Raw genomic sequence first — 57,671 nt, forward strand, 5'->3', positions numbered from 1 at the left:
TGCTGGCCGTGGCGCCCGCCTGGCGGCGCCGGATCGACCCGCTCGTCGTCTCCTGGGAGCAGGATCGGGGCTTCCCGCTCTCCGTCGAGTTCCAGGGCACGCTGGACTACACCCCGTGGCTGGCGGCGCCCGCCGGCGTCTACACGCTGCGCACGCTCGGACCCGACGTGGTGCGGGCGCACAACGCCTCCCTGGCGGCGTACGGTCAACGGGTCGTCGGTGAGGCACTCGGCCTCGCGCCCGCCGACCTGCCGGACCCCGGCGGACCCGGGGTGGCCATGCGTGTCGTGCCGCTGCCCGCCGGGCTGGCCACGACGTTCCCCGAGGCGCACGCGCTGCGCCGGCACATCGCCGACAAGCTGGGCGTGGAGACGCAGGTGAGCGCCTGGGGCGGCCGGGGCCTGCTCCGGCTGAGCGCGCAGGTCTACAACCGGCCGCAGGAGTACCACCACCTGGCCGAGCGCCTCCCCGCCGTGCTCAGCGAGTGGCAGCGGTAGGAGAGCAAGCGCCAAGCAGGCAGGCGGACGGCGGTGGCGGGGAACCGCGTGGCGACGGTAGGGCCCGGCGGCTACCGGTCGAGCGGCAGGAGCCGGACCCGGCCCAGGCCGAGCAGGCTCAGCGGGTCCAGGTAGCGGGCGCCCTCGCGCAGGCCCCAGTGCAGGCAGGCCACGGCGGGACAGCCCGGGTGGCCCGGTTCGAGGGTGCCGAGCGGATCGCCCGCCGCCAGCACGTCACCGGGCGCCACCGCGGCGATCACCGGCTCGTAGGTGGTCCGCAGGCCGCCGGGGTGCGCCACGCTGACCACCCCGCGCCCGGCGAGGATCCGGGCGTAGACCACCACCCCGGCGCCCGCCGTACGGACCGTCGTGCCGGGCGGGGCCGCCAGGTCGGCACCGCGGTGCCCGGCGAGCCAGGGCCGGGGCGGCGGGTCGAACCGGCGGGTCACCCGCGGCGGCGCCACCGGCCAGGCGAACACGGCCGGCCGCGGCACCGGACTCCGCAACGCCGGGGCCCACGCCGGCGGGCCGGGGAGAAGCGGGAGCGGTAGGAGGAGGAACGCGAGCAGTGTCATGTGGGCGAGGCTGCCCGGCCGTCACCCGGCCGGGCGCCCGCCCTGTGGACGACCGCCCGCTGTGGAGAACCCGGTCAGCCGCCGAAGCCGGGCTCGTCCGGCAGCGAGATATCCGGCTTCTCCAGCTCCTCCACGTTCACGTCCTTGAACGTCATCACCCGCACGTTCTTGACGAAACGGGCGGGACGATACATGTCCCAGACCCAGGCGTCGTGCATCTCGACCTCGAAGTACACCTCGCCGTCGGAGTTGCGCACGTGCAGGTCGACCTGGTTGGCCAGGTAGAACCGGCGCTCCGTCTCCACGACGTAGGAGAACTGGCGGACGATGTCGCGGTACTCCCGGTAGAGCTGCAGCTCCATCTCGGTCTCGTACTTCTCGAGATCCTCTGCGCTCATCGTGTCTCGCCCTCCATGGCCTCATCTTCCCCCACCGACGGCGACGGCTGAGGCTGCTCGCCCGACGCCACGCCGACGGTACCCTCAGCCGCTGCCGGAAGCAGCAGCGGCTCGGTAACGGATACGTCGAACAACGACGGAGCAACGACCGGTGCCGCGACCGGACGGCGCGCCTTCGGTGGCCGGTTTCCCCGGCCCGAGGCGGCGGCCACGTTCACGTACGAGAACCGGTGCTCGGCGCAGGGCCCGTGCGCGGTCAGCGCGGCCGTGTGCTCCTCGGTTATGTAACCCTTGTGCACCGCGAAGCCGTAGTGCGGGAACTTCGCGTCCAGCTCGACCATCAGGCGATCCCGGGTGACCTTGGCGAGCACGCTGGCCGCCGCGACGCAGGCGGCGACCCGGTCGCCCTTCCACACCGCGAGACCCGGCACGCCCAGCCCGTCCACCGGGAAGCCGTCGGTCAGCACGTACTCCGGGCGGACGGTCAGCGACGCCAGCGCCCGGCGCATCGCGGCCAGATTGCAGACGTGCAGGCCGCGCGCGTCGACCTCGGCCGGCGGGATGATCATCACGGACCAGGCCAGCGCCCGGTCGACCACCTCGGCGTACACCCGTTCCCGGGCCGTCGCGGTGAGCAGCTTGGAGTCGGCCAGCCCGGGGACCTCGCCACGGCGGCCGCCCGGCAGGATCGCGGCGGCCGCGACGAGCGGACCGGCACAGGCGCCCCGGCCGGCCTCGTCGGCGCCGGCCACGTGCGCGAAGCCGCGCCGCTGCAGCGCCTGCTCCAGCGCGTAGAGACCGGCTTCCCGGCGCACGATCGTACGGGGCGGGGCGAGCATCAGCCCTCCTCCCGCGCGTCGAGCGACCCTGGCGCAGGCACACCGGGCACCGCCGGAACCGGCGCCGCTGGGGATGGGCCGGGCGACAGGTGGTGGTGGCGGACCAGGTCGGCCAGTTCCTCGGGGTAGATCAGCGCGTCGCTGGCGTCGATCTCGGTCGCCGACCACCAGCGGTGCTCGGTGATCGTCCGCTGCTCCTCGTCGTTCATCCCGGCGGTGTCGACCTGCCAGTCGCTCACCCGGAACAGGAAGATGTCCTGGGTCTGGCGGTAGTCGCGGCCGTCGTACGAGAACTCGGCGGTCTGGTGCACGATCGGCTCGCCGAGATCGGCCGGGGTGACCCGGAGCCCGACCTCCTCGAAGACCTCACGGGCCGCCGCCTCGACGGTGCTCTCGCCCGGCTCCAGCCCACCACCCGGGGTGAACCACCAGCGCAGCCCCGGGCGGGCGGGATCGCCGCCGTGCAGCAGCAGAACCCGCCCGGCGTGATCCAGCAACAGGACGCGGCCCGCGCAGCGCTCGATGACGGTCACCCCGCTAGGGTATTCGCCCGCGGCGGATCTTACGAACGCGCCCGGGTCACTGTGCCGAGGCGTTCGGGATGTCGTCGTACTCCGAGGGGATCGTCAGCCACGTCGCCCGGTTGACCGGCCAGAAGATCGTGAACGCGCGCCCGACCACCGAGTCGATGGTGATCGTCGCGTCCTGGATCTTGCCCGACTCGTCCGCCGCGGTGCTCTGCTCGTAGTGCTCCAGGGAGTCGCCGGAGGCCTCGCGGTGGTCGCCCATCACCCAGAGCCGGCCGTCCGGCACGGTGATGTCGAACTCCTCGTCGGCGACCTGGTTCCGGGTGCCGTCGGCGGCGGTGTAGACGTACGGCTCGTCCAGCGAGTGCCCGTTGATCTGCAGGCGGTGCTCGGAGTCGCAGCAGACCACGTGGTCGCCGGGCGTACCGATGACGCGCTTGATGAAGTCCTCGCCCTCGGCGCCCGACTGCCACTCGCTCGGTGCCTTGAAGACGATGATCTCGCCGCGCTTGGGGTCGCGGAAGTCATAGACGAGCTTGTTGACCAGCACCCGGTCCCAGACGTTGAGCGTGTGCTCCATCGACGGGGACGGGATGTAGAACGTCTGCAGCACGAAGGCGCGAACCAGTACGGCGACCAGGATCGCTACGAACAGCAGGATGGGCAGTTCGCGCCAGAAGGAGCCGTGGCGCTTTTCGGTCTGCTCGTCAATCACGCTCGGAGCCTACGTCGTCGAGTCACGAAGGACATGCCGGAACGCGCGGAGAACGCGGCACTCAGCAGTAACGGCAGCAGGCTGACGGCGACGGTGGGGTTCTGGCGCGGCTGCGGCGAGACGGGCCCGGCGGCCGCGGTCGGATGCTCGGTGGCGAAGTTCTTCCAGACGTCCGGGATGCTGAGCCCGGTGAATCTGCTGCTCGGCCAGACGATCACGAAGGCGCGACCGATCACGTTCTCGATCGGCACCGGACCCTGGCATCGCGCGTCCTGGGAGACCGAGCGGTGATCGCCCATCACGAACATCTGGTCGGCCGGGACGGTGACCTCGGCGAATTTCCGGCTGGTGCACTGACCGGCGATGGCCGGCTGGCTCAGATCGGAGTTGAACCCGTCGGCGATGTACGGCTCGTCGATGCCCTCGCCGTTCACGGTGATCCGGCCCTGCTCGTCGCAGCAGGCCACCTTGTCACCCGGAAGGCCGATCACCCGTTTGATGAAGTCCCGCTCACCGGGGCGGCTGACGCCGACCAGGTCGCCGATGGTCCGGCCGAGCTTCGCCAGGAAGGTGTTGCTGACCGGCTCGGTGACCTCGGGCGCCCAGTTGTCGGTGCCGCGGAAGACCACGATCTCGCCGCGCAGGGGGTCGCGCATGTCATAGACGACCTTGTTGACCAGTACCCGGTCCTTCAGCTCCAGGGTCGTCTGCATCGACCCGGAGGGGATGAAGAACGCCTGGACCAGGAAGGTCCTGATCAGCACGGCCAGGCAGAACGCCACCACGAGCAACAACGGCAGCTCCTGCCAGAGCGGCATCTCCTTGCGCCGAATGATCGAGCGCCGTCGCCGCGCCGGCCGATAGCCTTCCATCGGATCCACGTTTCGCATCTCCTGACGCCTGCTGGCCGAATGTCCCCGGATACAGCACTACCGCCCGCGTTTCCCGGCTAGGGGAACGTACGAGCGGTAGCACTGGAATGGTTCACCATCCGGCACACGGCGCAAGCTTAATGGGCCAGCGCCGGTGACTGCCCGATCGGAGTCGGTCAGACGGTCTGCTTCTCCCGCAGCTCCTTGATCTTGGCCTTCTTGCCACGGAGCTCACGCAGGTAGTAGAGCTTGGCGCGGCGCACGTCACCACGGGTGACGACCTCGATCTTGTCCAGCGCCGGGCTGTTGAGCGGGTAGGTCCGCTCCACGCCGACGCCGAAGCTGATCTTGCGGACCTTGAAGGTCTCCCGCAGGCCGGAACCCTGGCGGGCGATCACGACGCCCTGGAAGACCTGGACACGGGAACGGTTGCCCTCGACGACCCGGACGTGCACCTTGAGGGTGTCACCGGCACGGAAGTCGGGAAGGTCGGTGCGCTGCGACTGGGCGTCGAGATCGTCCAGCGTGTTCATCGCTGCATCCTCGTACTAGAGGCGCACCGGGAGTTCGGTGCGCGGTGGGTGATTCTGATCCCCCGCCACTCAAGGAGATCCTCGCCCCACCCCACGGCGCGGGGCGGAGACGGCAACCCCACTACTCTGCCACACCCGGCCGGGGCAGTTCCAATCCGGCCTCGGCCAGCGCCTTCCGGTCCTTCTTGTCGAGGTTCTCCGGCGGGTAGGCGGCGTACATGTCCGGGCGGCGGGCGGCGGTCCGCAGCAGGGCCTGCTCGCGGCGCCAGCGGGCGATCCGGCCGTGGTCGCCGGAGCGCAGCACGTCCGGCACCGCACGATCGCGCCAGGACTGCGGCTTGGTGTAGACCGGGGCCTCCAGCAGACCGGCCGCGTGCGACTCCTCGGTGAGCGAGTCGGCGTTGCCGAGCACGCCGGGGAGCAGCCGGGTGATCGCCTCCATGATCACGATGACCGCGACCTCGCCGCCGAAGAGCACGTAGTCGCCGAGCGAGACCTCGCGGACCGGCATCCGCTCCGCGGCGTCGTCGATCACCCGCTGGTCGATGCCCTCGTACCGCCCGCAGGCGAAGACCAGGTGCTCCAGCGCCGCCAGCTCGTACGCGTCCGCCTGGGTGAACGGCCTGCCGACCGGGGACGGGATGACCAGGGTGGCCCCCGGGGAGGCGACGGCGTCCAGGGCCTGGCCCCACGGCTCCGGGCGCATCACCATGCCGGGACCGCCACCGTACGGCGAGTCGTCGACCGTACGGTGCACGTCGTACGTCCAGGTGCGCAGATCGTGCACGTTCAGGTCGAGCGTCCCGGTGGACCGCGCCTTGCCGATCAGCGAGAGCTCGAGCGGGGCGAAGTAGTCCGGGAAGATCGAGACGATGTCGACCCTCACAGGTCCAGCAGTCCTTCGGGGAGGTCGACGATCACGCGGCCGCCGCGCACGTCCACGGTCGGCACCATCGCGGTGACGAACGGGATCAGGGCGGTCCCGCCGGCGGACTTCGCCAGCACGATCAGGTCCGAGGACGGGGCGTGCTCGATCCGCTGCACGGTGCCGAGCGCGGTGCCGTCGACCGACTCCACCCGCAGCCCGATCAGCTGGTGGTCGTGGAACTCGTCCGGGTCGTCCGGCGGCGCCAGTGTGGCGCTGTCCACCTGCAGGAAGACGCCGCGCATCGCCTCGGCGACGTTGCGGTCGTAGATACCCTCGAAGACGGCGATCCCGCGGCCCTGATGCCAGCGGATCTGTTCGAGGGTGAGTTCTTTCGGTACTTCGAAACGAACTCCGGGGGCAGGCGCGCCCGCCGGGCCGGTGGTCACCCGGCGGTCCCGGGGGACCTCCGTGGTGAACACCGACCCGACGGTGAAGCGTGCCTCGGGCTCGTCGGTCCGCACGACGACGGAGACTTCTCCCCGGATACCGTGCGGCTTACCGATCTGGCCGACGACGAGCAGCATCGATCAGTACGCGTCGACGATGTCGACCCGGATGCCACGCCCGCCGATCGAGCCGATCACCTGGCGCAGGGCCTTGGCCGTACGTCCGCCGCGCCCGATGACCGTTCCCAGGTCCTCCGGGTGCACGCGGACCTCGAGCCGCTTGCCACGGCGAGAGTCGACCATGCGCACCCGGACGTCGTCCGGGTTGTCGACGATGCCCTTGACGAGGTGCTCCAGCGCGGGCCGGAGCGCCCCGTCAGCTTGCGTCGGCGCCGGCACCGGCCGGGTCCCCTGCCGTCTCGGCGACAGCCTCGGCCGGCTTGGTCTCGGCCTCGGCGGGCTTCGACTCGGCCTTGGCCTCGGCGGCCTTCTCGCCCTTGGCCTTCTTCGGCGTGGCGGCCGGCTTGGTCTCGGCGAGACCGGCGGCGGCCTTCGCCTCCTCCTGGTAGATCTCGGTGCGGCTCTGCTTGGCCGGCGCGACCAGCAGCGGCGCCGGGGCGGGCAGGCCCTTGAACTTCTGCCAGTCGCCCGTCTTCTCCAGGATGCGCTGCACGGGCTCGCTCGGCTGCGCGCCGACGGAGAGCCAGTACTGCACGCGCTCGGACTTGACCTCGATCACCGAGGGGTGTTCCTTCGGCTGGTAGATGCCGATGTACTCGATGGCGCGGCCGTCGCGCTTGGTGCGCGAGTCGGCGACGACGATGCGGTACTGCGGGTTGCGGATCTTGCCCATCCGCAGGAGCCGGATCTTAACGGCCACGGTGTATTCGCTCCTGATGCATAGCGCGGGTGAGCCGACGGAACCCACGTGGGGATGCGGGACCGATGTCTCGTGGATTGGCCGCGCCAGGGGTTAGAGGGCGCCTGAACGCGAGCCGGATACCAGCTGACCATTCTGCCAGATGGCACGCGACACCCGCCAACCGACCCTAGGCGCGGGCCACCACCGGCCGGTCCCAGCCCTCGGGCAGCTCAGCCGGGGTCTCCCAGGACGGATCGGGCCGGAAGTCGAGCCAGGTGCCGTCGAACGGGAACTCCCCCGCCTCGATCTTCTTGATCACCCGGCGCCCCTCGGCCCAGACCGCGTCCGGGTCGGGGACCCAGTAGAGCTCCGGGAAGGCCAGCCGCTCGGCGAACTCGTCCTCGTCCTTCCACCGCCAGGAGAGGTCGGGGAACGCCTCGACGTCGAGGTCCTGGTCGATCACGTCGAACCCGGCGACGTCGCCGTCGTCCCAGCGGACGGCGGCCTCCTCCAGGTTGACGTAGTAGTTCTTGAAGTCGCCCGCATCGGTCCGGAAGAGCCAGACCGAGTGGTTCACCCCCGGCGGGAAGAACCGCAGCACGCCCGGTCCCTGCCAGGTCGCCGGGCGCGGGCTCTTGGGGGCGGCCATCCAGGCCTCGTACGACAGGTCGCGCGGCCCGAGGCCGTCGAGCGTCCGCTCGACGGCGATCACCGAGCCGCGGGCCACCCAGATGAGCAGCCCGCGCTCGTCGTCCGAGACCACCCGGCCGGGATGCACGAAGGCGATCCGGCCGTGGTGGGTGTCCCGGTGCAGGACCAGACGTCCCGGTGTGAAGGCCACGATCAGAACGTCACGATCAGTAGGAGCGGGCCAGGTACGCGATCAGGCCGGGCTCGTCGTCCGACTCGGGCATCGTGCCGTCCTCGCGGGTCAGGCAGCGGACCGTGACGGCCTTGCCGTTCGCCTCCTTCTCGCCCGCCTCGCCGACCGCCGACCACGGCACCCGGGCGAACCCGGTCTGCGCGGCGTCGATCGCCTCGCCCAGCGTCTTCACGTCGAAGGTGCGCTCCGCACGGAAGGCCAGCGCGTCGTCGAAGAGGCGCTGCTGGTCGGCCTTGAGCGCGGCCTCCACCGCGGCGGCCGCCTCGCCCAGCGGCAGCGGCGACTTGGAGCCGTCGATCCGCCGGGCCACGGTCACGTTGCCGGTGGCCAGGTCGCGGGGACCGACCTCGACGCGGACCGGGATGCCCTGCAGCTCCGCGTCCACGGCACGCCGGCCGAACGGGATGTCGGCACGGTCGTCGAGCTTGACGCGTACCCCCAGGGCCTTGAGCTCGTCACGGAGCTGGACCGCCGCCTCGGTGACGCCCTCGCCGGCCTTGACCACCATGATCTGTACCTGGATCGGCGCGAGGCGCGGCGGCAGCCGCAGGCCGTTGTCGTCGCCGTGCACCATGATCAGACCGCCGAGCATCCGGGTCGAGGTGCCCCACGAGGTGGTCCAGGCGTGCTCGACGGTCCGCTCGGCCGACGAGTAGGTGATGTCGAACGCCTTCGCGAAGTTCTGCCCGAGCTCGTGCGAGGTGCCCATCTGCAGCGCCTTGCCGTCGCCCATCATCGCCTCGACGGTCATCGTGTTGGTGGCACCGGCGAAGCGCTCACCCCTGGTCTTGCGGCCGGGGATCACCGGGATCGCCAGCAGGTCCTCCATGAACGCCTGGTAGACGTGCTTGTGGATCTCGCGGGCGTGATCCCGGGCGTCCTGCTCGGTGGCGTGCGCGGTGTGACCCTCCTGCCAGAGGAACTCGGTGGTGCGCAGGAAGGTCCGCGGGCGCAGCTCCCACCGGACCACGTTCGCCCACTGGTTGAGCAGCAGGGGCAGGTCACGGTACGAGTCCACCCACTTGGCCATGAACTCGCCGATCACGGTCTCGCTGGTGGGGCGGACCACCAGCGGCTCGGCGAGCTCCTTGCCGCCGGCGTGGGTGACCACGGCCAGCTCCGGCGAGAAGCCCTCGACGTGGTCGGCCTCACGGCGCAGGTAGTTCTCCGGGATGAAGAGCGGGAAGTAGGCGTTCTGAACGCCCTGCTCCTTGATCCGCGCGTCCATGTCGGCCTGCATCCGCTCCCACACGGCGTAACCGACCGGCCGGATGACCATCGTGCCGCGCACCGGGCCGTTGTCGGCGAGCTGCGCCTTGGCGATGAGGTCCTGGTACCAGCGGGGGAAGTCCTCCGCACGGGGAGTGAGCACGCGAGCCATGAGGAAGCATCGTAGTCGCGGCCCCGGTGCAACCCTCCGGGTGGGCTTCCCGTGTCCCTCGGCAGAGGAGGACGGGGTGACGATGGAGTTCGACGACTTCTACCGGGACACCGCCCGGCGGCTGGCGCGCTACGCGTACGGCCTGACCGGCGACCCGGGCGAGGCACAGGACCTGGTCCAGGAGGCGTACGCGCGGGCCTGGCAACGGTGGCGGCGGGTGTCGGCGTACGAGGATCCCGAGGCGTGGCTGCGCCTGGTGGTAAACCGGCTCTCCGCCGACCGGTGGCGCCGGATCTTCGTACGCCGGGCCCGCGCCGAGGCCGAACCGCCACCCGCGCCGGTCGATCCCCCCTCGGAGAACCTGGTGCTACTGGTCCGGGCGATGCGCGAGCTGCCGGACGCGCAGCGCCGCGCCCTCGCCCTGCACTACCTGCTGGACCGTTCGATCGCCGAGATCGCCGTGGAGACCGGCGCCGCACAGGGCACCGTCAAATCCTGGCTCTCCCGGGGCCGGTCCGCGCTCGCCGCCGCCCTCGGCGACACCATCGTGCCGGAAGGAGCCCGTCGTGCCCGCTGACATCGACGACCTGTTCGCGGCGCTGGGCCGCGAGGCCGACGCCCTTCCGCTGCCCCCGCCCGGGGCCGCGATCCGCCGTGGCCGGCGGCGCAACCGCAACCGCGCGGCGCTCGCGGCGTCCGCCGTGCTCCTCGTCGTGCTCGCCGGGGTCGGCCTCGCCGTCCGGTACCGCCCGGACGACCGCACCCACCCGATCCTCCCCACCACCCAGGACGACCGGGTGAGCGGGATGTCCCCGATCGGCGGGCCGGTCGTCCACGGCGACGGGAACGACACCTGGCAGCGGGTGATCGAGGCGGACGGCCGGATCTACGGTGTCGTGACCCTCCCCGGCGGCGGGGGCCGGGTGGTCGCGGTGGACGCCTCGACCGGGGCGGTGCTCTGGTCGTCCACCACCTACGAGCGCCTCTCCGAGCAGGCCGGGCTGGTCGCGATCCCGGGTGCGCTGCTGGTCACCGAACCCGCGTCGGCGACCGAGCGGACCACGCTGGACCTCGACGCCGACACGCACGTGCTCGATCCGGAGACCGGGCAGAGCACCCTCTCCGTCGCCTGGCAGTTCGGCTCCCGGTGGATCACGGGTGGCGGGATGCTGGTGCTGCAGAACACGAACGGCGCGCTCAAGGGCTTCGATCTCGACGACCTCGATCACACCTGGCGGGTGCCGGCCGGCGACGACACCCCGGCCTATCTGGTGGGCACCGACGAGGTCGGCTCGGGCGATCTCGGGCCGCTCGTCCGGATCACCGACGGCGACCTGGTGCAGGTCACGAAGAGCGGCAAGGTCCGGGTGATCGACATCGGTACCGGGAAGGTCCGGGACACCGTGGCCACCGGTCAGCCGGCGCCGGCCGCCGCGATCGCCGACGACGGGAAGCTCCTCAGCAGCGTGGGCCGGACCCTCCGGGAGACCGACCTGAGCGGCGACGGGACCCGGATCCTCTACACCGCGCCGGCGGGGTGGCGGACGGGCGCCGTCCGGGCCTGCGGCGACGGCCGGCTCTGCCTGTACCAGTACCAGCCCGACGGCGAGCACACCGAGGTCCTCGCGATCGACGCCACCGACGGCGAGGTCGTCTGGAGGAGCTCCACGACCTCCCAGGCGGAGACCTTCCTCCGGGTACGGGGCTCCCGGGTGCTCCTCGGCGGCGCCACCCAGACCGCGGTCTACGACGGTTCCGGCCGCCTGCTCTTCGCCGGGCCGGGCACCGCGGACTGGATCGACGACGACGACGTGCTCTGGGTGGGCGCCGACGGCTCGGTCTCCGCGGTCTCGGCCCGGGACGGCGCCCGCACCGGGCTCGGCACGGTCCCCGGGCTCACCGGCGACTGCGCGGTGAGCGCCGAGGTCCTCGCCTGCCCCACCGGCGGGACGTTGCGCCTCTGGCGGTTCACCCACTGAAGTGGCTGGTGCTCAGGTGTGCCTCGCGCGGCGTGAGGCACACCTGAGCACCAGCCGGAACCGGGACCGGCACGGTCAGCGGATGACCGCGCCGCGCAGGACGATGCGGCTCGGGGCGCGGACCACGCGCAGGTCGGCGCGCGGGTCGGCCTCGTAGACCACCAGGTCGGCGAGGCCGCCCTCGACCAGGCCGGGGAAGCCGAGCCACTCCCGCGCCCTCCACGACGCCGCGGCGAGCACGTCGGCGGCGGGGATGCCGGCCTCGTGCAGGTAGAGCATCTCCTCGGCGGCCAGGCCGTGCCGGATGCCGCCGCCCGCGTCGGTGCCGACGTAGATCGGGACGCCGGCCTCGTGCGCGGCGAGCACCACCTCGGGGAAGTTGTCGCGCAGGGCGATCATGTGGTCGGCGTACCCGGAGAACTTCTCCCGGGCCTGGTCGGCGATCTTCCCGAAGGTCCGGATGTTGATCATCGTGGGGACCAGGGCGGTGCCGCGGCGGGCCATCTCGTCGATCAGTTCGAGGGACAGGCCGGTGCCGTGCTCGACCGAGTCGACCCCGGCCTTCACCATGATCTCGACGCCCTCCTCGGAGAACGTGTGCACCGCGGCGCGGGCCCCGGCGGCGTGCGCGGCCTCGACGGCGGCCGCCATCGTCGTCGCGTCCCAGCTCGGGGCCAGGTCGCCCACCTCGCGGTCGATCCAGTCGCCGACCAGCTTCACCCAGCCGGTGCCGGCCTTCGCCTGCTCGGTCACCGCGGCGGTGACCTCGGCGGCCGCCACCTCCACGCCGATGTCCCGCAGGTAGCGGCGAGGCGCGGCCACGTGCCGCCCGGCCCGTGCGAGGCGCGGCACGCCCTGTTCGTCATCCAGTTCCGGGTACGGGTACGGGCTACCCGCGTCCCGCAGTGCCAGCACCCCGGCGTCGCGGTCGGTGTACGCCAGCTCCCGGGCCTGGTCCAGCCCCTCGATCGGCTTCGCACCGTACGCGATGCCGAGGTGGCAGTGGGCGTCGACCAGCCCGGGGACGATGAAGCCGCCGTCGCTGATCGTCTCCGCGTCCGGTACCCGCTCGAAGGTGACCCGGTCGCCGACCAGCCAGAGGTCCCGGACTTCGCCGTCCGGCAGGACCGTCCCACGCACATGCAACGCCATGGGTAAGTCCTACCGGATCAGCCGCCCGTGAGCGACGTCAGTCGTCCTTCGGCTTGCTCAGCTTGTTGAAGTCGAGCTTGGGGAGCTTGAAGCCCGGGGGCATCCCGCCGCCGGCCAGCGCGCTCGGGTCCATGCCCGGCGGCAGCTGCGGCATCCCGCCCGGGAAGCCCTTGGGCATGCCGCCGCCGACCCGCGGCCGGTTGCCGGACTGCTTGCCCTTGCGCTTGTTCTTCGAGCTCTTGGTCGCGCTGCGGCGCCCGCCCGGCAGGCCCATCATGCCGCTCATCTGCTTCATCATCTTCTGCGCGTCGGCGAAGCGGTTGAGCAGCTGGTTCACCTCCATCACGGTGACACCGGAGCCGTTCGCGATGCGCAGCCGCCGGGAGGCGTTGATGATCTTCGGCTCGGTGCGCTCCTTCGGCGTCATCGAGCGGATGATCGCGGTGACCCGGTCGAAGTGGCTGTCGTCGAGCTCGTCCAGCTGGCCCTTGAGCTGGTTCATCCCCGGCATCATGCCGAGGATGTTGGCGATCGGGCCCATCCGGCGGACCGCGATCAGCTGGTCCAGGAAGTCCTCCAGCGTGAACTGCTCGCCACCGAGCAGCTTGCTGGTCATCTTCTCCTTCTGCTCATCGTCGAAGGCCTGCTCGGCCTGCTCGATGAGGGTCAGGACGTCGCCCATGCCGAGGATCCGGCTGGCCATCCGGTCCGGGTGGAAGACGTCGAAGTCCTCCAGCTTCTCGCCGGTGGAGGCGAAGAGGATCGGCTGGCCGGTGACGTGCCGGACGGAGAGCGCGGCACCACCGCGGGCGTCACCGTCGAGCTTGGAGAGGACCACACCGGTGACGCCGACGCCGTCCCGGAAGGCCTCGGCGGTCTGCACCGCGTCCTGGCCGACCATCGCGTCGATGACGAAGATGACCTCGTCCGGCTGGACCGCGTCCCGGATGTCGCGGGCCTGCCGCATCATCTCCTCGTCGATGCCGAGACGGCCGGCGGTGTCGACGATGACGATGTCCTTGGCCGTACGCCGGGCGACCTCGATCGAGTCCTTCGCGACCTTGACCGGGTCACCGACGCCGCTGCCCGGCTCGGGAGCGTAGACGTCGACGCCGGCCCGGCCACCGACCACCTGGAGCTGGTTGACCGCGTTCGGCCGCTGGAGGTCGGCGGCGACCAGCAGCGGCTGGTGGCCCTGGCCCTTGAGCCAGCGGGAGAGCTTGCCGGCGAGCGTGGTCTTACCGGCGCCCTGGAGACCGGCCAACATGATCACGGTGGGCGGCTGCTTGGCGAAGACCAGACGCCGGCCCTCACCGCCGAGCACGTTGATCAGCTCTTCGTGGACGATCTTGATGATCTGCTGGGCGGGGTTCAGGGCCTGGGAGACCTCGGCGCCGCGCGCCCGCTCCTTGAGGTTGGCGATGAACACCTTGACCACCGGCAGCGCGACATCCGCCTCCAGCAGCGCAAGGCGGATCTCGCGCGCGGTGGCGTCGATGTCGGCATCGGTGAGCCGGCCCTTGCCGCGGAGCTTGCCGAAGATTCCGGACAGGCGGTCACTCAGGGTGTCAAACACGATGCGGCTTCCCGTTGTTCGTCAGTGGTGGCGTCGACCGCAAGCCTAGCCGTACCGGAGAAGGCTCACCGGTTCCGCATGCGGTAGGTCTTGGCCGCGGCCTCGATCCGCCGCTGCGTCCGGGTGCCCGGCGCGAGCTCGCCGCGGACCTTCCCGTACAACCAGAGACCGCCGCCGACCACCAGCGCGCCCACGATCAGGTAGTAGAGAACGCCGCCGAGCAGGGAGCTGACCACCCAGCCCACCGCGATCACCCCGGCGACCACCGCCACCAGAAACGCCACTGCCTTGCCCATCGCGGCCTCCCGCGCTCGAAGGTGCCAACCTCCTCCACCATGCCGCGCCCGCGCAACCTCCCGCATCGGACGGACCCCTGAACCGTTCCCCTAAGGGTGGACCTCGCATCGCCGCCGACGAACACGCAAAAGGCCATACATCGTGATATAGGCGCAACTTTCGCCGATGACACGACGTTAGGGCGAGCGTGCGTAAGGACGACGGCCCGACCCTGCGGCGGATCCTGCGGCTGGCGCCCTGGCCGGTCCGGCGGCGGATCTTCCGTGCCGCCCAGGCTCGCCTCCTGCCCCGGATCGCCCCCGAACGCCGGCTCCGGGTGGCCCGCGCGCTGATGCCGCTGCCCGCTCCCCGGCGGCACCGGCCTGCGGCGCCGGGCGCGACGATCCGGGTCCGCACGGCCGCGGGGCGGGTTCCGGCCCGGGTGGTGGCCTCCTCGGCCCCTTCCCGGGTACGCCGGGAGAACCTGGACCGGGTCACCGGAACACTGGACGGCGGTGGGGTGGCGTGGTTCCGCGTACCCGCCACGGATCCTCTGCGGACGGCCCTCGCCGTACGGGAGACCGATCGGAGGACGGCCCTCCGCCTGCTGAAGCGGACCGCCCGGCGGGACCACGGCCGGATCCTGACCGTCGGCGCCGGCGTGGTGGCGGTCTGCTGGCCGGTGAGCGACCCGGGCGGGACCCTGGTGCTCGGCGCCGAACACGCGTGCGAGGTCGAGTTCTGGCGGGAGCACGGCGACCGGCTGATCGCGCCGCGGCGCAACCCGGTGGCCGACTCGATCCCGGCCGGCGAACCCGAGGTGGACGCGCCCGAACCGGTCTTCGGCGACTTCAGCGATCCGGCGGACACCACCGCCTACCGGACCCGGCGGATCTTCACGGCGGTCGGCCCGGACCGGATCGGCTTCCCGGTCGACGCGGTGGTGACCTGGGTGGACGGTGGCGACCCGGCCTGGCAGCGGCGCAAGGCCCGGGCGCTGGCCGGCAACGAGTGGGTGACCGAGGTCAACCGGCAGGCCGCCAACGACTCCCGGTACGCCAGCCGTGACGAACTCCGGTACGCGCTGCGCGCCGTGCACTGCTTCGCCCCCTGGATACGCCACGTCTTCCTGGTCACCGACGACCAGGTGCCGGCCTGGCTGGACCTGGGCCACCCCGGGCTGACCCTGGTCGGGCACCGGGAGATCTTCGGGACGACCGGCACCCTGCCGACCTTCAACTCGCAGGCGATCGAGTCCCGGCTGCACCGGATCCCCGGGCTCGCCGAGCACTTCCTGTACCTCAACGACGACATGATCCTGGGCCGCCCGGTCACCCCGGACCTGTTCTTCACCCCCGGCGGCCTGACCAAGTTCTTCCCGTCGAAGAACCAGGTCGACCTGGACGACCGGGGACCGCGCGACCGGCCCGCCGACTCGGCCGCCAAGAACAACCGGCGGCTGATCCGGGAGATGTTCGGCCGGGTGCTGACCCGCAAGATGATGCACACGCCGTACCCGTCCCGGCGCAGCGTGCTGGAGCAGATCGAACGGCACTTCCACGAGCAGGTGCGCACCACCGCCGAACACCAGTTCCGGCACCCGGACGACGTCTCGCTGCTCTCCTCGCTCCAGCAGTACTACGCGTACCTGACCGGGCAGGCGGTCACCGGCACGATCAGCTACCAGTACACCGACCTGGCCGACGCCGCCACGCCGGTACGCCTGGCCACCCTGCTCCGGCACCGCCACATGGACGCGTTCTGCCTCAACGACGTGGACACCCGCGGCGAGGCGGTCGCGGTCCAGGACGCGCTGCTCGCCGAGTTCCTGCCGGCCTACCTGCCGTTCCCGTCCCCGTACGAGCTCGCCCAGCCGCGTGCCGGGACCACCGCCGTCCCGCGCCCCGCTCCACGCCTGGCCGCCTGACCATTTAGGAGAACTCCCGTGACCTACGACGTCGTCATCCTCGGCCTCGGATACGTCGGCCTCCCCCTGGCCCAGCAGGCGATCCGGGCCGGCCTGACCGTGCTCGGATTCGACGTCGACGAGACCGTGGTGAAGTCGCTCGCCGCCGGACGCTCGCACGTGGACGACCTGAGCGAGGCGGACGTGTCGCTGATGCTGCGCGGCGGCTTCCACCCGACCGCCGACGAGACGCTGATCGCCACCGCGCGCACGGCGGTGATCTGCGTGCCCACCCCGCTCTCCGAGGGCGACGGCCCGGACCTGCGCGCGGTGATCGGCGCGACCCGGGCGGTCGGGCGCAACCTGCGCACCGGGATGCTCGTGGTGCTCGAGTCGACCACGTACCCCGGCACCACCGACGACGTGGTGCGCCCGCTCCTCGAACAGCTCTCCGGCCTGACCGCTGGCGCCGACTTCCACCTCGCGTTCTCCCCGGAGCGGATCGACCCGGGCAACGCGGTCTACGGCGCGCACAACACCCCGAAGGTGGTCGGTGGCTGGACGCCGGCCTGCACGTCGGCGGCGGCCGCGTTCTACGGCCGCTTCATCGAGACGGTGGTCCGGGCCCGCGGCACCCGCGAGGCGGAGACCGCGAAGCTGCTCGAGAACACCTACCGGCACGTCAACATCGCGCTGGTCAACGAGATGGCGCGGTTCTGCCACGAACTGGACATCGACCTCTGGGACGTGATCAACGCCGCCTCGACCAAGCCCTTCGGCTTCCAGGCGTTCTATCCCGGGCCGGGCGTCGGCGGTCATTGCATCCCGATCGACCCCAACTACCTCTCCCATAACGTACGCAGCAAGCTCGGCTACCCGTTCCGCTTCGTCGAGCTGGCCCAGGAGATCAACGCCACGATGCCGGCGTACGTCGCCCGGCGCGCCCAGAACCTGCTCAACGCCGACGGGCTCGCGGTCCGCGGCGCCTCGGTCCTGCTGCTCGGCATCACGTACAAGGCCGACATCGCCGACCAGCGCGAGTCGCCGGCGTCACCGCTCGCCCGCCAGCTGGCGTCGCTCGGCGCGGTGGTGAGCTACCACGACCCCCACGTGACGACCTGGGACGTGGCGGGCCTGCCGGTGTCCCGCAACGACGACCTGGAGGGCGCCGTCGCCGCCGCCGACCTGGTCATCCTGGTCCAGAACCACCGCGAGTACGACGTCGACGCCCTGGCCCACATCGCCAAGCGCTTCTTCGACACCCGCGGCGTCACCACCACCCCCTCCGCCCACCGCCTCTAGCCACCACCCACCCCTCCCACCCCTCATCCCGCCCCGCCGCCAACCCGCCCGCTCTCCGTCCTCATCCCTCCCACCCCACGTCACTCCGCCTCACCCCTCAGCGCGTCGGCAACGCTTCCCGGTCGCCGGCTGCCCGGTCGCCGTGCGCGCGGGACCGGTCGGGACTGTGTGGACTTCAGGCGGCGGGGGAGAACGTCCAGCGGGAGTTGAGGGCGTAGTTGAGGAGAGGGATCACCGTGAGGGCGACGAGCTGGACCGCCGGATAGGGCAGGGCGAGGAGCTCGGTGCCGAGCCAGACGGTCAGCGTGTTGAGGGTGAACGCGGCGGCGGTCACGGTGAGGAAACGCGGAACGGCCAGAGCGTGACCGGTGGACGAGCGGAACACCCAGGAGCGCTGCAGGGCGTAGGACACCAGGATGCTGGCGAGGAAGCCCGCCGTCGACGCGGTGATCGGGGGCAGGTGGAGTACGTGGACGCCGGCGAAACCGATGCCGAAATGTGTGAAGGCGCTGGCTCCGCCGCTGAGGGCATAGCGGAGGAGCCGGGCGAACGACACCGGTCAGCGCTCGGCCCACTGAGCGGCCGAACCGACCGGCTCCTCCGCCACACGCGACAGGACGGCGTGCGCACGGTCGGCATGCGAGGAAGCGACGTGCGGGAGGCCGGTGCGCGACGACGCGGCGTGCGGGAAGGCCGTGTGTGGAGCGGCGGGGTGGGGGGTGCCGGTCTGTTCGCGGATGAGGAAACGGGGGCGGCCGCGGACCTCCTCGTGGATGCGGGCCAGGTATTCGCCGATGACGCCCAGGCCCAGCAGGATGAAGGTGCCCATCACCAGCAGGAGCAGGATGACCGTGGGGAAGCCGGCCACCGAGTGGCCCTGCATCCAGCGGACCAGGGTCTGCACGCCGAGGGCCAGGGCGAAGACCGCGAACGCCAGGCCGACCAGGGTCACCAGGTGCAGCGGGGCCGAGGTGAACGACGTCAGGCCGTTGACGGCCAGGCGGAAGAGGGAACGGGCGGTCCAGCGGGAGACGCCGCCCTCGCGGTGGTCGATGTCGACCTCGACGGTGTCGCGGGTGAAGCCGATCCAGGTGCTGGTGCCGCGGAAGAAGGACGAGTGCTCGGGCATCGCCAGCAGGGCCTGCAGGGCGGGGCGGGCGAGCAGGCGGAAGTCGGTGGCGTCGACCAGGTCCACCGTGGTCATCCGCGTGAAGGTGCCGTTGAAGATCCGGGCGGCGAGGCGGTTGCCGAACGACTGGCCGGTGCGGTTGCGTTTGACGGCCTCGACCACCTGGGCGCCGGAGCGCCAGCGGCGGATCATCTCGGGGATGGCGGAGGGCGGGTGCTGGAGGTCGGCGTCGATCACCACGGTGGCGTCGCCGGTGGCGTGCGACAGGCCGGCCAGCAGGGCGGCCTCCTTGCCGAAGTTGCGGGACAGCCGTACGCCACGGATCCGCGCGTCGAGCAGGGCGTGCGCGGCGATCCGGCTCCACGAGTCGTCGGACGAGCCGTCGTCGACGAGGATCAGCTCGTACCGGAGAGGCCGCCCGTCGAGAAGGCCGGAAGCGGCGGGAGACGCCGGACGGGTGGGCGAGGCCGGAACGGAGGGCGAGCCGCCGGCGGGAGGGCCGAGGATCTCGTCGATCCGGGCGATCAGGCGGTCGACGCCCGGGCCCTCGTTGTAGACCGGCGCCACCACCGAGATCAGGTCGGTCATCGCGGGGCCGCACTGCAGAAGCGGCGCCCGGCCAGGTGCCCGGCGGCCCGGTCGAGCGCCTGGTCGAAGCGGCGGAGCTCGGCGGGGTAGCCCGTCCGGTGGGTGGCCGGCAGTGTCGCCACGAACTGGCGGCGCAGCGCGCAACGGCGGGCGTCTCCCTCCGGCGTACGATCAAAATCAGACAATTCCAGGGCGACGCGGTCGTGCACGAAGGGTGCCGCACCGGCGGCGCCGGAGGCGCGGAAGTCACGGTTCGCGGAGGCGGAGACGGCCGCGACGACGGCCAGGAGAACGACCGACAGGGCCATGCCGATCCGGTGCACGCGAGCGCTGCGGTGGCCCCGGGCGAAGACCGCGGCGAGCAGCGCGACGGTCAGCATCGCACCGCCGACCGTGGCCAGTCCGCTGTCCCGCCAGCCGATCCCCCACCAGCCGTGCGCGACCAGGCGCTGCATCGCGGCGTTGAGCGCGCCCAGCGTCGCGGCGAGCAGCAGCACGGCCGCGCCCGCACCGGCCAGCGCCCGGGACTGCACCCGGTCGGGAGCGTCGTAGCGCGGCAGGTCACGCCAGAAGCGGCGGGCGAGCAGCAGCAGGAGGAGGAGCGCGAGCAGCAGGGCGGGGCCGAGCGTGTGACCGTACGGCCCCTCGCCGGCCCGCTCCCACATCAGTGGGGGAAGCCAGGCGGTGAGGCGGTTCGGCAGTGCGGCGGGCACACCGGCGAGCGAGACGTCCGAGCCGGTGTAACACCCGCCGTCCGCGCAGCGCCGGGCGATGATCGCCCGGACCGGCAGCAGCACCGGCAGGAAACCGGCCCAGAGCAGCGCGGCGAACCGGGCGCCGGAGCCGCGCAGGGTCTCCCTCCGGTCCAGGCCGAGCACCACCCGGCCGCGCAGCAGCACCACGGCGGTGGCCAGCGGCACGGCCAGGCAGGCCATCTCGTTGAACGCGGCCAGCCCGGCACCGAGCAGTACCGCGAGGGCACCGCGCCACGCGCCGAGCCGGATCCGGCCCACGGCCAGGCAGGCGACCGCCGCGACGGCCAGCACCAGCGCGCCGGTGACGAAGTACAGACCTCCGAAGAGGACGGTGGTGCTGGCGCTCCCGGCCGCCACGAAGCCGCCGCCCACCGCGAACGGCAGTAGCGCACTGGTCATCGCGGGCGGCCCGGCGAACGGGCGGCCACGGGTGACCAGGCACTCGGCCAGCACCACGGCGGCGAGCGTGAGCAGGACCGCGGCGGCGTACGCGACCACGCGCAGCGCGACGTTGGCGGGCAGCCCGAGCAGTTCGGCGATCCCGAACACCACGGCGTCCAGGGCCCACTCGACGATCCGGCCCAGTGGGCGGAAGTTGCCGAGGTTCAGGTACGTCGGCACCGTGGCGAACGCCTCACCCACCAGCTCCCACGGGCGGGTGAGGTAGCGGCTGCCGTTGCCGTACAGGTTGAACCGGTGGTCGGCGCCCGGCGCGAGGGCGATCAGCGGGGCGGTCACCACCAGCGGGACCAGCACGGCCCGCAGCACGATGGCCCGCCAGACCGGCCGCCACGGCCGTGGATCGCCCGGCTCCGGCGGGCCCTCCGGTGTTCCGGAACCACCCGGCTGCCGCACGGTGGCCCGCAAGGTCTCCGCTGTCACACCAAGCGCAACGACGCCTCCACACCGAGGTTGCGACGGACGACGTGCCCCGATCGGCCGGCCCGACACCTCGACCGGCCGACGTCCGTTGAAGGGCGATGAGCATGTCACCGACGACCTTCCGCCGCGACGTCGAGGGGCTGCGCGCCGTCGCGGTGCTCCTCGTCGTCCTCGGCCACGCCGGGGTGCCGTACGTGACCGGCGGATACGTGGGCGTGGACGTCTTCTTCGTGATCTCCGGCTTCCTGATCACCTCGCTGCTGCTGCGGGAGGCCGCCGGCACCGGCCGGATCTCGCTCCGCCGGTTCTACGCCCGGCGGGCCCTGCGGCTGCTGCCGATGGCGGCGCTGGTGCTGGTCACCACGCTGCTCGCGGCCCGGGCCTGGCTGCCGGCGATCCGGATCGGGGATCTGGCCCGGGACGCGCTCGCGGCCGCCGGGTACGTGGCCAACCTGCGGTTCGCGGCCATCGGGACCGACTACCTGAACGCGGACGCGCCGCCCTCGCCGTTCCAGCACTTCTGGTCGCTCGCCGTGGAGGAGCAGTTCTACCTGCTCTGGCCGCTGCTGCTGATGCTGCCCGGTCGAAAGTGGATCATCTCGGCGGCGATCGTGCTCTCGCTCGGCGCGAGCGTCGCGATCACCGGCCAGAGCGCCTACTTCGGGCCGCACACCCGGATCTGGGAGCTCGGCGCGGGCGCCCTGCTCGCGATGGTCGCCGATCGGATCCATCTCGGACAGTCTGCGAGGAGCGTCCTGGGCGCCGCCGGGCTGGCCGCGATCCTCGGGGCGGCCTGCGGGTTCGGGGAGCTCTCGCCGTACCCCGGCTGGCGCGCGATCGTCCCGGTGGCCGGCGCCCTCGCGCTGCTCTGCGGGCGCCTGCGCCCTCTGGAGGCGGGGCCGCTGCAGGCGGTCGGCCGGCTCTCCTACGGCTGGTACCTGTGGCACTGGCCGGTGCTGCTGATCGGCCCGGCGGCGCTCGGCGTGGAACCGTCCCTCCCGCTCGGGCTGGCGCTGGCGGCGGGCTCGCTCGGGCTGGCCTGGGTGACGTATCACCTGGTCGAGGACCCGGTCCGGCGGCACGCGGGGATGCGGCGGCGCCCGGTGCGCGCGCTCGGGCTCGGCGCCGGGCTCAGCGGGGCGGTCGCGGCCGTCGCGGTCACCATCGCGCTGCTGCCGCACCCGGTACCGGCCGGAGCCGCGGCCCGCGACCTGCCGACCGCGATGGCGCACGCGATGGACCCGTACCCGGTGGTCGCCCGCGCGCTCGCCACCGGTCTGCGCCTGCGCGAGCTTCCGGCGAACCTGACCCCCACGTTGACCAGGGTGAACGCGGACAAGGCCCAGGTCTGGGCGGACGGCTGCCACGTCGAGATCCCGGTGACCGCGGCGCCGCCGGGCTGCGTCTACGGCGATCCTTCCGGTACGTCGACCGTCGTGCTCTTCGGCGACTCGCACGCGGCGCAGTGGTTCCCGGCGATCGAGCAGCTGGCGATCGAGCACCGCTGGCGGCTGATCTCGCTCACCAAGTCCTCCTGCTCCGCGGCCGACCTGCGGCTCTGGCACGACGGGCTGCACCGCGAGTACACCGAGTGCGCCGCGTTCCACGACGCGGTGATCGCCCGGATCCGGGAGCTGCGGCCGAGCCTGGTGGTGATCGGGTCGAGCTTCAACTACCGCCCGGCGGAGACCACGACCGGCGAGGCGGACACGACCGGCGAGGCGGACACGACCGGCGAGGCGGAACAGTGGCGGGACGGGTGGGGACGCACGTTCCGGGACGTCCAGGCGGCGGGGGCGCGGGTGGCGATCTTCGCGGACACGCCGTACCTCGGTGGCGAGCGGGTGCCGGTCTGCCTCTCCCGGCGGGCCGAGGAGAGGCGTATCGATCGATGTGCGAAGTCGGTCAGCGCGGCCCTGCGCGGGCCGGTGCAACGCCAGGTGGTGCTGGGGTACGCCGACCCACGGGTCACCGTGATCAACCCGGTGCCGTGGCTCTGTGACGAGACGAGGTGCCCGCCGATCGTCGGCAACGTGCTGGTCTACCGCGACTCGAACCACCTGACGACGACGTTCGCCCGGACGATGGCGCCGCTGGTGGACGCCGTCCTGCCCCCGGTGGAGTGACCCGGACGAGGCTGGCCGGTCACACCGCGAGACCGGCCAGCCTGTCCGAAATATCAGGAAATTTCGCCAGAATGCGGCGAGGTGTCAGCGCAGCAGGTCGGCGAGCGTCGGCGGGTGCAGGCGGTCGATCACGACCGTGCGGACCGAGCCGTGGTCCCGGCAGAGCTGGGCCAGTCGCTCGGCGAGCAGGTCGTCCCAGGCCCGGTCCGGCCGGTGCCGCTCCCAGGTCTCCCGGTCCGGCAGGTACTCCAGGATCACCCCGAGCTTGCGCAGCAGCGAGAACGCCGGATCGTCGGTGAGCACCACCGGCTGATGGTCCGGGTTCACCAGCAGCCGCTGGTTGACCGTGGTCAGCAGGGCCCGCAGCGCCTCGTGATCCAGGCCGATCGCCACGTACAGCTGGGTGGGCAGCCGCTTCGGCGCGGGCCGGGGCGCCGGTACCGCACCCAGCACCGGCCCACCGCCCGACCGCTTCCGCAGCCGCCGGGCCAGGCCCCGGACCAGCCGCGGCGAGGCGCCGAACGGGTCCCGGGCCAGCGAGACCAGGGCCCGCCCGAGCCGGTACGAGCCACTCCCGCGCAGTCGCAGCGCCTTCTCCCGCTCCCGGTCGCGCTGGTCGGTGACCCGATCGCAGCGGGCGCGCCAGGAGTCGCGCTCCAGCTCCACCGAGCGCATCCGCCCGGTCAGCGCCGCGATCTCCCAGCGCAGGGTGTCCAGCTCCGCCGCGGCACCGCCCGCCGCCACCGTCGCCGTGGGCCCCGGCCCCGTGGGCACCGATCCCGTGGGCACCGCCGTCGGGGCCACCGTCGTCGTGTCCGCCATGTTCACGCTCCGCTCCGTACGTTCTCGGCCGCCAGCCCGGCCAGCCACCGTGCCGCCTCGACGGCGCCGTTGCCGAAACCGATCTCGGCGCAGCGGCGGGTCAGCTCCGCCCGTACCTCCGGCCGGACCGCCCGGGCCAGCACCCGGTCCAGCTCCTCGCCGTCCGGGTCCTCGACGCAGAGCGCCGCTCCGGTGGCCGCGGCGAACCGGGCCCGAGCCACCTGGTCGTCCAGGGAGGTCTCCCGGTTCGGCACGAAGACCGCCGGCACCCCGAACGAGAGCAGCTCGTGGAACGAGTTGTAACCGGACGCGCTGACCACCAGGTCCAATCCACGCAGATATCGGCTGATCGGGTACATCTTGACCACCCGGGTACCGGGCAGCGGCGGCATCGGCTCGGTCGCGATCATCGACTCGGCGAGCAGCACCTGGAAACCGGCCTCGTCCAGGTGCCGGGCGATCCGGGCGACCGGCGACGCGATGTCGTTGATGTTCCCGGCGCCGAGCTGCAGCAGCGCGGCGGGCCGGCCGGGTGTCAGGCCCAGCGCGGCCCGGGCCTCCTCGGGCTCCGCCAGGTCGGCCGGGTCGAGCAGGGTGATCGGGTCGACCGTGTGCACCCCGGTCCGGTCGGCGACGGTCGGGCCCTCGTCGGCGGCCGCGGCGAACTCGCCCGGCTCCAGCACCCCGTCGAAGGCGTCCCGCCGGGCGATCCACTCCGCGCCGACGTCCCGGCGCCACATCGGGCGGCGTACCCAGACCCAGGTGACCTCGGGGCGGGACGCCGCGGCCGCCACGATCCCCTCGTGCGGCACGCTGTCGACCGCGACCACGGCCGGCTGGTGCAGGTCGACCAGGTGCTCCAGCCGGGACTGCAGGAACCCGGCCCAGCGCTGCCTGCCCTGGCCCAGCACGGCACGGGACGGCAGGTACTCGGTGAGGAAGCCCTCCCGGTGGGCGACCGAGGCCCCGTACGACTGGGTGGCGATCACCGCGGGGTGCGCGCCGGGCAGGCGGCGCCCGATCGCCATCAGCCGGGAGAGGTGGCCGAGCCCGGCCCCGTTGTCGCTGACCATCAGGACCGGACGGCGGGCGTGGCGCGGCGCGGCGGGCGGAGCCACCGGCACGGTGAGCCGGACGCCGCGCTCGAGCAGCCGGTCCAGGTGTGCGGCGGTCCCGTAGTTGGCCTCGGCGAACTCCCGGGCCCGCTCGATCACCTCCCGGTACCGGGCCGGGTCGGCGTGCAGCTCGCGGACGAGCGGCAGCACCCCGTCCGGGGTGGTGTAGAGCGCCGCGTCCCCGAAGACCGGGCGGAAGTGCTCGCCGATCAGCGCCGGCACCCCGGCGGCCATCGCCTCCAGGATGGTCCGGCCGAACGCCTCGACCAGGTCCGGGTCGTGGAAGTAGACGAAGAAGTCGATGCCGCCCAGGAACGCGGGCGGCTCCTCGGCGCCGAACGGGACCAGCTCCCAGTTCGCCGGGCGCCGCCCGAGCCGCTGCGCCGCGAGCTCGCCGCCGCCGAGGATGCGTACCCGCACCCCGGGGTCGTCCGGGTAGGCGGCGAGCAGCTCACCGGCGGTCCGCGGCCACTTCACCGCGTCGGCCCGCCCGTGCCGCCCGATCACCGGCAGCTCGCCGAGCGGGCCGGTCCGCCCGGTCCACCAGGCGGCCACGTCGATGATCTCGTGCCAGTCGTCCGGGGCGAGCGGCGTGTCCGGGGCGGAGCGCAGCACCTCGGCACGGACCTGCGGGCTGATCGGCGCCCACTCGATCGGCGGGCCCTCGCCGCCCGGCCCGAAGTACAGCTCGACACGGTCGCGTACCTGGTCGACGTCGTAGTAGCGGACCGGGTCCACGGCGTCGCCGGGCGCCTGGTTGAGCACCATGACCGTACGCCCGGCGCGGATCCGCGGCACCACCTCCAGGTCGGCCGTGAAGATCCGCGGCTGCCGGATCACCAGCAGCCGGGCCACCACCGGGGTGTCCGGCGCCGCCAGCACGGCCAGCCCGTCCCGGATCAGCTCGGCGATCCGCGGGCTGAACGGCAGCCCGTCGCGCTGGTGCGGGGAGGGCACGTGCACCAGAACGGTGGTCAGTCCCGCCGCCGCCTGGGCCCGGACCTCGGCGGCGATGGCCGAGGAGGTGCCGCCCGGGTAGCGGAAGTCCGAGAGGATCGCGACGTCGTGGACGGTCGAGGTCATGATCGCAGAACTCCGATGCTCGACGGCCGGTTTACCCGCCGGGGTCAACGACGGCCGGCCGATCACGTCACGGTTGGCCGGGCCCGCCCGTTGGGCAGACCATGCGGAGGCACACCACCCCTGACGCGTACGGATCCGCCCTGCTGGCACAGCATCTGCGAGCCCTGCGCCGATCCGGGCCGGAGGGCCCGGGCGCGGCCGCGCTGCACGCGCGCGCGGCGGACGCACGGGCTCTTCTCGCGCACGCGGCCGGCGTCCACGACGTCGACGACCTGATCGCCCTCGCGCACGCGGGCGGCACCCTGACCGTCTCCGTGCCCGGGGGCGACCCGTGGGCGCTCGGCGAACTGGCCCGGGTGATCGCGCTGCAGGACCTGGAGGCCGAGGACCGCCCGGACGGGCTGGCCCTCTTCGACGCGCTGCTGCGCACCGTCGGGCCACGCGCGGTCGCCCCCGAGCACCAGGGCCTGCACGCGCAGCTCGCGCTCGCCGCCGGACGGGCCGGTGACCTGCTGGAGACCTATCCCCGGATCCCCCGGCCGGTCCACGAGGCGCTCACCGTCGACCTGGCCGAGCCGCACGCGTGGCTCGCCCGGTTCACCGCGCTGCTCCCGGCGCCGGCGTTCACCATCGAGCCGGGCGACGGGCCGCGCTTCGACCGGATCCGGTCCGGCGCGGTGGCCAAGACCGGCGGGCCGCACCGGATCACCACGATCGTCACCACGTACCGGCCGGGGCGGGAGCTGATCACCACGGTCGCCTCGCTGATCGCGCAGAGCTGGACCAACCAGGAGATCCTGGTGGTCGACGACGGCTCCGGGTCGGATCACACCGCGCTGCTGGACGAGGTGGCCGAGCTCGACCCCCGGGTACGCGTCCTGCGGATGCCGATCAACGGGGGCACCTACCTGGCCCGCAACGCCGGGCTGGACGCCGCGACCGGGGAGTTCGTCACGTTCCAGGACTCGGACGACTGGTCGCACCCGTTCCGGCTGGAGCGCCAGGTGACACCGCTGCTCACCGAGCCGACGCTCTTCGCCACCACCACGGCGGGGATGCGGGCCACCGCCGACCTGGTGATCACCCGGCCGGGGTTCCCGCAGCACCGGTCGTACAACCTCTCCTCGCTGATGGTGCGGCGGGGTCCGGCCGTGGACCGGCTCGGCTACCTGGACACCGTGCGCAAGGGCGCGGACGCCGAGTACGTGGAACGGGCCCGCGCCGTGCTCGGCCGGGCCGCCGTCCGGCACCTCGGCGGCGCGCCGCTGGCCCTGATCCGGCTCTCCGGTGGGTCGCTCTCCAGCGCGGACATGGCGCCGGGCTGGATGCATCCGGCCCGGCACGCGTACCTCTCGGCGTTCCAGGCCTGGCACGCCCGGGTGGCCGCCGGGCGGGAACGGGCGTGGCGGCCGCGCTATCCACAGCGCCGGGCGTTCGCGGCGCCCCGGCGGCTGGCCGGCGACGCGGCGGTCCGGTCCGCGGCGTACGACGTGATCCTGGCCGGGGACTGGACGGACGGCGGGGCGGACCGGATCCGCGCGGTCGGCGCCCGGGGCGTGCCGCTGGCCCTGCTGCACCTCGGCGCGCTCACCACCGGGCCGCGCAACCTCGACCCGGACGTCCAGCAGCTGGTCAACACCGGTGCGGTGGAGCAGGTGGTACTCGCCGACGAGGTGCACGCGCGGCTGCTCGTGGTCCGCGACCCGGCGGTCCTCGCCTTCGCGCCCACCCTGCCCAGCGGGATCCGGGCCGACCGGGTGGTGATCGAGGGCGGCGCCTCCTGGGCCCGGGCCGCCGACGTCTGCTCGGCCGCCGCGGAGCGGCTCTTCGGCACCGCTCCCTCCTGGGCACCGGCCGGGCCGGCCGGGCGGGCCGCGCTGGCCGCTCTCGACCTCCGGCTCACCCCGGCGGACCTGCCGGGCACGGTCGACCTGCGGCGGTGGGGTGCCGAGCGGGTCGCGCCCCGGTCCGATCGTCCGGTGGTCGGCCGGATCGTCACGGACGGGCGCGAGGAGCTGCGCCGGTTGCGCTCGCTGCTGCGTGATTCCGGCGATTTCGACGTACGCCTCCTCGACCGCACCGGCGAGACCGGGGCGACCTTCGGGTCCCGCCCGCCGCTGAGCTGGCTGATCTACCAGGATCCGGACGTCACCCCGCGCGGCTTCCTGCACCAGATCGACTTCTACCTGCACCTGGGCCCGGACGACGCGCCGCCGGACCCGGACCCGGAGATGCTGACCGCGCTCGCCGCCGGCTGCGTGCTGCTGCTGCCGCACCGCTACGAGCCCACCTTCGGCCCGGCCGCGGTCTACTGCGCCCCGGAGGAGCTGCGCGCGGTCCTGCGCCGCCTGCACCGCCACCCGGAACGGTTCCGCGCCCAGAGCACCCGCGGCCGCGAGCTGGTCCGCCACGCCCACCACCACGACCACTACGCCAAGGCGATCACCGAGCTCCTCGCGGAGCAGCCGCAACCAGCGCGGGGATAACCACAACCAGCGTGGGGTGTCAGCCGAAACCAGAGTCGCAATGCCGCTGAGCGGAGCGAGGCCATCGAACCCGGCAACCGTTCAGCCACCGTAGGGCACCGACCAGGCAATCAAAGGGGGCGGAGGGGCGACGAAGGGAATGGTGAACCTGGCAGTGAGCCAGGCGCCGTACTTCGAAAGGGTCCACCTTGCGCTCGCTTCTCCGCCGCTTCGCCCTGGTCGCCGCCCTCGCCCCCGCCGCCGCCCTGGGCGCGACGATGTTCGCGACGTCGGCCTCTGCGGCTCCGGCCTCCGAGGCGAGCCTCCAGAACCAGATCAACAGCCTGATCAACGTGCAGCGCACCTCGCACGGCTGCGCCGCCCTGAAGGTCAACGCCGCGCTCACCACCGCCGCCCGCGGTCACAGCGCGTGGATGGCCCAGACCGGCACCTTCAGCCACACCGGCAAGGGTGGCTCGAACTTCGTCGCCCGCGAGAAGGCGGCCGGCTACCGCTCGCCGTCGGCCGAGAACATCGCCTGGGGCTACCGCTCGGCGAACGAGGTCGTCACCGGCTGGATGAACAGCCCGGGCCACCGCCGCAACATCCTCAATTGCCAGTCGAAGACCGTCGGCGTCGGCGTCGTCCGCGCCGAGAACGGCACGCCCTACTACACCCAGGACTTCGGGTACTGAGTTTGATTGCCTCGCTCCGCTCGGCGGCATTGCGCCCCTGGAAGCTGTTGCCGAGAGCGCTGAAAACGTCTCCGCTTCGCTTGACGTTTTCAGAGCTCTCGGCAACAGCGGGCGCAATGCGACTCTGGTTGCGCTTTCCCCCAGTGGACCGCAGCGCCCTCGGCTACGGCGGGCGCAATGCGACTCTGGTTGCGCTTTCCCCCAGTGGACCGCAGCACCCCTCGGCTACGGCGGGCGCGATGTGACTCTGGTTGCGCTTTTCTCCCGATGACCGCAGCGCCCCGCCGATCCCCCTGCGGCGGGGCGCTGCTTTCTGCCTGTGTTTCAGGACACCGCGAGGGCGGCGGGGCGGGCGAAGGAGAGGACCGCGTGGCGGCCGAGGAGTTCGCCCTCGCGGGACAGGCCGTCGATGGTGGCGATCCAGCGCTCGATCGCGGCCTGCTCGTCCCGGCGGTTCGCGTCGTCGAAGACGATCGTGGCACGGTCCGCGAGCCGCTCGCCGAGTACGTGCAGCGCCGGGTAGCGGCTGTCCGGGCCGGTCGCCGCCGGTGGGCCGTCGACCAGCACGAAGTCCACCTCCGACAGGTCCGCGAAGGTCGCGGGGTCGTACCAGGGGAAGCTGCGGTCCTCCAGCTCGACCGGGGTGAGCGGGGCGTCCCGCACCTCGGCCACCCCGGTGAGCCCGTGTGCGGTCAGCGCCTCCCGGGTCCGGCGGGCGTACTCCGGGTCGTGGTCCAGCGAGACCAGCCGTCCGCCGGTCTGCTCCAGCACGTACGCCAGCCAGACCGTGGACGTGCCGCTGCCCAGCTCCAGCACCAGCCGGGGACGGCGGGTCCGGACCAGGAAGAGCAGCTCCAGCAGGTCGGTCGGGTTGAGCGCGAAGTCCCCCGAGGAGGGCATCGGCGCGCGCGGCGTGAACCCCTGGAAGAGCTGCATCGCGGCCTCCACCTCACGCGGCACGGCCACCTGCACGTTGCGTACGCCCCGGTCCGCGATCCGCTGCACCCGGGCGACCGCCTCGGCCAGCTCGCGGTGCCGGTCCTCGGCCGCGAGCCGTTCGCGCTCCACCGCGGCCACCACCCGGCGCTGGGTCTGGTCGAGCACCGCCCGCAGGTCACGGACCGCGTTCCGGTCGGCGCGCAGTCCGCCCAGCCGCCGGGCGAGCAGCAGCAGCCCGGCCAGCACCCCGGCGAGCAGCACCGCGAGCAGGCCGACCGCCATGTCCGGGTGCCCGGTCGCGACGGCCGCCCACACCCCGAGGACCAGGATCAGTGCGGCCACGGCGACGGCGGTCCGGCGTGGGCCGAGCCCGCGTATCGTTCCGGCCAGCCGTCGAAGCTCACCGATCATCCAACACCCCTCCGTACCGTGCGACAGGGCCGCGTGGGCGACCCACCTGCCCTAACGGCACAACGTACGCGGCGTTACGCGCTTCGCACGCGAGGCGAGGGCGGCACCGGCCAGGGTTCGCGCAGCAGGCCGGCCACCCGGTCGGCGAACCGGTCCGGGTGGTACTCCTTCTCGATCGCCTGCCGGGCCCGGCGCCGCTGCTCGACCGCGAGGGTCCGGTCCGCCCCGAACCGGCGCAGCAGCTCGCCGACCTGGTCCGGGGCACAGTAGACGGCCGTCTCGCCGTGCCCGGCCGCGTACCGCTCGGGCATCACCACCAGGCAGCCCTGCGCGGCCGCGTCCAGGGCGGGCCGGTGCACCGGAGCCGCACCGGATCCGAAGTGGAGGTAGAAGTCGAGCTGGCCGAGGAAGGTGCGGTCGTCCAGCTCGGCGGCCGGGAAGATCAGCCGGCCGGGTGGCTGGACCGGTGCCGGGATCCCCTCGGTGAGCCGGATCCGGACGTCCACCCGTCTCAGTTCGGCGAAGATCGCGAGCGCTCCGGGGTCGGTCAGGTCGGTGCCGATCACCGGGATCCGCGGTATCCGTGGACGGCGCGGCGGGACCGGGTCCAGCGGCACCGCGGTCGGCAGGTCGTAATCGGTCAACACCAGGTCGGGGGCCTGTCTCAGCAGCGCCGTGCGCACCACCCGGTCCTGCGGGCACCAGACCGGCGCGACCCCGAACATCCGCTCGGCCGACGCGGTGCAGTCGCCGGCCTCCCAGCGGCGCACGCTCCCGTCGGCGGCGCCCGGTCCCTGGTCCGCCAAGATCATTATGGTACGGGGGCAGAGCCGGACCTCGCCGTCCGGCGCGAACTGCAGCACCCCGGGTTCGCGGACGATCAGCAGTCCGGCCTCGACCCGGTCGGTGAGCGCCACCGCGCCGATCCGCCCGGCGTTGACCAGTTCCTGAACCCCGGTGTGCATCCCGAAGCGCTTGCGGGCCGGCCAGCGCCACTCCTCCAGATGCAGCACGGCGACACTCCGCCCGGACCGCAGCAGCGCACCGATCTCGGCCAGCGCGGACCGTTGCGTCGCGCCCGGACGGCGGAAGTCGGCCGCTACGACGACGTCGTACGCCGCAATCGGGAATTCCTCCCCGGACGGCCGCAGGAGATGCGCCGGAGCCGGAAACGGACGGTCCCCGCCGTCGCGCGGCCGGTGGGCCGCAACCGCACCCTCCGCGATCCGCCGGTGCCAGAGCGCGTAGCCGGAGCGGTAGACGGCCCGGGCCGGATGGATCCAGTGCGGCAGCACCTCGGCCCGGGAGAGCGAGCCCGCGGAGAGCCGGATCAGCGCCAGATGGGCGTCGATGTGATGCGACGCGCGCGGGCCGAACGCCGCCTGGATCCGGTCGATGTACTCGGAGTCGGCGCCCTTGCGGACCACGTCCAGGTAGCCCGCGCCGGCCAGCACCGCGTCCCGGCGCACCAGCAGCGACGACGGATTCAGCCGGCCGCCGCGCCGCCCCAGCCGGGTCAGCGTCAGCTCCGGGGTCACCCGGCGGCCGTCCGAGGTGCTCGCGACCAGGCCCGGATCGGCCAGCAGCGGCGCCACCTGCAGCTCCAGCCGGCGCGGATGCGACCAGTCGTCGGAGTCCTGGAACGTGACGAACTCCCCGGCCGCCGCGTCCAGCCCGGCGTTGCGGGCCACGTAGGTACCGGCGTTCGTCTCCTGCCGCAGCACCCGGACCCGCGGGTCGAGCGCCTCGGCCCGGGCCAGCACCTCGCCGAACCCGGGCGGCGAGGCGTCGTCCACGATCAGCACCTCGAGGTTGCGCCAGGACTGCCCGGTGATCGACCGGACCGCGGTGAGCAGCCCCTCGTCCGGCCGGTACGCGGTCACCACCACGGTGATCTGTTCCGGTCGCACCACCGGTTCGGGCGACGTAGCCGGACGGAGCCGGTCGAACGGCGTCAGCCCGGCCCGGTCGTCCAGCCCGATCCCCGGCACCACCGCGGCGAGGCGGCGGAGCCAGGACCGCTCGTCGCCGCCCGTACCCCGGCAGGGGTTGGCCAGATCGATCGCGACCTCGCGCCGCACCGCGCGGTCCATCCGCTGATACCGCCGCAGCAACAGCCGGGCCAGCCGGTCCTGCCCGGCCAGCAGCGCCAGCTGGACGTGCACCGCGCGGTGCCGCACCGGGATCGCCCGGCCGCCCAGCGCCGTCCGGACCAGCTCGAAGAGGTCCAGCGCGTCGGAGGCGTCCTCGGGCGCCACGTCCTGCAGCGCCGTCACGTGCGCGAGGGCGGCCAGCAGCTCCGGGCGCGCCGCCCGGCCCCGCGATCGCAGCCAGTTCCGGTTGCCGCCCCGGGCCGCGGTGAGCAGCCCGGTCAACCCGGCCGTCCCGCTCAGCCCGGCGCTCGCCAGCGCGTCCCGGTAGGCCGCCGACCGGTTCCGCACCGCGGTCGCGACGAGCACGGCGGCCCGATCGCCGGACCACGCCGCGAGGTGATCATCCATCAATGACCCGCTCATCGGGCTGTCCAACGCGGTTGCCCGCGCCGAGTGACGACGCGCCGGCCCTTGGCTGGTGCTGAGGGGTGTGTCCGCGTCCGCGACACACCCCTCAGCACCAGCCGGCAGGGTGGGCGAGCGTCAGACTGCGGCCAGGACCGCTCGCTCCACGCGGTCCCGCTCGGCCGGGTCGTACCCGGTGCCGACCAGGTAGAAGGCGTCGACGACGTCGCCGCCCAGGGTGGAGATGCGGGCCGCGCGGATCTCGGCGCCGGCCTCGTCGAGCGCGGTGGTGACCCGGTACAGCAGGCCGGGCGAGTCGGCGGCGCGCAGCTCCAGGACCACCGCGTCGGTCGCGACGGCGCGCTGCCAGATCACCTTCGGCTCGGCGGTGCCGCCCCGCTGGCTCATCGCCCGGGCCCGGACCCGCTGGGTCACCGACACGTCGCCTGCGGCCACCCGGCGCAGGTCGGCGGCGAGGGCCACCGGGTCGTAGGGGGAGCCGTACCGGGGCTGGGTGTAGAACTCGACGATGGCCCGGCCCTCGACCGTGGTGGAGGTGTTCGCGGCGACCACGTCGAGGCGGTGCATGGCGAGACAGGCCGCCACCCCGGCGAGCAGGCCCCGCCGGTCGGCCGCGGCGACCGAGACCTCGTCGCCGTCCAGGTGCACCACCGGCAGCTCGCCGGTGAGGAGTTCCGGGTCCGGCTCGGGCGGCTCGGGCAGGGCACCGGTGTCGAGCGCGGTGTGCACCCGGCGGACCAGCTCGGCCATCAGCCGGCCCTTCCAGTCCGACCAGGCGGCCGGTCCGGTGGCGTGCGAGTCGGCGCGGGCCAGCGCGTGCAGCAGGTCCAGGGTGGCCGGGTCGCCGACCGCCTCGGCGACCGTCGAGATGGTCTTCGGGTCGCTCAGGTCGCGGCGGGTGGCCACGTCCGGCAGGAGCAGGTGCAGCCGGACCATCTTCTCGATGGTGGCCACGTCCGCCGGGGGCAGGCCGATCCGGGCGGCGATGTCCGCGGCGATCGGGGCGCCGACCACACTGTGGTCGCCGGGCAACCCCTTGCCGACGTCGTGCAGAAACGCGCCGATCAGCAGCAGGTCGGGGCGGTCCACCTCGCGGGCGTACCTGGTGGCCTCGTACGCGGCCTGCACGAGATGGCGGTCCAGGGTGAACCGGTGGATCGGGTGGTGCTGCGGCAGGCTGCGCATCCGGGCCCACTCGGGGAGCCAGGCGTCGATCAGGCCGTACCGGTCGCAGGTCTCCCAGGCGGGCAGCAGTCCGGGCCCGGCGCCGAGCAACGAGACCAGGGCGGCCCGGGCCGCGGGCGGCCACGGGGTGGGCAGCGGCGGGCAGAACGCGGCGAGCCACTCGCTGGTGGCCCGGGCGATCGGCAGCTGCACGGTGGCGGCCGCGGCGGCGACCCGCAGACTCAGGCTGGGGTCCGGGACCGGGCCGATGGCGGTACGCGCCAGCACCAGTTCGCCGTCCTGCTCCACCACGTCCCGGGCGACCGGGCGGCGGGCCGGCGCACCGGCCGGGCCACCCCGGCGGCGGCCGGCGCGCAGACGGTCGATGGCCCGCCAGGCGTCGTCGACCGCGTGCGCGACGGTCCGCGCGTCGCCGGCGACCCGCCGCAGCAGGGTGTCCGGGTCCTCGATCTCCAGCAGGTCGGCGACGGCCGCACGTTCCTGGGCGACCAGCCGGTCGACCCGGCGGCCGACGGCCAGGTGCAGCGCGTCGCGGGTGTCGAGCAGGCGCAGGCTCGCGGCGCGGACCGCGGGGCGCATGGTGTCGGCGATCCCGGCGCGGCCGATGCCGCGCAGCAGGGTCACGTCGCGGAGACCGCCGGACGCCTCCTTGAGGTCGCCCTCCAGCAGGAAGGCGAGCTCGCCGTGGCTCGCCCAGCGGGTCTCGGTCAGCTCCTTGAGCTGGGGCATGAGGCGGACCGCGGTCCGTCGCCACTGGTCGCCGGCGGCCGCGATCAGCTCGGCGGAGAGGCTAGCGTCGCCGGCCACGTGCCGGGCGTCGAGCAGTCCGAGGGAGACCTTCACGTCGTCGTGCGCGACCGAGAGGGCCTCGGGCACGGTACGGACGGAGTGGTCCAGGCCGAGCCGCGCGTCCCAGATCGGGTACCAGAGCGCGGAGGCGATCCGGTCGATCCCGGCCGTGCCGTTGTGCAGCAGGACCAGGTCGAGATCGCTGTAGGGGGCGCAGTCGCGGCGGCCGAGACCACCGACCGCGAGCAGGCTCACCCCGGTGAGGTGCGAGGGGAAGAGCTCGGTCAGCCACACGTCGAGCGCCGCGGCCCGTTCGTCACGGGCCGCGGCGCCGATGTGCTCACGCAGCTTGTCGAGCGAGCCACCGGCTGCCGGGCGCGCCGGCGGGGCCGGCGGCTCACTCAACGGATTCGTCATGTGCTTAGAGGGCGTCGAGGCCGCGCTCGCCGGTACGGACCCGGACGACGTCGTCCACCGACGTCACCCAGACCTTCCCGTCGCCGATCTTGCCGGTCTTGGCGGCGGTGACCACCGCGTCGACGATCTTCTCGACGTCGATCTCGTCGGTGACGACCTCAACCTTGATCTTCGGCAGGAACTCGACGGTGTACTCGGCACCCCGGTAGACCTCGGTGTGCCCCTTCTGCCGGCCATAGCCCTGTACCTCGCTCACGGTGAGCCCGGCGACGCCCAGGGCGTGCAGAGCCTCCTTCACCGCGTCGAGCTGGTACGGCTTGATGACCGCGGTCACCAGCTTCATGCTCAGTCCTTCCATTCCAGCAGCCATGGGAGAGATTAACCGGCGACCTTCTGGCTGGTGTCAGCCTTACCGTCGGCGTCGACGGCCTTGCCCGCGCCGATGCCCGCCATGGCGAAGGCGCCACCGCCACCGGAACCGGCGGCCGGAGTGAACTCGTAGGCGGTCTCACCGTGGTCGGAGATGTCGATGCCACCGATCTCGGCCTCCTCGCTGACGCGGAGGAGCTTGACGGCCTTCAGGATGAAGGCGATGACCGCCGCGATCAGCATCGAGTAGATCGTGACCGCGAAGCTGCCGATGAACTGGCGGCCGAGCTGGGTCGCGCCGCCGCCGTAGAACAGGCCCTCGTTCGCGCCGAGCACGTCGGTGATCGCCGAGTTGACCGAGGTGGTGGCGAAGAAGCCGATGAAGAGCGAGCCGATCCAGCCACCGACGAAGTGGACGCCGACCACGTCGAGCGAGTCGTCGTAGCCCAGCTTGTACTTGAGGCCGACCGCCAGGGCACAGACCGCACCGGCGATGAGGCCGAGCAGCACGGCCGGCATCGGGGCGATGAAGCCACAGGCCGGGGTGATGGCGACCAGACCGGCGACCGCACCGGAGGAGGCGCCGACCAGCGTGGGCTTGCCGTCCCGGATCCACTCGACGGCGCACCAGGCGACGAGCGCGGCGGCGGTGGCGAGCTGGGTGTTGACGAAGGCGACCGCGGTGGTGCCGTCGACGGTGAGCTCGGAACCGGCGTTGAAGCCGAACCAGCCGAACCAGAGCAGACCGGCGCCGAGGGCGACGAACGGCACGTTGTGCGGCCGCATGTTCTCCTTCGGCCAGCCCTTGCGCTTGCCGAGGACCAGCGCGACACCGAGCGCCGCGGCGCCGGCGTTGATGTGGACCGCGGTGCCACCGGCGAAGTCGAGCGCCTTGACGCCGGCGCCGATCCAGCCACCGCCCCAGACCCAGTGCGCGACCGGGACGTAGACGAGGGTGAACCAGGCGACCGAGAAGATGACCCAGCCGCCGAACTTGAGGCGGTCGGAGAGCGCACCACTGATCAGCGCGACGGTGATGATGGCGAACATCATCTGGAACGCCATGAAGACGTAGACCGGGATACCGGTCTCGCCCCACATGTCGGGCAGCCAGCTCGTACCGGTCCCGGCGTACTGCGTGAAGCTGCCGAGGAACTTGTTCAGGCCCTCGCTGTCGTTCGCACCGAACGACAGGCTGAAGCCGTAGAGCGCCCACAGCACCGAGATGATCCCGATGCAGGAGAAGCTCATCATCATCATGTTCAGAGCGCCCTTGGACCGGTTGAGGCCACCGTAGAACAGCGCCAGACCCGGTGTCATGAGCAAAACGAGCGCAGACGACAGGAGCAACCAGGCGGTATTGCCGGTATCGATCTCCACGCTGCCTCCTCTCGGATTAAGGTGTCCTCTCACACGCGACCGAGGGGGCTTCATCGCCTGTCGGCCGGTTCGGCGCGAAGCCTTCCGGCTGGCTGTTTCGAGTACGGTCTACGCGCGATTTCCGGCGCGTCACCGTTTGTTTCCGACGTGTGAAGAAACCCTCACAGAGAGTTCGATCATGACTGGTGGCCTGGGCCGATGCACCCGGTTCGGGGAAGCCCGGCTCAGCGCAGGGCGTATTCCAGGGTGTGCCGTTCATAATCGAGGAGGCGCAGGTCGCGCATCGGGCGGCGCAGGTGGCCCTTGTGCACGATCCGGACGAACGCCGGGTCGCCCGCGGCGGCCATCCGCCGGATGCCCTCGACGTGGTCCACGATCCGCTTGCGGATGGTCCGCACCAGCCGGTGCCGGTCCCGGGGGATCAGCCCGTACGCGTCCGCGAACAGGCGCAACCGCCGCGGCCGGTTCGGCCGCTTCCACCCCAGGGTGTACGAGTCCCGGTCGCTGAAGAGCGGCACCCAGGTCCACGCCGCGTACGCCACGTCGTAGATCCGCGAGCCGGGCGAGGCAAGGTCGAAGTCGATCAGCGCGAGGGTGCCGTCCGGCCGCCAGACCACGTTGTGCGGCGCCGCGTCGTGGTGGCAGATCACCTCGGTGTCCGGTGGCGGCGGGCCGAACGAGCGCCACACCGCGCCGGGCGGGGGCACGAAGCCGTACTGCGCGTCGTGGAACATCCGCAACATGGTCGCCACGGTCACCAGCGCCTCCTCGGTGACCCAGTGCGGGGCGAGGGGGTACTCCCCGCACTCGCCGTCCAGGAAGGTGAGGACCTCGCGGCCCTTCTCGTCCATCCCGAGCGCGCTCGGCGACCCGGTGAACCCGACCCGTTCCAGGTGGTTGAGGAGAGCGTGCACCGCGGGCGTCCACGGTCCGGCGTTACGCCGGACCGTGTCGCCGATCCGGGACACCGTGCTGACGTTGCCACCGTGCAGCGGTATCTCGCGCACCGGCTCCTGCGTCACTCACGGCCTCCCGATAATCAACACAGACGCTCTGCTCACCCGCAGCGGAAAACAGAATGTCAACCCGTTGTTGGTGAGACTACGCGTCCGCGCCAAGGAGGGCCTCGACGAAGGCCTTCGGCTCGAACGGGGCCAGGTCGTCCGGCCCTTCGCCCAGACCGACCAGCTTCACCGGGATGCCCAGCTTGCGCTGCACCGCGATGACGATGCCGCCCTTGGCGGTGCCGTCCAGCTTGGTGAGCACCACGCCCGTGACGTCCACCACCTCGGTGAAGACGCGCGCCTGCTCCAGCCCGTTCTGCCCGGTGGTGGCGTCCAGCACGAGCAGGGTCTCGTCGACCGGGCCGTGCTTCTCCACCACCCGCTTGACCTTGCCCAGCTCGTCCATCAGGCCGATCTTGTTCTGCAGCCGGCCCGCGGTGTCCACGACGACGGTGTCCACGCCCGCCTCGATACCCCGTTTCACCGCGTCGAACGCCACGCTCGCCGGATCCCCGCCCTCCGGGCCGCGGACCGTCTCGGCGCCGACCCGCTCGCCCCAGGTGGCCAGCTGCTCGGCGGCGGCCGCGCGGAAGGTGTCGGCGGCGCCGAAGAGCACGCTGCGCCCGTCGGCGATCAGCACCCGGCCGATCTTGCCGCAGGTGGTGGTCTTGCCCGCGCCGTTCACGCCGACCACCATCAGCACCGCGGGACGGCCGTCGTGCGGGGTGGTGTTCAGGCTGCGGTCCAGGTCCGGCTCGAGCGCCGCGACCAGCTCCTCGGCGAGCTGCTCGCGCACCTCGGTCACGGTCCGGGTGCCGAGCACACGGACCCGCTCGCGCAGCCGCTCGACCAGCGCCTGGGTGGCCTCGACGCCGACGTCCGCGGTGATCAGGCTGTCCTCGATCTCCTCCCAGTCGTCGTCCTCCAGGTGGTCCCGGGAGAGGACGCTGAGCAGGCCCCGGCCCAGCGAGGACTGCGAGCGGGCCAGCCGGGCCCGGAGGCGGACCAGGCGTCCCGCGGTCGGCTCCGGCCTCTCGACCGCCGGCGCCGGCTCCTCCTCGACGACCGGCTCGACGACCGCCGGCGGCTCTTCGGCGGTCACCGGCTCCTCGGCGGTCACCGGTTCCCCGGCGGCCGGCGGCGCCACCGGCTTCTCGATCAGCGGCGGGACTTCCTCGACCGGAGGAAGCTCCCGGCGGCGCATCTTCGGCACCACCAGCCCGACCGCGCCCACGATCAGGACGACGAGCAGGATCACTGCGGCGACCACGTATTCCATGCCGAAATCCTGACAGACGATCCGTCCGGCCGTGGCGAGGGCCACGCACTGGCGAATCCGGACGCGGGTAGTAAGGATGAGCCAGCCCCCTCCTCGTTCCCCGGAAGGCTCTTCCCCATGCCACGCATCCCCGGTGCCGCACGGTGACCGCCCAGCTCCTCATCGGCCCGCTCCTGCGCCGGGTCACCGGTGACCGCGCCACCCTCTGGGTGGAGACCAGCGAACCCACCACCGTGCGGGTCGAGGCCGAGGGCGGGGCCGTCGGCTCGTCGTCCACCTTCTCCGCGTACGGCCACCACTACGCGATCGTGGTCGTCGCCGGACTGGCACCGGACACGTCCCACGCGTACCGGCTCCACCTCGGTGACGAGCAGGCCTGGCCCGCCGCCGGATCGCCCTACCCGCCGCCGGTGATCGTGACCCGCGCCGCCGAGGACGCCGCCCAGCCGGTCAGCATGGTCTTCGGCTCCTGCCGGCAGGCCACCCCGGACGCGACCGGCAAGAGCCTGCCCCCGGACGCGCTGGACGCGTACGCCCGGCGGCTGATGTCCGCCCCGGAGCAGCGCCCCGACCTGCTGGTGCTGCTCGGCGACCAGGTCTACGCCGACGAGACCTCGGCCAAGGTGCGCCGTTTCCTGCGCCGCCGCCGGTCGGACGGGCACGACGGGCCGCAGCACGAGGTGGTCGGCTTCGAGGAGTACACCAAGCTCTACCTGGAGTCCTGGCGGGACCCGGAGATCCGCTGGCTCTTCTCCACGGTGCCGAGCGTGATGATCTTCGACGACCACGAGCTGGTCGACGACTGGAACACCTCGGCCTCGTGGCGCGCCGACATGGCCGCCCAGCCCTGGTGGCGGGAGCGGATCTCCGGCGGGCTGGGGTCGTACTGGATCTATCAGCATCTCGGCAACCTCAGCCCGGACGAGCTGGCGGCCGACCCGCTGTACCAGAAGGTGAGCACCGCCGGGGACGCCACCGAGCTGATGCGCGAGTTCGGGCGCCGGGTGGACGAGCCGGACTCGGCGGAGAACACCGATCAGCCGTACCGGTGGAGCTTCGCGCTCGACCTGGGCCGGACCCGCCTGGTGGTGCTGGACAACCGCTGCAACCGGGTGCTGACCCCGGGGCGGCGCGCGATGCTGCCCGCCGCCGAGTGGGACTGGTTCCTCAACCAGGCGCACGGCGACTACGACCACCTGGTGATCGGCTCCTCGCTGCCGTGGCTGATGCCGCCCGCCATCCACCACCTGGAGGCGTGGAACGAGGCGGCCGCCGAGTCCCGGAACCCGCGGACGGCCGCGTTCGGCGAGAAGGTGCGCCGGGCGTTCGACCTGGAGCACTGGGCGGCGTTCGGGAAGTCGTTCACGGCGCTCGGCGAGCTGTTCCGGCGGCTCGGCGAGGGCGGTCCCGGCTCCCCCGGGCACCGGGTCGGCGCCGGGGGTGCGTACGCCGCCCCCACGTCGATCAGTGTGCTCTCCGGGGACGTGCACCACTCGTACGTCGCCCGCGCCGACTTCGGCCACGCGATGGCCACCCCGGTGATGCAGCTGACCTGCTCGCCGATCCACAACGAGGTGCCCCGGCCGATGCGCCCGCTGATGCGGATCGCCTGGCTGCCCCCGGTGATCCGGACGGTCCGTGGCCTGGCGAAGGCGTTCGGCGTGCCGAAACCGGCGATCCGGTGGAAGCGGCTGGCCGGCCCGTACTTCGGCAACGCGGTCGGCACCCTCCGCCTGGACGGCGACGAGGCGACCGCCCGGATCGAGGGCACCCGGGCCGACGGCCACCTGCACGACGTGGCCGCGGTCGGGTATTCGGTGGCGGGGGTCACCGCACCGGCACGAGAATGACGGCGATGACTACCTGGACCGCGCCCGAGGCGCACCGCGTGACCGAACCCTTCGTCGGCGACGAGCGCGCCATGCTGCAGGGCTGGCTCGACTGGCACCGCCAGACCCTGCTGACCAAGTGCGCCGGACTCACCGCCGAGCAGCTGAGGACGGCGAGCGCCGAGCCCTCCAACCTCACGCTGCTCGGCCTGGTCCGGCACATGACCGAGGTGGAGCGCTCCTGGTTCCGGAAACGGGCCGCGGGCGACGCCGAGCTGCCCGACGCCTACTGCTCCCCGGAGAACCGGGACGGCGACTTCGACGACGTGGCCGGGGCTGACGCCGCCGCCGACTTCGCCGCCTTCCCTGCCGAGATCCGGCTCTGCGACGCCGCGGTGGCCGGGCTGCCGCTGGAGCACGAGTTCACCGGCCGGACCGGCCGGATCAGCCTGCGCTGGGTCTACCTCCACATGATCGAGGAGTACGCCCGGCACAACGGCCACGCCGACCTGCTCCGCGAGCGGATCGACGGCGTCACCGGCGACTGACCCCCTCGATCAGTCGCCGAGGTGCGGGATCGTGGACTCGCCCTGGTCGCGCACGGTGAAGCCGGTCAGGTCGAGACCCTCGCCGCTCTCCTCGGCGATCACCTCGCCGTCGTCGGTTACCCGGACGAGGAGGCCGTTCACCTCGATCAGCCGGCCCGTCCCGTCGTCCGCGACCGGAAAGGTGAAGATCTGATCCTTTACGGACGTGTCGCAGGCGGCCGTCTTCAGCTGCAGCGACCGGGTGCCGCCCGGCGAGTGGACCTGGAGGCACCAGGCCTCGCCCCCGGTGATGATCTTCGCGGTCTTGAGCAGGTACTCGTCACCGCCGACCGTGGTGGGCGACGGCACGAAGAGCGCCCGGTCGTTCTGGTGGTCGGTCAGCTCCACCAGGCCGCTCGACGCGACGGTCAGCATCTTCCGGCCGCCGGACCGCACGGTCGCGAAGAGCAGCTGGCGGTCGGCCTTGACCGGCGCGCCTGTACCGACCGGCGCGATCCCGGCCGCCGTCGCCGTAGCCGTGGTGGCCGGGGCCGCCGCGCCGGCCGGGGCCGCCGAGGGGACCGCCGCCGACGGGCCGGGCTTCAGGCCACCGTCGGTACCCGAGGCGGTGCAGGCCGAGGCGCTCAGAACGAGAGCGATCGCACCGATCCTGGCCATAACTGACATCGACGTTCCCCTTCGCGTGGTGTGGTGTCACCATGCTCGCGGAGTTCGCCGATGAAACCCGGTCATCGCGATCGATGCGGCATCAATCCGGGAGATCGAGAACCTTGCGCAGGTACGGGAGGTGCTCCGGCCCTGCCCAGCGGTACCCGGAGAGCCCGGCCGAGCGCGCGCCCCGGACCACCCGGTCGTCGTCGTCCACGAAGAGCACGTGCTTGGGCAGCTCGCCGACGGCCTGGCAGGCCTGCTGGAAGTACTCCGGCGCCGGCTTGTGCACCTTCATCTCCCAGGAGCTGAGCACCAGGTCGACCTCGTCGAGCAGCCCCAGCGCCGCCAGATCCGGGCGGAGCCGGTCGGTCGCGTTGGTGGCGAGCGCGACCTTCCGGCCGCCGGCGCGCACCTCGCGGACGAAGTCCAGCACCACCGGGTCGACCTCGCCCCGGTAGGACTGCCACTCGGCCACCGCGGCGTCCGCCTCGGCCTTCTCCAGCGGCAGCCGGTCGGCGACCAGGCCCATCCACTCGGCGTCGCTGATCTCGCCGGCCATCGCGGGCTGGTAGACGTCCCAGCTCATCGACGTCTCCAGCAGCGCGGCGGGCTTGAGCGCGTACTTCACCTCGACGGCGATCATCGGGGCCGGATCCCAGCGGCGCAGCACACCGTCCAGGTCGATCATCAGGGCCCGGGCGCGGTCGCGCATGTGTCGTCCTACTCCTCTTCGCGGTTCAATCGCTGGCTGATCACCTGCGTGACGCCGGCGCGCATGGTGACGCCGTAGAGCGCGTCCGCGACCTCCATCGTCCGCTTCTGGTGCGTGATGATGAGCAGCTGGCTCTTCTCCCGTAGCTGTTGGAAGAGGGTAATCAACCGGCCCAGGTTGACGTCGTCGAGGGCCGCCTCCACCTCGTCCATGATGTAGAAGGGCGAGGGGCGGGCCCGGAAGATGGCGCAGAGCATGGCCACCGCGGTCAGCGAGCGCTCACCGCCGGAGAGCAGCGAGAGCCGCTTGATCTTCTTGCCCGGCGGGCGCGCCTCGACCTCGACGCCGGTGGTCAGCATGTCCTCCGGGTCGGTCAGCACCAGCCGGCCCTCGCCGCCCGGGAAGAGCACCTGGAAGACGGTCTGGAACTCGCGGGCGGTGTCCTCGAACGCCGACGTGAAGACCTCCAGGATCCGCTCGTCGACGTCCTTGACCACGGTGAGCAGGTCCCGGCGGGTGGCCTTGAGGTCCTCCAGCTGGTCGGAGAGGAACTTGAAGCGCTCCTCCAGCGCGGCGAACTCCTCCAGGGCCAGCGGGTTGACCTTGCCGAGCAGCGCCAGGTCGCGCTCCGCCCGGCCGGCCCGCTTCTCCTGGGCCGGCCGGTGGAACGGAACCGGCTCGGGCACCGGCTTGCCGTCCTTCTCGGCCTGCGCGACGTCGGCCTGGGTCGGCGGCACCGGCTGGGCCGGGCCGTACTCGCCGATCAGCGTCTCCACGTCGAGCGAGAAGTCCTCGGCGGCCTTCGCCTCCAGCTGCTCGATGCGCATCCGCTGCTCGGCGCGGGCCATCTCGTCCCGGTGCACCTCGCTGGTGAGCCGCTCCAGCTCGGCGACGAGGCGCTTGGCGGTGGCGCGTACCTCCTGGAGCTCGGCCTCGCGGCTGGTCCGGGCCTGGGCGATCCGGTCCCGGGTCTCCGCCGCGTCGGCGAGCGAGACCGCGACCCGCCGCAGCGCGGTGCCCGCGCCGGCGGCGACCGCGCGGGCGACCTCGGCACCGCGGGCCCGGGCCGCCCGGCGTGCGGCGGCGCGCTCGCGGGCCTGGCGCTCGGCGTTCGCCTGGCGCAGCAGCGAGTCGGCGCGCCCGGCGATCGAGGAGACCCGCTCCTCGGCGGTACGCACCGCGAGCCGGACCTCCATCTCGTTCTGCCGGGACTGCGGCACCAGCGCGCCGAGCCGGTCGCGCTCCTCGGTGGAGGGCTCCTCGTCGATCGGGGTGTCCTCGGCCAGCCGGAGGCGCTCCTCCAGCTCGGCCAGGCGCATCAGGTCGGTCTCCCGGGCGGCCTCGGCCTTCTGCCGGGAGGCGCCGAGCCGCTCGCTCTCCGCCTTCGCCGACCGGGCGGCCGCGCCCAGCTCGGCGAGGCGCCGGGCGGCCGCGTTGCGCTCACCCTCGGCGGCCCGCTTCTCCTGGGCTGCCACGTTCACGACCTGCTTGAGCTCGGCAACCTCGGCCCGGGCCGCCCCCAGCTGCTCCTTGAGCTCGCCGATGGTCTGCTCGGCCGCGGTCCGGTTCGCCCGCGCCTCGTCGACCGCGGCCTGCACCTCGATGTAGCTGGTCGCCTTCGCCGAGCCGCCGGCCGCGGACCAGGTGCCCAGCACGTCGCCGTCCGGGGTCACCGCGCGCAGCTCGGCGCTGGTCGCGATCAGCGTGGCGGCCGCCGCCAGGTCCGGGACGAGCGCCACGTCGCGCAGCGCCCGGTCGACGGCGGGGCGGATCTGCTCCGGGCACTCGACCACGTCCGGCGCCCAGGTGGCGCCCGCGGGCAGGTCCGGCCGGAGCGCGTCCCGCGAGCCGTGCATGCCGGGTCCGGCGGCCCCCGCGACGATCAGGTCGGCGCGGCCGGCGTCCGCGATCTTGAGCGTACGGACCGCCTCGACCGCCTCGTCCAGGCTCGCCAGGGCGACCGCGTCGGCGAGCGTGCCGAGCGCCGCCGCGACCGCGACCTCGTGCCCGGAACGGACGGTCAGCATCGAGGCCAGGCTGCCCAGCAGGCCGGGGACCTGCTCGTGCTTGGCGAGCAGCGCGCCGGCGCCGTCCTTGCGCTTCAGGCCGAGGGCGAGCGCCTCCTCGCGGGCCTTCCAGCTGGCGGCGTCCTTCTCGGCGGCCCGCTCGGCGTCGGAGAGCTCGCGGACCACCGCGGCGGCCCGGTCGTGCGCGGCCACCGCCTCGTCGTGCCGCGCGTCCAGGTCGGCGTTGTCCCGGTCGGCCTCGGAGGACTCGGCGGCGACCAGGTCGACCTCGGCCTGTGCTGCCTCGGCCCGCATCAGCGCGTCGGTGTGCGCGGTGGCGAGCCGCTCGATCTCCTCGTCCGCGGAGGTGGTGCGGGCCCGGGCCGCGTTCACGTTGCCGGTGAGCTTGGCCAGGCCCTCCCGCCGATCGGCGATCGCCTTGGCGGCGGCGCGCAGCTCGCTCTCGGCCGCGGCCAGCTGGCGCTCCAGGTCCTGGCGGTACTCGACCGCCTCGGCCAGGCGCATCTGGTCCTCGGTGAGGGCCTCGCGCAGCTCCTCCTCCTGCTCCCGGACGCTCTCGGCCTCGGCCTCCAGCATCTCCGGGTCGCGGCCGGGCCGCTCGTCGTCCGGGGTGGCGGCCAGGTGGCGCATCCGCTCGCTGGCCAGCTGCTCGGTGGAGCGGAACCGCTCCTGGAGGGTGGAGAGCTTGTACCAGGCGTCCTGGGCGGCCTGCAGCAGCGGCGCGTCCTCGGCGTGCTCCGCCTCCAGGTCGGCGAGCATCCGCTGGACCTCGCGGTTCTCCTCCTCGACCTGCCCGCGCCGCTCGCGCATCGCGGACTCGTCGGCGATCTCCCGGTCCAGGGTGGTGCGCAGCGTGTAGAGGTCGTCGGCGAGCAGCCGGAGCCGGGCGTCGCGCAGGTCGGCCTGGATGCCGGCCGCGCGCCGGGCCACCTCGGCCTGCTTGCCGAGCGGCTTGAGCTGCCGCCGCAGCTCCGCGGTGAGGTCGGTCAGCCGGTTCAGGTTGACCTGCATGGCGTCCAGCTTGCGGATCGCCTTCTCTTTGCGCTTGCGGTGCTTGAGTACGCCGGCCGCCTCCTCGATGAAGGAGCGGCGGTCCTCGGGCTTGGCGTGCAGCATCGCGTCGAGCCGGCCCTGGCCCACGATGATGTGCATCTCCCGGCCGATGCCGGAGTCGCTGAGCAGCTCCTGGATGTCGAGCAGCCGGCACGCGTTGCCGTTGATCTCGTACTCGCTGGCGCCGTCCCGGAACATCCGGCGGGTGATCGAGACCTCGGTGTAGTCGATCGGCAGCGCGCCGTCGTTGTTGTCGATGGTCAGCGTCACCTCGGCGCGGCCCAGCGGCGCCCGGCCGGCCGTACCGGCGAAGATGACATCCTCCATCTTGCCGCCGCGCAGCGCCTTGGCGCCCTGCTCGCCCAGCACCCAGGCGATCGCGTCGACGACGTTGGACTTGCCGGAACCGTTCGGCCCCACCACACAGGTGATGCCCGGCTCCAGCCGCAACGTGGTGGCGGAGGCGAAGGACTTGAAGCCCTTGACCGTCAGGCTCTTGAGGTGCACGGGTCTCCGGGGGTCGGCGATAGGCTGCTGGGAGGCAGGCTACCCGCACCGAGCAGGTGCGGCATGGTAACGCGCCCACCGGCTCCTACCAGCCAGAACGGGAAGCGGGCAAAAAAACTGCGCGCCGCCACAGTCGTGGAGGCGCGCTTTTTCTTCGCCGCGTGTCTTCTTTGCCGCTTGCTTGCCGCTTGCTTGCCGCTTGCTTGCCGCTTGCTTGCCGCTTGCTTGCCGCTTGCTTGCCGCATGTGTCGCTGTGTGGTGCTGGCGGTACGTGTGGTGCGAGGGGATGAGCGCCGGGGGAATCCCCCGCGGAACCGTCCGGCGATCGGGCGGAGCTCAGGTCAGGGCCGGCTCCGTCAGACGCAGAATGTCGTCCGCCTCGGCAGCCGCCGCCGCAAGACGATCATTCTCCGCCCGGAGACGGGTGATCTCGAACTCCAAAGACTGCACCCTGGACCGCAGCCGGGTGACCTCGTCGAGCAGGCGCCGATCGGGCGCCGCACCTACGTGGCCGTAGAGGGCCTTCGCCATCGTGACTCCTTGTGACGCGATGCGTCTCGTGTGTTTGTTTATCTGCCGGTGTTCAGCGTGGCCGGAGAACGGCACGGCTGTGCGCCCAGAACGCGCGAAGTGCAGCACCGAGCACTCACGGACACGCGTGAGCACAGAAATCCGCCTTGGTGACGGGTTTCTCGGTGCTAATGCTCAAACCACCAACGGAACCGGGGCATGAGTGGGCGCGACTGGCGACAACTCCATAGTCCGCCGATACCCCATCTCCGTCAAGCTGAGGGCGGCGCCACGCGCGCCGGATGACAGTGAATCACGCCACCAGGGGCACTTCAGCTGCCCTTATGCTTCTTTCCCATGCTTTGTCGATCTTCATGAGACACTGCGCCGGCCGTCATGAGTCATTTTGTTGATCTTCGCGAACCGCTGTCGCCGCGCCGGTCGACCACTGTCGATCACGAGACCGTGACGCACCGGGACCATGATCGATCGCCCGGCCGTACGGCACTCGATCCCCGCCGGGCCCACGGGCGCGAAAACCCGGCTCCACACACCCCCTCCTTTCGGGCAAATTCGGGCAAACATGGGCGACAAATTAGTACATAAGGTGCCGATTTCTGTCGCCTAGCTGACACCTCCCGGAGGCTCGGGGCGGTTCCGTCGTTGCCCCCAGCGTGAATCCGACCCCGACGAGCGAGCACATCTGTCTGCTGACCGGCGGCGGGTACCCGTATCGGCGGGACGCCCTCGGAGGTTGGTGCCGGACGCTCGTCGAGGGGCTGCGCCGGTTCCGCTTCGAGCTGCTCACGGTCACTGACCGTGAGCTGCCGTCCGCACCGGCGTACCCGCTGCCGCTCCATGTCGCCTCGTCCCGCGCCGTCGCCCTCGGGCACGACCCGGCCCGCCCCGACCGTCGCCGTGCCCGGCAGCCCGAGGGCGCCGCCGACGCCGCCGCCCTGCTCTGCCACGGCCTGCTCGACGACGAGCCGACCCCCCGGTTCGCCGGGGGACTCCGCTCGATCGCCCAGATGGCCGTACTCCGCCCCAGCCCGCTCACCCGGATACCTCTCTCCGACGCGCTGGCGACCGCCTGGAAGCAGCGCCGCGCCGGCACGAAGCCGGGCGAGCCGCAGCTGCCCCGGCTCAGCGTGCGCGACGCACGGACCGCGGCGGCCCTGCTGCGGTACGCGATGCGGGCGCTGGCCGTACCCGTACCGGAGGCCGGCCTGATCCACTGCGTGGGTGGGACCACCCCGCTGCTCGCCGCGCTCGGCGGGCACTGGCGCGGCGGCACTCCCCTGCTGGTCACCGAGGCGCGGACGCCGATCACCCGGCACCACCCCACGGAGGAGCGGCTCTCCCCCGCGGTCCGCCTGGTGCTGCGCCGGTTCCGGGCCGCGGTGGCCCGGGCCGCGTACGCCGAGGCGGCGCTGATCGCACCGTTGAGCGAGTACCACCACGCCTGGGCGCTGCGGCACGGCGCGGACCCGTCCCGCATGATCGCGGTGCCGGCCGGGGTGGACCCGAAGGACTTCCCCGGCGCCGCCGAGAGCCGGGTGCCCACCGTGGTCTGGGCCGGCAGCGGCGGAGCGGACAGCGGCCTCACCCCGATGCTGGACGCGTTCACCGAGGTGGTGGCCGCCATGCCGGACGCCGTCCTGCACCTGGTCGGGGTGACCGCCCGGCACGAGGAGTACTGCGCCGACCAGATCGAGGCGACCGGCCTGGGCCGCGCGATCCGGCTGCACCCGCTCCCCGCCGACTCGCGCGAGCGCTTCACCGTCGGGCAGGTCGTCGCCCACGTACCCGGCCCCTCGGACCCGCCGTCGCGGGTGGTCGAGGCGATGATGTCCGGCCGCCCGGTGGTCAGCCAGGACGTCGGCTCGGCGGCCGAGGTTCTCGGCGACACCGGCGTGGTGGTCCCGCCCGGCGACCCGTCCGAGCTGGCCATCGCCGTGGTCGCGCTGCTCCGCTCGGCGGAGCGCCGCCGGTCCCTGGGCGAGGCCGCCCGCCGCCGCGCACTCGAGCACTTCACCGCCGATCGGGTGGTCCGCGTCTACGACGGCCTCTACACCGATCTGGCCGCGCCCCCCGCGGCGACCTCCTTCGAACTGGCGCTCGCCGTCCCGGCGCCCCGGACCTCACCGCCGGCGACCGTCCGCTGGCTGACTTCGGAGAACTGAATGACGATCACTCCTCCCCGCGGTTCCGGCGGCTCGGCCCGGTCCGCACGCTCCCGGCGCCGCCGCTCCGCCCCGTCCGACGAGCCCCGGCACGCGGCTCCCCAGTCGCCCGCAGACCCCGGCCACCCCACAGACCCCGGCCATCCCACAGACCCCGGCTACCCCGCAGACCCCGGCCACTCCACAGACTCCGGCTACCCCACAGACCCCGGCTACCCCACCGTCTCCGGGTACTCGCCGGCGGAGGCGACCGGGCGGCACGCGGATCCGGACGACCGGGCCGGGCTCGGGGAACGCCTGCACGCGGCGCTGACTGATCCTGATCATGAGCTGGCCGGGGGGAGCTCCGAGACGATCGTCGTCAACCGGGCCGCGCTGACCGGGGCCACCGAGACGATCATCTTCACCCGGCCGAACCGCATCATGCCCGAGCCGGCGCCGTCCGGATCCGAGACGCTGGTCTTCACCCGGCCGGTGGTGCCCACGCCGATCGGCGGGATCCTGATGCCGACCCGGCCACCGGTGGACGAGCCGGTGCCCGCGTCCGGGGAGCCCGTGCTCTTCACCCGGCCGGCGGTCGAGGATCGGGTGGAGCCGCCGACCGCGCCGCCGTCCTGGGCGGAGTACCTGGCCACGGCGGCGGAGGAGTCGGCGGGGGCGGACTCCCGGGATGCCTGGGCCGGGCAGGGGAACGTGGAGACGCAACTCTTCGACCGGCCGCCGGTGGAGACGCCGCTGCGGGAACCGACCGGGCGGCACGCGATCGTCGAGCCGGAGTACCAGGAGCCTGAGTACCGGGAGCCGGAGTACCAGGAGTACGCCGAGGAGCCGGCGCTCTGGGCCGCCGAGGGCTGGCACGGCACGGAGCGGCGGGACTGGGCGGAGCTCGATCGACAGGACGACTACCGGCCGGAGCCACCCCAGCAGGACTCCTACCCACAAGAGCCCTACCCACAGGAGCCCTACCGGCAGGAGCCCTACCCACACGAGTCCTACCCGGCGGAGCGATACCGGCAGGAGGCCTATCCGGCGGAGCCGTACGCGCCGGGAGAGCCGGAGGATATTCCGGCGGGCGGGTGGTACGACGACGACGGGGGCGACGAGCCGTCACGGGGGCTGGACGAACGGTCCCGGGTGCTGCGCGTCGCCGGGCTTGCGGGGCGCGGGCCGAACCGCGGTGGCGGCTACCCGCCGGAGAGGGACGCCGCCTTTTCCGGCGCCGGGGAGCGCGTCACGGCGTACCGCAAAAGAAACGTGGCGCAGGTGAGTCGCGGAGCCGTCAGACGACGTGGGCGCATGCCGCAGGCTGCGGCTGCCGGGCGGATCGCGGAGCGTGAGCGGATCGGGCGCGCCGCGGAGGAGATGTGGGTCCGTGGTGGGCGCGGCGCGCCCGCGACGGAGCCGGTGATCGAGGAGATCCCGGTCGCCGTCCCGACCGAAGTTGATCAGGAGCCGGCCGCGGTCGCCCCACTCATCGAAACGGACGAAGGCGAAAAATCACGAGAAGTCGGTATCGGGCTGGTCTTCGGGGAGGACACCGGGGACTTCCAGCTACCGTCGCTCGAGGAGGACGAGGAGGAGGTGGCCGAGCGCGGCAAGCGCCGGGCCTTCTGGCGGGGCGTCGTCGCGCGCTGCTCCCTCTACCTCGGACCGCTCAGCGTGGCCGTCGCCGGGGCGGGCGCGCTGGAACGGGTGGCCTGGCCGGTGACCGCGGTGGCGCTGCTGCTCGGATGGGCGGCCGCACAGGGCCTGACCAGCGCCGGGGTGACCGTGGCCCGGCGTTCCGGACCGGCCGCCGCGGTACGCCTGGTCGGCACCGGCTTCGCGATCGTGACCGTGCTCTGGGCCGCCCTGGTCTGGATGACGCCGGCCGCGCTGCTCGGGCCCGATCGGATGCTCGCGGCGGCGGTCGGCGCGGGCGGGCTGGCCACCCTGGCGACCGTGACGGCGGCGCTGGTCAGCGGCTCCGAGACGGCGGTGATCCGCTGGTACCTCCCCTGCTGGCTGCTGGCGGCGGTGGGCGTGGCGGCGCACTCCGGGGTGGCCTGGGCCGCGCTCGTGCCGGTCGGGACCCTGCTGCCGGCGGCGATCGTCGTGGTGCTGATCCGGGCCTTCCAGTCCGCGGTGCTGCCGGGACGGCCGCGCCGGATGCCGCGGCTGACCCCGGCCGAACGCCGGCGGACCCTCGCCTACCTGGTCATCGGAGCCTCGCAGGCGATCTGCGTGGCGCTGCTCTGGCACGCCGGACCGGCCGTGACGCCGTCGCCCGCGGTGCTGCCGCTGCTGCTCACGGTGCCGCTGCTGGAGGCGCTGATCGGCTGGCACACCAACCGGATCGACGCCGGGCTGGACGCCGCGGAGAACACCGGTGAGCTGGAGCGGCACGTCCGCAACGTCACCACGATCACGCTGGCCGGGCTGCTCCCGCCGCTCGTCGCGGGCGGGGCGCTCACGCTCGCCGCGTACCGGACCCCGCCCGGGCCCGGCGCGCACGGCACCGTCCTGGCGCTGGCCGCCGGAACCCTGCTCGGCGGTGTCTTCGCCGTCACCTTCCTGCTGGCCGCGCGGTCCCGGGCCGGGATCGCGGCGGCCCTCTCGGCGGCGCCGCCCCTGGCCACCCTGGCGCTGCCGCTGATCCCGCAACCGGCCGCCGGTCCCCTGCCGGTCGCCGTCGCCGTCCTCGCCGCGACCCACGTCGCCGGTCTGCTCATCGTCGCGCTTCTTCGGAGGAACCCGTGAAGACCCTGTTCCCGCCGTACGCCCACCCCGCCCCCGGGCTGGAGCTGGACGCCGACACCTGGATCATCCGGGAGCAGCCCGGCGACCGCGGCAGCCTCCACCAGGCCCTGGGCCGGATCGACCTGGACTGGGGCAGCCGCTCGCTCGCCGACGTCCTCGCCGACGTGGACGCGTGGCGCGCCGACGGCGTCGAGGGGCTGTTCCTGGACCGTGCCCCGGCCGGCGCCGGCGGGGTCGGCTCGGTCGCGCTGACCGTCCGCCTCGCCGCCCGGCGCGGGCTGCACCGGATCGTGCTGAACCCGGGCGTGCCGACGCACCCGCTCTACCGGGATCTCGGCGCCCGGATCTGCACCTTCGAGGGGCCGTGGGAGGCGTACCAGAGCTGGGACGGCGACGGCGTCCGCCCCGGGGACGGGCACCTCGTCTACGGGGTGCCGGCGCCGCTGCTCACCGCCGCGCGCCGGCTGATGGGGCGGCGCGGGGCGGGATTCGGGCTGGCGACCGACGCGAGCCCGGACCTGACCCCGGCGTACGCCCCGGGCGGCGGCGCACACAGCGCCGACTGACCACCCACTGTGCACGGCCCCGCGCCCGGCCGACCCCGAACAGGCCGGCGGGGCGGAGACGGTCTCAGGGGGCCGGGCGGGGGCGGGGCTGGCAGCGCGGGCACGAGTACGACGAGCGGTTCATGAACTGCTCGCGGCGGATCGGGGCACCGCACCGGGGGCACGGCTCGCCCTCGCGGCCGTACGCGTTCAGCGACCGGTCGAAGTACCCCGACTCGCCGTTGACGTTGACGTAGAGCTCGTCGAAGCTCGTCCCGCCCGCCGTGATCGCCTCGCCGAGGACCTCCCGGACGTGCCCCAGCAGCCGGGTGACCGCCGGTTTCGTCAGCTGGTCCGTCTGCCGGGCGCCGTGCAGCCTCGCCCGCCACAGCGCCTCGTCCGCGTAGATGTTGCCGACCCCGGAGATCAGCGACTGGTCGAGCAGCGCGCGCTTGATCTCGGTGCGCCGGCCGCGCAGCCGGGCCGAGAACGCCTCGTCGTCGAAGAGCGGGTCCATCGGGTCGCGGGCGATGTGCGCGATCTCGCCGGGCAGTTCGGCGCCGCCCTCGGAGACCGCGAGCCCGCCGAACGTGCGCTGGTCGACGAAGCGCAGCTGCGGCCCCTGGTCGGTGAAGGCGAACCGGACACGCAGGTGCTTCTCGTCGGCGGCCGCGGCGGGCTGCATCAGGAGCTGACCGCTCATCCCGAGGTGCGCGATGATCGCGTCACCGGAGTCGAGCGGCAGCCAGAGGTACTTGCCGCGACGGGAGATGTCCAGCACCGTACGGCCGGCCAGCACCGCGGCGAAGTGCGCGTCGCCGGGGAGGTGGCGGCGGATCGCGCGGGGGTGGTGCACCTCGACCGACGCGATCGTCCGGCCGGTGACCCACTTGGCGAGACCCATGCGGACGGTCTCGACCTCGGGAAGCTCAGGCAAGGGGGGTCCTCTACAGCGTGTAGGGCCAGATGGTGATCATGTACGCGCCGTACCAGAGGCCGAACACGGCCCACGCGCTGATCGCCAGGATCGCGACGCGGGGGCGGGCGCGGGCGGCCGCGTGGACCGACGGCAACAGCGTCAACAGTACGGGCAGCAGCAGCCGCGGCTTGGAGTGGTAGAAGCCGGCCTGCCCGTAGACGAGGATCATCGCGACCACGCCGTAGACCGCGAGCGGCAGCCACGGCTTCTGGGTCAGCGCGACCCCGGCGGCGGCGAGCGCGGCCAGCAGGATCAGCCCGACGCTCACCTGGATCCAGCCGTCCGCGCTGCTGAACGTCTCCTTGAGGAAGCTCGCCGTGCTGCGCCCGTAGTCGAACGAGGTGCCCCAGCCCGCGGACTGGATCCGGAACCACGCGGTCGGGTCGCCGACCCGCAGGGCCACCCAGCCGAGGAAGAGCGGCACCCCGGAGAGGGCCAGCACCGCTGCGGCGATCGGCTTGATCTTGTTGCGCTCCTCGCGGAGGGCCATCAGCGCGGCGACCGCGAGGGCCAGCGCGGCGGCGGCGCCGGTCGGCCTGCTCAGCGCGGTGAACAGGCCGAGCACGCCGGCGGTCCACCAGGCCTTCCGGTGCGCGGCGACGAACATCCCGGCGACCAGAGCCAGGAAGATGCTCTCCGAGTACGCCATCGAGAGCACCACCGAGACCGGCGCGGAGCAGCAGATCGCCACCAGCGCCCAGCCGGCCCGCCGGTCGTGCAGCGTCGTGCCGAGCAGGTGCAGCGCGACCGCGGCGCCGATCGAGGCGAGCCAGGAGACGATCAGCGCGGCGGTCGAGGGCGCCACCCCGAGAGCGGCGACGGCCCGGATCAGCATCGGGTAGACCGGGAAGAAGGCCAGCTCGTTCCCCTGCAGCTGACCGTTCTCGTACGTGTACCCGTGCGGATACCCGTTGACCGCCACCCGCAGGAACCAGCCGCCGTCCCAGACCAGCAGCCGGTCGAAGACGCTGGTGCTGTCGCTCTGGGTGGAGGGGCCGCCGAGCCACCAGATCATGAAGAGCTGGACGACCCGGGTGATCGCCAGGATCCCGACCGCGGCGCCCACACCGCGGCCACCGCCCGCCTTCTGCCAGAGGGTCTCCTCCGCCACCGGCGCTACCGGTGTCTCACTCGGGCTTGTGATCGTCATCGGCCTCGTTCCGCTCGGTCAGGGTGCGCCAGGCGGCAGCGGCGGCCCGCTGCTCGGCCTGCTTCTTGCTGCGCCCCTCCGAGCCGCCGTACCGCTCGCCGGCGACCACCACCCAAGCGGTGAACGTCTTCGCGTGGTCGGGCCCGGAGTCCTCGATAACGTAGTCGGGTACGCCGAGACCGAGTGCGGCGGTCAGCTCCTGGAGGCTGGTCTTCCAGTCCAGCGCGGCGCCGCGCCCGGCCGACTCGGCCATCAGCGGGTCGAAGAGCCGGTGGATCACCTCGCCGGCGATCTCCAGGCCGTGCTCCAGGTAGATCGCGCCGAGCAGCGCCTCCAGGGTGTCGGCGAGGATGCTCGCCTTGTCCCGGCCGCCGGTGGTCTCCTCGCCCTTGCCGAGCAGCAGGTGCGGGCCGAGCCCGAGCGGCCCGAGGGTGCGGGCCACGTCGGCGAGCGCGTGCATGTTGACCACGCTGGCGCGCAGCTTGGCGAGCTGCCCCTCGGGCAGGTCGGGGTGGTTGTGGTACAGCGCGGACGTGATCACCACCCCGAGCACCGAGTCGCCGAGGAACTCCAGGCGTTCGTTGGTGGGAAGACCGCCGTTCTCGTACGCGTACGACCGGTGGGTCAGCGCACGTTCCAGGATCTCCGGGCCGAACGGGACACCGAACGCCTCCTCCAGGGGAGCGGTGGAGGGACGGCGGCGCTTGTCACTCATGCGATACCTCGTTGTGCGTCAGCATGTCGTTAACGTGGATGACCGGCATGGCGGCGATGGCCGGGACGGCGCCGCGGCGGTGCAGGTCGGCGGCGAGGCCGATGCCCCCGGCGAGGTCGGTGCCGGTGGCCGCGCCGTGGCAGACCACGACGGTGCCCCGCACACCGAGCAGGACGGCGGCGCGGGTGCTCTCCTGGTCCGGGGTACCGAGCCAGGCGTAACTCGCCTCCAGGGCCTTGAGCAGGACGTTCCCGGTGAATCCGTCGGTGACCACGACGTCGGCGGCCTCACCCAGCACGACGTCGCCGCCCTCGATCAGGCCGGCGTAGCGGGGGAGTCGTTCCAGCAGCGCCGGGGCCTCGCGGCGCAGGCGGTCGCCCTTGCCGCGCTCGGTACCGATGGTGAGCAGGCCGACCCGGGGTTCGGCGACGTCGTGGACGACGGTGGCGTACGCGGAACCGAGCCGGGCGTGGATCGCCAGGGTCTCCGGGTCCGGGTCGACGGTGGAGCCGACGTCCAGCAGGATCACGCTGCCGGCGACGGTGGGCAGCACGGCGGCGAGGGCGGGACGGCGGATGCCGGGCCAGCGGCCGAGGCTGCGTGCCGCGGAGACGACGGTGGCGCCGGTCTCGCCCGCGGAGACCGCGGCGTCGGCGTGCCCGTCGGCGACGGCCTGGGCGGCGGTGCTGCCGGGAATGGAGGTGATGCGGTGGCGCTCGGCCGGGTGCAGGGCGGCGAGCACCGCGCCGGCGGCTTCAGCCGGGCCGACGAGAGTCAGGTGCAGGGACGGATCGGCGTGGCAGGCGCGCAGAGCGCCGTCAACCACGACGGCGGGAGCGTGGTCCCCGCCGAGGAGGTCGACGGCGATCCGCGCGGTGCCCGACTCCCCGAGGGGAGCCGTGGCACCGCTGGAACGCCATTGCGCAGGTACGATCCGCCCGAAGATCGGGCGCGTCACGCGGCGACGTCAGACCTCGAGGACCTGACGGCCGTTGTAGGTGCCGCAGACCGAGCAGGCGGTGTGCGGCAGCTTCGGCGACTTGCACTGGGGGCAGGCCACGGTCGAGACCGCGGTCGCCTTCCAGTTCGCCCGGCGCGAGCGGGTGTTGCTGCGCGACATCTTGCGCTTGGGGACGGCCACGGTGGTTACTCCTCGGGTTTCGTGAGATTGCGCAAAGCGGCCCAACGGGGATCGGCGGCCTCGTGGCTGTGATCAGCCGGAAGATCGTCGAAGTGCACCCCGCAGTCGGGGCACAGCCCTGGGCAGTCCGGCCGGCAGAGCGGGGTCGTCGGCAGGGTCAGCACCACCGCGTCCCGCAGAGCCGGCTCCAGGTCGAACAGGTCGCCCTGCATCCGGCCCACCTCGTCCTCGTCGGTGGTCTCCTCGGTGGTGCTGTCCGCGTACGCGAACATCTCACCGAGACTCACCTCGAACGACTTGTCGATCTCGTTGAGGCACCGGCCGCACTCGCCCTTGAGCGAGCCGCGCACGGTGCCGCTGACGTACACCCCTTCGGAAACCGACGTCAGGCTCAGATCGAGCGTGACATCGGACCCCTCGGGGACCGAGATCATCTCATTGCCGAGGTCCTCCGGCGCCGGCACCACCCGATTCAGGGCACGCGTCGCACCAGGCTGCCGGGGAAGCTTCGTCGTGTCGACGACCAGCGGCTGCCTGGGGTCCAGGTGACTCTGCGGTGACTTGGGCATCATGATCCTCAGCCGTGGGTAGGCCAGCCAAAAACATTACCTGAGCTTGTTCGACGTCGTCGAATCGGGCTCTCAGAACGGGAGCGGACGCTCCGCGTCCTCGCCCTGGAACGTGCCGATCTCGCGCAAGGCGTGCATCTTGTCACGGCCCCGCTCGATCGACGCCAGCGCCCTGGTCAGGAACTGCTCGAAGTTGGCGAGCGCGGTGTCGACGTAGTCGTCGACCTCCTCGCGCAGCCGCTGTGCCTCGCTCCGGGCGTCCGCGATGATCCGG

At 72.8% G+C, this 57,671-nt stretch carries 51 protein-coding genes and 1 pseudogene (2 of these 52 only partly in view); 13 read left to right on the plus strand and 39 right to left on the minus strand.

Annotated elements, in window-relative coordinates:
• A pseudogene (locus tag AB0M08_RS28130) lies at positions 1-497 on the plus strand (aminotransferase class V-fold PLP-dependent enzyme); it begins 692 nt to the left of the window's first position.
• Positions 498-568: 71 nt separating this feature from the next.
• On the opposite strand, the gene AB0M08_RS28135 reads toward AB0M08_RS28130, so the two are convergent.
• The 13 genes from AB0M08_RS28135 to proS form a co-directional block, all read right to left on the minus strand.
• On the minus strand, positions 569-1,072 hold the full coding sequence (locus tag AB0M08_RS28135; RefSeq protein ID WP_364499318.1) for a M23 family metallopeptidase: 504 nt from the start codon (positions 1,070-1,072) through the stop codon (positions 569-571).
• Between the two features lie 74 nt (positions 1,073-1,146).
• On the minus strand, positions 1,147-1,470 hold the full coding sequence (locus tag AB0M08_RS28140; protein WP_067505225.1) for a DUF2469 domain-containing protein: 324 nt from the start codon (positions 1,468-1,470) through the stop codon (positions 1,147-1,149).
• Positions 1,467-2,309: a ribonuclease HII gene (locus AB0M08_RS28145; RefSeq protein WP_364499321.1), complete on the minus strand. Its 843-nt coding sequence runs from the start codon at positions 2,307-2,309 to the stop codon at positions 1,467-1,469. The genes AB0M08_RS28140 and AB0M08_RS28145 overlap by 4 nt, the downstream gene beginning before the upstream one ends.
• Positions 2,309-2,842, minus strand: a complete 534-nt coding sequence (locus tag AB0M08_RS28150; RefSeq protein ID WP_364499324.1) for an NUDIX domain-containing protein — start codon at positions 2,840-2,842, stop codon at positions 2,309-2,311. Before AB0M08_RS28150 ends, AB0M08_RS28145 begins: the two co-directional genes overlap by 1 nt.
• A 46-nt stretch (positions 2,843-2,888) precedes the next feature.
• Positions 2,889-3,551, minus strand: coding sequence for a signal peptidase I (gene lepB / locus AB0M08_RS28155; RefSeq protein ID WP_364499327.1), 663 nt, complete (start codon positions 3,549-3,551; stop codon positions 2,889-2,891).
• On the minus strand, positions 3,548-4,423 hold the full coding sequence (gene lepB / locus AB0M08_RS28160) for a signal peptidase I (RefSeq protein WP_364499330.1): 876 nt from the start codon (positions 4,421-4,423) through the stop codon (positions 3,548-3,550). The genes lepB (AB0M08_RS28155) and lepB (AB0M08_RS28160) overlap by 4 nt, the downstream gene beginning before the upstream one ends.
• A gap of 176 nt (positions 4,424-4,599) precedes the next feature.
• Positions 4,600-4,956 carry a 50S ribosomal protein L19 gene (gene rplS, locus AB0M08_RS28165; protein WP_364499333.1) on the minus strand — a complete coding sequence of 119 codons (357 nt, stop codon included), beginning with the start codon at positions 4,954-4,956 and terminating at the stop codon, positions 4,600-4,602.
• A gap of 121 nt (positions 4,957-5,077) precedes the next feature.
• Complete coding sequence (gene trmD / locus AB0M08_RS28170) at positions 5,078-5,842, minus strand: tRNA (guanosine(37)-N1)-methyltransferase TrmD (RefSeq protein WP_364499336.1); 765 nt, start codon at positions 5,840-5,842, stop codon at positions 5,078-5,080.
• On the minus strand, positions 5,839-6,405 hold the full coding sequence (gene rimM, locus AB0M08_RS28175) for a ribosome maturation factor RimM (RefSeq protein WP_364499453.1): 567 nt from the start codon (positions 6,403-6,405) through the stop codon (positions 5,839-5,841). Before rimM ends, trmD begins: the two co-directional genes overlap by 4 nt.
• 6 nt (positions 6,406-6,411) lie before the next feature.
• Positions 6,412-6,669, minus strand: coding sequence for an RNA-binding protein (locus AB0M08_RS28180; protein ID WP_364499339.1), 258 nt, complete (start codon positions 6,667-6,669; stop codon positions 6,412-6,414).
• Complete coding sequence (gene rpsP / locus AB0M08_RS28185; protein ID WP_364499342.1) at positions 6,647-7,150, minus strand: 30S ribosomal protein S16; 504 nt, start codon at positions 7,148-7,150, stop codon at positions 6,647-6,649. Before rpsP ends, AB0M08_RS28180 begins: the two co-directional genes overlap by 23 nt.
• A gap of 169 nt (positions 7,151-7,319) precedes the next feature.
• Positions 7,320-7,973: a DUF402 domain-containing protein gene (locus AB0M08_RS28190; protein WP_364499345.1), complete on the minus strand. Its 654-nt coding sequence runs from the start codon at positions 7,971-7,973 to the stop codon at positions 7,320-7,322.
• A gap of 16 nt (positions 7,974-7,989) precedes the next feature.
• Positions 7,990-9,396, minus strand: coding sequence for a proline--tRNA ligase (gene proS / locus AB0M08_RS28195; RefSeq protein ID WP_364499347.1), 1,407 nt, complete (start codon positions 9,394-9,396; stop codon positions 7,990-7,992).
• 82 nt (positions 9,397-9,478) lie between these two features.
• On the opposite strand from proS, the gene AB0M08_RS28200 reads away from it, so the two are divergent.
• Both AB0M08_RS28200 and AB0M08_RS28205 read left to right on the plus strand, forming a co-directional pair.
• A complete protein-coding gene (locus tag AB0M08_RS28200; protein WP_364499455.1) occupies positions 9,479-9,973 on the plus strand; it encodes a SigE family RNA polymerase sigma factor in 495 nt (164 codons plus the stop codon).
• Positions 9,963-11,375, plus strand: coding sequence for a PQQ-binding-like beta-propeller repeat protein (locus tag AB0M08_RS28205; protein WP_364499349.1), 1,413 nt, complete (start codon positions 9,963-9,965; stop codon positions 11,373-11,375). The genes AB0M08_RS28200 and AB0M08_RS28205 overlap by 11 nt, the downstream gene beginning before the upstream one ends.
• A 75-nt stretch (positions 11,376-11,450) precedes the next feature.
• Here the strand turns inward: AB0M08_RS28205 and AB0M08_RS28210 are convergent, their stop codons facing one another.
• From AB0M08_RS28210 to AB0M08_RS28220, 3 genes are all read right to left on the minus strand, one after another.
• Entirely contained in the window at positions 11,451-12,527 is a 1,077-nt protein-coding gene (locus AB0M08_RS28210) for an amidohydrolase family protein (protein WP_364499352.1), read from the minus strand.
• Between the two features lie 37 nt (positions 12,528-12,564).
• A complete protein-coding gene (gene ffh / locus AB0M08_RS28215) occupies positions 12,565-14,103 on the minus strand; it encodes a signal recognition particle protein (RefSeq protein ID WP_364499355.1) in 1,539 nt (512 codons plus the stop codon).
• Between the two features lie 65 nt (positions 14,104-14,168).
• Positions 14,169-14,399 carry a hypothetical protein gene (locus tag AB0M08_RS28220; protein WP_364499358.1) on the minus strand — a complete coding sequence of 77 codons (231 nt, stop codon included), beginning with the start codon at positions 14,397-14,399 and terminating at the stop codon, positions 14,169-14,171.
• 188 nt (positions 14,400-14,587) lie between these two features.
• On the opposite strand from AB0M08_RS28220, the gene AB0M08_RS28225 reads away from it, so the two are divergent.
• Together AB0M08_RS28225 and AB0M08_RS28230 are read left to right on the plus strand one after the other, a co-directional pair.
• Positions 14,588-16,306 carry a stealth family protein gene (locus tag AB0M08_RS28225; protein ID WP_364499360.1) on the plus strand — a complete coding sequence of 573 codons (1,719 nt, stop codon included), beginning with the start codon at positions 14,588-14,590 and terminating at the stop codon, positions 16,304-16,306.
• Positions 16,307-16,324: 18 nt separating this feature from the next.
• Positions 16,325-17,587, plus strand: a complete 1,263-nt coding sequence (locus AB0M08_RS28230; RefSeq protein ID WP_364499362.1) for a nucleotide sugar dehydrogenase — start codon at positions 16,325-16,327, stop codon at positions 17,585-17,587.
• 175 nt (positions 17,588-17,762) lie between these two features.
• On the opposite strand, the gene AB0M08_RS28235 is transcribed toward AB0M08_RS28230, so the two are convergent.
• Genes AB0M08_RS28235 through AB0M08_RS28245 form a run of 3 tightly spaced genes read right to left on the minus strand, consistent with a single transcriptional unit; the run spans position 17,763 to position 20,941 of the window.
• Positions 17,763-18,143: a GtrA family protein gene (locus AB0M08_RS28235; RefSeq protein ID WP_364499364.1), complete on the minus strand. Its 381-nt coding sequence runs from the start codon at positions 18,141-18,143 to the stop codon at positions 17,763-17,765.
• Positions 18,144-18,146: 3 nt separating this feature from the next.
• Positions 18,147-19,304 (minus strand): glycosyltransferase family 2 protein, encoded by a 1,158-nt coding sequence (locus tag AB0M08_RS28240; RefSeq protein ID WP_364499366.1) that lies wholly within the window; start codon positions 19,302-19,304, stop codon positions 18,147-18,149.
• Positions 19,301-20,941: a hypothetical protein gene (locus AB0M08_RS28245; protein ID WP_364499369.1), complete on the minus strand. Its 1,641-nt coding sequence runs from the start codon at positions 20,939-20,941 to the stop codon at positions 19,301-19,303. Before AB0M08_RS28245 ends, AB0M08_RS28240 begins: the two co-directional genes overlap by 4 nt.
• Positions 20,942-21,045: 104 nt before the next feature.
• Here AB0M08_RS28245 and AB0M08_RS28250 point away from each other — a divergent pair, with 104 nt between their 5' ends.
• Positions 21,046-23,067, plus strand: a complete 2,022-nt coding sequence (locus tag AB0M08_RS28250) for an acyltransferase family protein (protein WP_364499372.1) — start codon at positions 21,046-21,048, stop codon at positions 23,065-23,067.
• Positions 23,068-23,151: 84 nt separating this feature from the next.
• Here the strand turns inward: AB0M08_RS28250 and AB0M08_RS28255 are convergent, their stop codons facing one another.
• Both AB0M08_RS28255 and AB0M08_RS28260 read right to left on the minus strand, forming a co-directional pair.
• Positions 23,152-23,889, minus strand: a complete 738-nt coding sequence (locus AB0M08_RS28255; RefSeq protein ID WP_364499457.1) for a hypothetical protein — start codon at positions 23,887-23,889, stop codon at positions 23,152-23,154.
• Between the two features lie 2 nt (positions 23,890-23,891).
• Positions 23,892-26,087, minus strand: a complete 2,196-nt coding sequence (locus AB0M08_RS28260) for a glycosyltransferase (protein ID WP_364499375.1) — start codon at positions 26,085-26,087, stop codon at positions 23,892-23,894.
• A 101-nt stretch (positions 26,088-26,188) separates the two neighbouring features.
• Here AB0M08_RS28260 and AB0M08_RS28265 point away from each other — a divergent pair, with 101 nt between their 5' ends.
• Both AB0M08_RS28265 and AB0M08_RS28270 read left to right on the plus strand, forming a co-directional pair.
• Complete coding sequence (locus AB0M08_RS28265; protein WP_364499378.1) at positions 26,189-28,573, plus strand: glycosyltransferase; 2,385 nt, start codon at positions 26,189-26,191, stop codon at positions 28,571-28,573.
• 188 nt (positions 28,574-28,761) lie between these two features.
• Positions 28,762-29,247 carry a CAP domain-containing protein gene (locus AB0M08_RS28270; RefSeq protein ID WP_364499381.1) on the plus strand — a complete coding sequence of 162 codons (486 nt, stop codon included), beginning with the start codon at positions 28,762-28,764 and terminating at the stop codon, positions 29,245-29,247.
• A gap of 324 nt (positions 29,248-29,571) precedes the next feature.
• On the opposite strand, the gene AB0M08_RS28275 is transcribed toward AB0M08_RS28270, so the two are convergent.
• The 7 genes from AB0M08_RS28275 to ftsY all read right to left on the minus strand — a co-directional run bounded on the left by AB0M08_RS28275 (position 29,572) and on the right by ftsY (position 39,539).
• On the minus strand, positions 29,572-30,597 hold the full coding sequence (locus tag AB0M08_RS28275; RefSeq protein ID WP_364499384.1) for a class I SAM-dependent methyltransferase: 1,026 nt from the start codon (positions 30,595-30,597) through the stop codon (positions 29,572-29,574).
• A 74-nt stretch (positions 30,598-30,671) separates the two neighbouring features.
• On the minus strand, positions 30,672-33,098 hold the full coding sequence (locus AB0M08_RS28280; protein ID WP_364499387.1) for a glycosyltransferase: 2,427 nt from the start codon (positions 33,096-33,098) through the stop codon (positions 30,672-30,674).
• Positions 33,099-33,233: 135 nt separating this feature from the next.
• Positions 33,234-35,507 (minus strand): [protein-PII] uridylyltransferase, encoded by a 2,274-nt coding sequence (locus AB0M08_RS28285; protein ID WP_364499390.1) that lies wholly within the window; start codon positions 35,505-35,507, stop codon positions 33,234-33,236.
• 4 nt (positions 35,508-35,511) lie between these two features.
• Positions 35,512-35,850, minus strand: a complete 339-nt coding sequence (locus AB0M08_RS28290) for a P-II family nitrogen regulator (RefSeq protein WP_364499393.1) — start codon at positions 35,848-35,850, stop codon at positions 35,512-35,514.
• Between the two features lie 35 nt (positions 35,851-35,885).
• Positions 35,886-37,310, minus strand: a complete 1,425-nt coding sequence (locus AB0M08_RS28295; RefSeq protein WP_364499396.1) for an ammonium transporter — start codon at positions 37,308-37,310, stop codon at positions 35,886-35,888.
• Between the two features lie 170 nt (positions 37,311-37,480).
• Positions 37,481-38,278 (minus strand): aminoglycoside phosphotransferase family protein, encoded by a 798-nt coding sequence (locus AB0M08_RS28300; protein ID WP_364499399.1) that lies wholly within the window; start codon positions 38,276-38,278, stop codon positions 37,481-37,483.
• 79 nt (positions 38,279-38,357) lie between these two features.
• A complete protein-coding gene (gene ftsY, locus AB0M08_RS28305) occupies positions 38,358-39,539 on the minus strand; it encodes a signal recognition particle-docking protein FtsY (RefSeq protein ID WP_364499402.1) in 1,182 nt (393 codons plus the stop codon).
• 143 nt (positions 39,540-39,682) lie between these two features.
• Here ftsY and AB0M08_RS28310 point away from each other — a divergent pair, with 143 nt between their 5' ends.
• Entirely contained in the window at positions 39,683-41,389 is a 1,707-nt protein-coding gene (locus AB0M08_RS28310) for an alkaline phosphatase D family protein (protein WP_364499405.1), read from the plus strand.
• Between the two features lie 5 nt (positions 41,390-41,394).
• A complete protein-coding gene (locus tag AB0M08_RS28315) occupies positions 41,395-41,916 on the plus strand; it encodes a DinB family protein (protein WP_364499408.1) in 522 nt (173 codons plus the stop codon).
• A 9-nt stretch (positions 41,917-41,925) separates the two neighbouring features.
• On the opposite strand, the gene AB0M08_RS28320 is transcribed toward AB0M08_RS28315, so the two are convergent.
• From AB0M08_RS28320 to AB0M08_RS28335, 4 genes are all read right to left on the minus strand, one after another.
• Positions 41,926-42,573, minus strand: coding sequence for a hypothetical protein (locus AB0M08_RS28320; protein ID WP_364499411.1), 648 nt, complete (start codon positions 42,571-42,573; stop codon positions 41,926-41,928).
• A 91-nt stretch (positions 42,574-42,664) separates the two neighbouring features.
• A complete protein-coding gene (locus AB0M08_RS28325; protein WP_364499414.1) occupies positions 42,665-43,279 on the minus strand; it encodes an HAD-IA family hydrolase in 615 nt (204 codons plus the stop codon).
• Positions 43,280-43,287: 8 nt separating this feature from the next.
• The gene (smc, locus tag AB0M08_RS28330; protein WP_364499416.1) at positions 43,288-46,866 is read right to left on the minus strand and encodes a chromosome segregation protein SMC; all 3,579 of its coding nucleotides are present in this window, start codon (positions 46,864-46,866) and stop codon (positions 43,288-43,290) included.
• A gap of 336 nt (positions 46,867-47,202) precedes the next feature.
• On the minus strand, positions 47,203-47,397 hold the full coding sequence (locus AB0M08_RS28335; RefSeq protein WP_014694254.1) for a hypothetical protein: 195 nt from the start codon (positions 47,395-47,397) through the stop codon (positions 47,203-47,205).
• Positions 47,398-48,050: 653 nt separating this feature from the next.
• Between AB0M08_RS28335 and AB0M08_RS28340 the strand changes: the two genes are divergently transcribed.
• From AB0M08_RS28340 to AB0M08_RS28350, 3 genes are read left to right on the plus strand one after another with little or no spacing between them, the layout of a single operon-like run.
• On the plus strand, positions 48,051-49,559 hold the full coding sequence (locus AB0M08_RS28340) for a DUF3492 domain-containing protein (RefSeq protein WP_364499420.1): 1,509 nt from the start codon (positions 48,051-48,053) through the stop codon (positions 49,557-49,559).
• Complete coding sequence (locus AB0M08_RS28345) at positions 49,560-52,298, plus strand: hypothetical protein (RefSeq protein WP_364499423.1); 2,739 nt, start codon at positions 49,560-49,562, stop codon at positions 52,296-52,298.
• Complete coding sequence (locus AB0M08_RS28350; protein WP_364499425.1) at positions 52,295-52,864, plus strand: spherulation-specific family 4 protein; 570 nt, start codon at positions 52,295-52,297, stop codon at positions 52,862-52,864. The genes AB0M08_RS28345 and AB0M08_RS28350 overlap by 4 nt, the downstream gene beginning before the upstream one ends.
• A gap of 64 nt (positions 52,865-52,928) precedes the next feature.
• On the opposite strand, the gene mutM is transcribed toward AB0M08_RS28350, so the two are convergent.
• From mutM to AB0M08_RS28385, 7 genes are all read right to left on the minus strand, one after another.
• A complete protein-coding gene (mutM, locus tag AB0M08_RS28355; protein ID WP_364499427.1) occupies positions 52,929-53,780 on the minus strand; it encodes a bifunctional DNA-formamidopyrimidine glycosylase/DNA-(apurinic or apyrimidinic site) lyase in 852 nt (283 codons plus the stop codon).
• Positions 53,781-53,790: 10 nt separating this feature from the next.
• A complete protein-coding gene (locus AB0M08_RS28360; protein WP_364499429.1) occupies positions 53,791-54,972 on the minus strand; it encodes a mannosyltransferase family protein in 1,182 nt (393 codons plus the stop codon).
• On the minus strand, positions 54,950-55,687 hold the full coding sequence (rnc, locus tag AB0M08_RS28365; RefSeq protein WP_364499432.1) for a ribonuclease III: 738 nt from the start codon (positions 55,685-55,687) through the stop codon (positions 54,950-54,952). The genes AB0M08_RS28360 and rnc overlap by 23 nt, the downstream gene beginning before the upstream one ends.
• Positions 55,680-56,555 carry a phosphate acyltransferase PlsX gene (locus AB0M08_RS28370; RefSeq protein ID WP_364499460.1) on the minus strand — a complete coding sequence of 292 codons (876 nt, stop codon included), beginning with the start codon at positions 56,553-56,555 and terminating at the stop codon, positions 55,680-55,682. Before AB0M08_RS28370 ends, rnc begins: the two co-directional genes overlap by 8 nt.
• Positions 56,556-56,654: 99 nt before the next feature.
• Positions 56,655-56,828 carry a 50S ribosomal protein L32 gene (rpmF, locus tag AB0M08_RS28375; RefSeq protein WP_014694262.1) on the minus strand — a complete coding sequence of 58 codons (174 nt, stop codon included), beginning with the start codon at positions 56,826-56,828 and terminating at the stop codon, positions 56,655-56,657.
• 5 nt (positions 56,829-56,833) lie between these two features.
• Positions 56,834-57,397: a DUF177 domain-containing protein gene (locus tag AB0M08_RS28380; protein ID WP_364499463.1), complete on the minus strand. Its 564-nt coding sequence runs from the start codon at positions 57,395-57,397 to the stop codon at positions 56,834-56,836.
• 72 nt (positions 57,398-57,469) lie between these two features.
• On the minus strand, positions 57,470-57,671 hold the 3' portion of the coding sequence (locus AB0M08_RS28385) for a hypothetical protein (RefSeq protein ID WP_364499434.1). The gene runs 296 nt beyond the window's last position; 202 of the gene's 498 nt are visible here — the last part of the coding sequence; its start codon lies beyond the right edge, outside the window — the gene reads right to left on this strand; the stop codon is at positions 57,470-57,472.

This window comes from Actinoplanes sp. NPDC051851, from assembly GCF_040681165.1.
In the GTDB taxonomy this organism is placed as follows: domain Bacteria; phylum Actinomycetota; class Actinomycetes; order Mycobacteriales; family Micromonosporaceae; genus Actinoplanes.

Coding starts and splice junctions, on each gene's coding strand:
- AB0M08_RS28210 (WP_364499352.1), bottom strand. CDS start 12,527: ATGGCGTTGCATGTGCGTGGGACGGTCCTGCCGGACGGCGAAGTCCGG.
- AB0M08_RS28140 (WP_067505225.1), bottom strand. CDS start 1,470: ATGAGCGCAGAGGATCTCGAGAAGTACGAGACCGAGATGGAGCTGCAG.
- AB0M08_RS28315 (WP_364499408.1), top strand. CDS start 41,395: ATGACTACCTGGACCGCGCCCGAGGCGCACCGCGTGACCGAACCCTTC.
- AB0M08_RS28295 (WP_364499396.1), bottom strand. CDS start 37,310: ATGAAGCCCCCTCGGTCGCGTGTGAGAGGACACCTTAATCCGAGAGGA.
- AB0M08_RS28320 (WP_364499411.1), bottom strand. CDS start 42,573: ATGGCCAGGATCGGTGCGATCGCTCTCGTTCTGAGCGCCTCGGCCTGC.
- rnc (WP_364499432.1), bottom strand. CDS start 55,687: ATGAGTGACAAGCGCCGCCGTCCCTCCACCGCTCCCCTGGAGGAGGCG.
- AB0M08_RS28240 (WP_364499366.1), bottom strand. CDS start 19,304: ATGACCGACCTGATCTCGGTGGTGGCGCCGGTCTACAACGAGGGCCCG.
- AB0M08_RS28345 (WP_364499423.1), top strand. CDS start 49,560: ATGACGATCACTCCTCCCCGCGGTTCCGGCGGCTCGGCCCGGTCCGCA.
- AB0M08_RS28335 (WP_014694254.1), bottom strand. CDS start 47,397: ATGGCGAAGGCCCTCTACGGCCACGTAGGTGCGGCGCCCGATCGGCGC.
- AB0M08_RS28200 (WP_364499455.1), top strand. CDS start 9,479: ATGGAGTTCGACGACTTCTACCGGGACACCGCCCGGCGGCTGGCGCGC.
- AB0M08_RS28265 (WP_364499378.1), top strand. CDS start 26,189: ATGCGGAGGCACACCACCCCTGACGCGTACGGATCCGCCCTGCTGGCA.
- AB0M08_RS28360 (WP_364499429.1), bottom strand. CDS start 54,972: ATGACGATCACAAGCCCGAGTGAGACACCGGTAGCGCCGGTGGCGGAG.
- AB0M08_RS28220 (WP_364499358.1), bottom strand. CDS start 14,399: ATGGGCAAGGCAGTGGCGTTTCTGGTGGCGGTGGTCGCCGGGGTGATC.
- proS (WP_364499347.1), bottom strand. CDS start 9,396: ATGGCTCGCGTGCTCACTCCCCGTGCGGAGGACTTCCCCCGCTGGTAC.
- rplS (WP_364499333.1), bottom strand. CDS start 4,956: ATGAACACGCTGGACGATCTCGACGCCCAGTCGCAGCGCACCGACCTT.
- AB0M08_RS28275 (WP_364499384.1), bottom strand. CDS start 30,597: ATGATCGGTGAGCTTCGACGGCTGGCCGGAACGATACGCGGGCTCGGC.
- lepB (WP_364499330.1), bottom strand. CDS start 4,423: ATGGAAGGCTATCGGCCGGCGCGGCGACGGCGCTCGATCATTCGGCGC.
- AB0M08_RS28290 (WP_364499393.1), bottom strand. CDS start 35,850: ATGAAGCTGGTGACCGCGGTCATCAAGCCGTACCAGCTCGACGCGGTG.
- AB0M08_RS28255 (WP_364499457.1), bottom strand. CDS start 23,889: ATGGCGGACACGACGACGGTGGCCCCGACGGCGGTGCCCACGGGATCG.
- AB0M08_RS28285 (WP_364499390.1), bottom strand. CDS start 35,507: ATGACGAATCCGTTGAGTGAGCCGCCGGCCCCGCCGGCGCGCCCGGCA.
- AB0M08_RS28380 (WP_364499463.1), bottom strand. CDS start 57,397: ATGCCCAAGTCACCGCAGAGTCACCTGGACCCCAGGCAGCCGCTGGTC.
- AB0M08_RS28325 (WP_364499414.1), bottom strand. CDS start 43,279: ATGCGCGACCGCGCCCGGGCCCTGATGATCGACCTGGACGGTGTGCTG.
- AB0M08_RS28280 (WP_364499387.1), bottom strand. CDS start 33,098: ATGGATGATCACCTCGCGGCGTGGTCCGGCGATCGGGCCGCCGTGCTC.
- AB0M08_RS28250 (WP_364499372.1), top strand. CDS start 21,046: ATGTCACCGACGACCTTCCGCCGCGACGTCGAGGGGCTGCGCGCCGTC.
- ftsY (WP_364499402.1), bottom strand. CDS start 39,539: ATGGAATACGTGGTCGCCGCAGTGATCCTGCTCGTCGTCCTGATCGTG.
- AB0M08_RS28260 (WP_364499375.1), bottom strand. CDS start 26,087: ATGACCTCGACCGTCCACGACGTCGCGATCCTCTCGGACTTCCGCTAC.
- AB0M08_RS28145 (WP_364499321.1), bottom strand. CDS start 2,309: ATGCTCGCCCCGCCCCGTACGATCGTGCGCCGGGAAGCCGGTCTCTAC.
- AB0M08_RS28135 (WP_364499318.1), bottom strand. CDS start 1,072: ATGACACTGCTCGCGTTCCTCCTCCTACCGCTCCCGCTTCTCCCCGGC.